66 protein-coding genes and 1 pseudogene (1 of these 67 only partly in view) are annotated in these 57,152 nt (G+C 40.6%); 16 read left to right on the top strand and 51 right to left on the bottom strand.

The genetic code is table 11. The annotated features are described in order from the left end of the window. The 4 genes from M5121_RS05085 to M5121_RS05070 form a co-directional block, all read left to right on the top strand. A protein-coding gene (locus M5121_RS05085) for a M3 family metallopeptidase (RefSeq protein ID WP_249570539.1) crosses the window boundary here: on the top strand, positions 1-1,417 show its 3' portion. The gene continues 623 nt to the left of window position 1, outside the view; the window shows 1,417 of its 2,040 coding nt (coding positions 624-2,040); its start codon lies off the left edge, out of view; the stop codon is at positions 1,415-1,417. 38 nt (positions 1,418-1,455) lie between these two features. Beyond that, complete coding sequence (locus M5121_RS05080; RefSeq protein WP_087536469.1) at positions 1,456-1,662, top strand: YheV family putative metal-binding protein; 207 nt, start codon at positions 1,456-1,458, stop codon at positions 1,660-1,662. Between the two features lie 10 nt (positions 1,663-1,672). After that, positions 1,673-2,119: a hypothetical protein gene (locus tag M5121_RS05075; protein ID WP_249570538.1), complete on the top strand. Its 447-nt coding sequence runs from the start codon at positions 1,673-1,675 to the stop codon at positions 2,117-2,119. Positions 2,120-2,211: 92 nt separating this feature from the next. Next, positions 2,212-3,096, top strand: a complete 885-nt coding sequence (locus M5121_RS05070) for a DMT family transporter (protein ID WP_249570537.1) — start codon at positions 2,212-2,214, stop codon at positions 3,094-3,096. Positions 3,097-3,199: 103 nt separating this feature from the next. Here the strand turns inward: M5121_RS05070 and M5121_RS05065 are convergent, their stop codons facing one another. From M5121_RS05065 to M5121_RS05045, 5 genes are all read right to left on the bottom strand, one after another. Next, positions 3,200-5,404 (bottom strand): TRAP transporter large permease subunit, encoded by a 2,205-nt coding sequence (locus M5121_RS05065; RefSeq protein ID WP_249570536.1) that lies wholly within the window; start codon positions 5,402-5,404, stop codon positions 3,200-3,202. Between the two features lie 178 nt (positions 5,405-5,582). After that, on the bottom strand, positions 5,583-6,164 hold the full coding sequence (rrtA, locus tag M5121_RS05060; protein ID WP_249570535.1) for a rhombosortase: 582 nt from the start codon (positions 6,162-6,164) through the stop codon (positions 5,583-5,585). A 76-nt stretch (positions 6,165-6,240) separates the two neighbouring features. After that, positions 6,241-7,305: a hypothetical protein gene (locus M5121_RS05055; protein ID WP_249570534.1), complete on the bottom strand. Its 1,065-nt coding sequence runs from the start codon at positions 7,303-7,305 to the stop codon at positions 6,241-6,243. A 544-nt stretch (positions 7,306-7,849) separates the two neighbouring features. Next, the gene (locus M5121_RS05050; RefSeq protein ID WP_178882685.1) at positions 7,850-8,245 is read right to left on the bottom strand and encodes a hypothetical protein; all 396 of its coding nucleotides are present in this window, start codon (positions 8,243-8,245) and stop codon (positions 7,850-7,852) included. Then, the gene (locus tag M5121_RS05045; RefSeq protein WP_249570533.1) at positions 8,232-8,489 is read right to left on the bottom strand and encodes an FAD assembly factor SdhE; all 258 of its coding nucleotides are present in this window, start codon (positions 8,487-8,489) and stop codon (positions 8,232-8,234) included. Before M5121_RS05045 ends, M5121_RS05050 begins: the two co-directional genes overlap by 14 nt. 188 nt (positions 8,490-8,677) lie before the next feature. Between M5121_RS05045 and M5121_RS05040 the strand changes: the two genes are divergently transcribed. Further along, on the top strand, positions 8,678-9,850 hold the full coding sequence (locus M5121_RS05040; protein ID WP_249570532.1) for an acyl-CoA dehydrogenase family protein: 1,173 nt from the start codon (positions 8,678-8,680) through the stop codon (positions 9,848-9,850). A 52-nt stretch (positions 9,851-9,902) separates the two neighbouring features. Here M5121_RS05040 and M5121_RS05035 read toward each other — a convergent pair whose 3' ends face one another. The 32 genes and pseudogenes from M5121_RS05035 to M5121_RS04880 all read right to left on the bottom strand — a co-directional run bounded on the left by M5121_RS05035 (position 9,903) and on the right by M5121_RS04880 (position 27,425). Further along, positions 9,903-10,409, bottom strand: a complete 507-nt coding sequence (locus tag M5121_RS05035) for a DUF2059 domain-containing protein (RefSeq protein ID WP_249570531.1) — start codon at positions 10,407-10,409, stop codon at positions 9,903-9,905. 122 nt (positions 10,410-10,531) lie between these two features. Beyond that, the gene (locus M5121_RS05030; protein WP_249570530.1) at positions 10,532-12,022 is read right to left on the bottom strand and encodes a flavin-containing monooxygenase; all 1,491 of its coding nucleotides are present in this window, start codon (positions 12,020-12,022) and stop codon (positions 10,532-10,534) included. A gap of 299 nt (positions 12,023-12,321) precedes the next feature. Further along, positions 12,322-12,765 (bottom strand): hypothetical protein, encoded by a 444-nt coding sequence (locus M5121_RS05025; protein ID WP_249570529.1) that lies wholly within the window; start codon positions 12,763-12,765, stop codon positions 12,322-12,324. A 155-nt stretch (positions 12,766-12,920) separates the two neighbouring features. Next, positions 12,921-13,286 (bottom strand): 50S ribosomal protein L17, encoded by a 366-nt coding sequence (gene rplQ, locus M5121_RS05020; RefSeq protein WP_004641032.1) that lies wholly within the window; start codon positions 13,284-13,286, stop codon positions 12,921-12,923. An 18-nt stretch (positions 13,287-13,304) separates the two neighbouring features. Further along, a complete protein-coding gene (locus M5121_RS05015) occupies positions 13,305-14,312 on the bottom strand; it encodes a DNA-directed RNA polymerase subunit alpha (protein WP_004660372.1) in 1,008 nt (335 codons plus the stop codon). 18 nt (positions 14,313-14,330) lie between these two features. Then, positions 14,331-14,957, bottom strand: coding sequence for a 30S ribosomal protein S4 (gene rpsD, locus M5121_RS05010; RefSeq protein ID WP_004641035.1), 627 nt, complete (start codon positions 14,955-14,957; stop codon positions 14,331-14,333). A gap of 12 nt (positions 14,958-14,969) precedes the next feature. Next, positions 14,970-15,356, bottom strand: coding sequence for a 30S ribosomal protein S11 (gene rpsK / locus M5121_RS05005; RefSeq protein WP_001040166.1), 387 nt, complete (start codon positions 15,354-15,356; stop codon positions 14,970-14,972). Between the two features lie 19 nt (positions 15,357-15,375). After that, the gene (rpsM, locus tag M5121_RS05000; RefSeq protein ID WP_000090816.1) at positions 15,376-15,732 is read right to left on the bottom strand and encodes a 30S ribosomal protein S13; all 357 of its coding nucleotides are present in this window, start codon (positions 15,730-15,732) and stop codon (positions 15,376-15,378) included. A gap of 107 nt (positions 15,733-15,839) precedes the next feature. Further along, positions 15,840-15,956: a 50S ribosomal protein L36 gene (rpmJ, locus tag M5121_RS04995; RefSeq protein WP_000867907.1), complete on the bottom strand. Its 117-nt coding sequence runs from the start codon at positions 15,954-15,956 to the stop codon at positions 15,840-15,842. 20 nt (positions 15,957-15,976) lie between these two features. After that, on the bottom strand, positions 15,977-17,296 hold the full coding sequence (secY, locus tag M5121_RS04990; protein WP_171287530.1) for a preprotein translocase subunit SecY: 1,320 nt from the start codon (positions 17,294-17,296) through the stop codon (positions 15,977-15,979). Between the two features lie 45 nt (positions 17,297-17,341). Then, complete coding sequence (gene rplO, locus M5121_RS04985; protein ID WP_004660366.1) at positions 17,342-17,782, bottom strand: 50S ribosomal protein L15; 441 nt, start codon at positions 17,780-17,782, stop codon at positions 17,342-17,344. Positions 17,783-17,785: 3 nt separating this feature from the next. After that, positions 17,786-17,962 carry a 50S ribosomal protein L30 gene (gene rpmD, locus M5121_RS04980; RefSeq protein WP_000849088.1) on the bottom strand — a complete coding sequence of 59 codons (177 nt, stop codon included), beginning with the start codon at positions 17,960-17,962 and terminating at the stop codon, positions 17,786-17,788. 6 nt (positions 17,963-17,968) lie between these two features. After that, a complete protein-coding gene (gene rpsE, locus M5121_RS04975; protein ID WP_004657688.1) occupies positions 17,969-18,466 on the bottom strand; it encodes a 30S ribosomal protein S5 in 498 nt (165 codons plus the stop codon). Positions 18,467-18,468: 2 nt separating this feature from the next. Beyond that, positions 18,469-18,819, bottom strand: a complete 351-nt coding sequence (rplR, locus tag M5121_RS04970) for a 50S ribosomal protein L18 (protein ID WP_004660364.1) — start codon at positions 18,817-18,819, stop codon at positions 18,469-18,471. A gap of 14 nt (positions 18,820-18,833) precedes the next feature. Then, the gene (gene rplF, locus M5121_RS04965) at positions 18,834-19,367 is read right to left on the bottom strand and encodes a 50S ribosomal protein L6 (protein WP_004660363.1); all 534 of its coding nucleotides are present in this window, start codon (positions 19,365-19,367) and stop codon (positions 18,834-18,836) included. A gap of 13 nt (positions 19,368-19,380) precedes the next feature. After that, positions 19,381-19,776, bottom strand: coding sequence for a 30S ribosomal protein S8 (gene rpsH, locus M5121_RS04960; RefSeq protein ID WP_004660361.1), 396 nt, complete (start codon positions 19,774-19,776; stop codon positions 19,381-19,383). Between the two features lie 12 nt (positions 19,777-19,788). Next, positions 19,789-20,094: a 30S ribosomal protein S14 gene (gene rpsN / locus M5121_RS04955; RefSeq protein ID WP_004660360.1), complete on the bottom strand. Its 306-nt coding sequence runs from the start codon at positions 20,092-20,094 to the stop codon at positions 19,789-19,791. 9 nt (positions 20,095-20,103) lie between these two features. After that, positions 20,104-20,640 carry a 50S ribosomal protein L5 gene (gene rplE, locus M5121_RS04950; protein ID WP_004660357.1) on the bottom strand — a complete coding sequence of 179 codons (537 nt, stop codon included), beginning with the start codon at positions 20,638-20,640 and terminating at the stop codon, positions 20,104-20,106. Between the two features lie 15 nt (positions 20,641-20,655). After that, positions 20,656-20,973, bottom strand: a complete 318-nt coding sequence (gene rplX / locus M5121_RS04945; protein ID WP_004641054.1) for a 50S ribosomal protein L24 — start codon at positions 20,971-20,973, stop codon at positions 20,656-20,658. Between the two features lie 9 nt (positions 20,974-20,982). Then, entirely contained in the window at positions 20,983-21,351 is a 369-nt protein-coding gene (gene rplN / locus M5121_RS04940) for a 50S ribosomal protein L14 (protein WP_004657680.1), read from the bottom strand. Between the two features lie 92 nt (positions 21,352-21,443). Beyond that, complete coding sequence (rpsQ, locus tag M5121_RS04935; protein WP_004641057.1) at positions 21,444-21,701, bottom strand: 30S ribosomal protein S17; 258 nt, start codon at positions 21,699-21,701, stop codon at positions 21,444-21,446. Then, a complete protein-coding gene (gene rpmC / locus M5121_RS04930) occupies positions 21,698-21,895 on the bottom strand; it encodes a 50S ribosomal protein L29 (protein ID WP_004660354.1) in 198 nt (65 codons plus the stop codon). The genes rpsQ and rpmC overlap by 4 nt, the downstream gene beginning before the upstream one ends. Then, complete coding sequence (gene rplP / locus M5121_RS04925) at positions 21,895-22,308, bottom strand: 50S ribosomal protein L16 (RefSeq protein ID WP_004657678.1); 414 nt, start codon at positions 22,306-22,308, stop codon at positions 21,895-21,897. Before rplP ends, rpmC begins: the two co-directional genes overlap by 1 nt. After that, a pseudogene (gene rpsC / locus M5121_RS04920) lies at positions 22,248-23,064 on the bottom strand (30S ribosomal protein S3). The gene rplP and the pseudogene rpsC overlap by 61 nt, the downstream one beginning before the upstream one ends. Position 23,065: 1 nt before the next feature. Next, on the bottom strand, positions 23,066-23,395 hold the full coding sequence (gene rplV / locus M5121_RS04915; RefSeq protein ID WP_004657676.1) for a 50S ribosomal protein L22: 330 nt from the start codon (positions 23,393-23,395) through the stop codon (positions 23,066-23,068). A gap of 11 nt (positions 23,396-23,406) precedes the next feature. Beyond that, entirely contained in the window at positions 23,407-23,682 is a 276-nt protein-coding gene (rpsS, locus tag M5121_RS04910) for a 30S ribosomal protein S19 (RefSeq protein ID WP_004641066.1), read from the bottom strand. 13 nt (positions 23,683-23,695) lie between these two features. Next, on the bottom strand, positions 23,696-24,520 hold the full coding sequence (rplB, locus tag M5121_RS04905; protein WP_004660349.1) for a 50S ribosomal protein L2: 825 nt from the start codon (positions 24,518-24,520) through the stop codon (positions 23,696-23,698). Positions 24,521-24,531: 11 nt separating this feature from the next. Continuing rightward, positions 24,532-24,852 (bottom strand): 50S ribosomal protein L23, encoded by a 321-nt coding sequence (rplW, locus tag M5121_RS04900; RefSeq protein WP_004641070.1) that lies wholly within the window; start codon positions 24,850-24,852, stop codon positions 24,532-24,534. Beyond that, positions 24,849-25,451, bottom strand: coding sequence for a 50S ribosomal protein L4 (gene rplD, locus M5121_RS04895; RefSeq protein WP_004660347.1), 603 nt, complete (start codon positions 25,449-25,451; stop codon positions 24,849-24,851). The genes rplW and rplD overlap by 4 nt, the downstream gene beginning before the upstream one ends. Positions 25,452-25,462: 11 nt before the next feature. Then, the gene (gene rplC, locus M5121_RS04890) at positions 25,463-26,101 is read right to left on the bottom strand and encodes a 50S ribosomal protein L3 (protein ID WP_004777442.1); all 639 of its coding nucleotides are present in this window, start codon (positions 26,099-26,101) and stop codon (positions 25,463-25,465) included. A gap of 57 nt (positions 26,102-26,158) precedes the next feature. Further along, positions 26,159-26,470, bottom strand: coding sequence for a 30S ribosomal protein S10 (gene rpsJ, locus M5121_RS04885; protein ID WP_000070912.1), 312 nt, complete (start codon positions 26,468-26,470; stop codon positions 26,159-26,161). A 226-nt stretch (positions 26,471-26,696) separates the two neighbouring features. Further along, positions 26,697-27,425, bottom strand: a complete 729-nt coding sequence (locus M5121_RS04880) for a type 1 glutamine amidotransferase (protein ID WP_249570528.1) — start codon at positions 27,423-27,425, stop codon at positions 26,697-26,699. A gap of 167 nt (positions 27,426-27,592) precedes the next feature. Between M5121_RS04880 and M5121_RS04875 the strand changes: the two genes are divergently transcribed. From M5121_RS04875 to M5121_RS04850, 6 genes are all read left to right on the top strand, one after another. Beyond that, a complete protein-coding gene (locus M5121_RS04875) occupies positions 27,593-28,786 on the top strand; it encodes a PLP-dependent transferase (RefSeq protein WP_249570527.1) in 1,194 nt (397 codons plus the stop codon). Positions 28,787-28,805: 19 nt separating this feature from the next. Then, positions 28,806-30,353 (top strand): helicase HerA-like domain-containing protein, encoded by a 1,548-nt coding sequence (locus M5121_RS04870; protein WP_249570526.1) that lies wholly within the window; start codon positions 28,806-28,808, stop codon positions 30,351-30,353. Between the two features lie 142 nt (positions 30,354-30,495). After that, the gene (hmpA, locus tag M5121_RS04865; protein WP_249570525.1) at positions 30,496-31,707 is read left to right on the top strand and encodes an NO-inducible flavohemoprotein; all 1,212 of its coding nucleotides are present in this window, start codon (positions 30,496-30,498) and stop codon (positions 31,705-31,707) included. Between the two features lie 79 nt (positions 31,708-31,786). Then, positions 31,787-32,239: an RrF2 family transcriptional regulator gene (locus M5121_RS04860; RefSeq protein WP_004660334.1), complete on the top strand. Its 453-nt coding sequence runs from the start codon at positions 31,787-31,789 to the stop codon at positions 32,237-32,239. A 74-nt stretch (positions 32,240-32,313) separates the two neighbouring features. Then, positions 32,314-33,090 carry a ribosome biogenesis GTP-binding protein YihA/YsxC gene (yihA, locus tag M5121_RS04855; protein WP_178882677.1) on the top strand — a complete coding sequence of 259 codons (777 nt, stop codon included), beginning with the start codon at positions 32,314-32,316 and terminating at the stop codon, positions 33,088-33,090. A 129-nt stretch (positions 33,091-33,219) separates the two neighbouring features. Continuing rightward, positions 33,220-34,164, top strand: coding sequence for a metal-dependent hydrolase (locus M5121_RS04850; RefSeq protein ID WP_249570524.1), 945 nt, complete (start codon positions 33,220-33,222; stop codon positions 34,162-34,164). Between the two features lie 57 nt (positions 34,165-34,221). On the opposite strand, the gene M5121_RS04845 is transcribed toward M5121_RS04850, so the two are convergent. Then, entirely contained in the window at positions 34,222-35,463 is a 1,242-nt protein-coding gene (locus M5121_RS04845; protein ID WP_249570523.1) for a dicarboxylate/amino acid:cation symporter, read from the bottom strand. Positions 35,464-35,599: 136 nt separating this feature from the next. Beyond that, entirely contained in the window at positions 35,600-36,472 is an 873-nt protein-coding gene (locus M5121_RS04840) for an acyl-CoA thioesterase (protein ID WP_004660328.1), read from the bottom strand. Positions 36,473-36,801: 329 nt separating this feature from the next. On the opposite strand from M5121_RS04840, the gene plsB reads away from it, so the two are divergent. Beyond that, positions 36,802-39,357, top strand: a complete 2,556-nt coding sequence (gene plsB / locus M5121_RS04835; protein WP_249570522.1) for a glycerol-3-phosphate 1-O-acyltransferase PlsB — start codon at positions 36,802-36,804, stop codon at positions 39,355-39,357. 52 nt (positions 39,358-39,409) lie between these two features. On the opposite strand, the gene M5121_RS04830 is transcribed toward plsB, so the two are convergent. Together M5121_RS04830 and M5121_RS04825 are read right to left on the bottom strand one after the other, a co-directional pair. Then, the gene (locus M5121_RS04830; RefSeq protein ID WP_249570521.1) at positions 39,410-40,390 is read right to left on the bottom strand and encodes a putative solute-binding protein; all 981 of its coding nucleotides are present in this window, start codon (positions 40,388-40,390) and stop codon (positions 39,410-39,412) included. A gap of 125 nt (positions 40,391-40,515) precedes the next feature. Then, a complete protein-coding gene (locus M5121_RS04825; protein ID WP_249570520.1) occupies positions 40,516-41,334 on the bottom strand; it encodes an NAD-dependent epimerase/dehydratase family protein in 819 nt (272 codons plus the stop codon). A gap of 18 nt (positions 41,335-41,352) precedes the next feature. Between M5121_RS04825 and recG the strand changes: the two genes are divergently transcribed. Both recG and M5121_RS04815 read left to right on the top strand, forming a co-directional pair. Beyond that, positions 41,353-43,398, top strand: a complete 2,046-nt coding sequence (recG, locus tag M5121_RS04820) for an ATP-dependent DNA helicase RecG (RefSeq protein WP_249570519.1) — start codon at positions 41,353-41,355, stop codon at positions 43,396-43,398. Beyond that, complete coding sequence (locus tag M5121_RS04815) at positions 43,391-44,077, top strand: ComF family protein (RefSeq protein WP_249570518.1); 687 nt, start codon at positions 43,391-43,393, stop codon at positions 44,075-44,077. Before recG ends, M5121_RS04815 begins: the two co-directional genes overlap by 8 nt. On the opposite strand, the gene M5121_RS04810 is transcribed toward M5121_RS04815, so the two are convergent. Then, positions 44,028-44,423 carry an NUDIX hydrolase gene (locus tag M5121_RS04810; protein ID WP_249570517.1) on the bottom strand — a complete coding sequence of 132 codons (396 nt, stop codon included), beginning with the start codon at positions 44,421-44,423 and terminating at the stop codon, positions 44,028-44,030. The genes M5121_RS04815 and M5121_RS04810 overlap by 50 nt on opposite strands. Before the next feature lie 343 nt (positions 44,424-44,766). Between M5121_RS04810 and M5121_RS04805 the strand changes: the two genes are divergently transcribed. Beyond that, on the top strand, positions 44,767-45,780 hold the full coding sequence (locus M5121_RS04805; protein ID WP_087536049.1) for a CorA family divalent cation transporter: 1,014 nt from the start codon (positions 44,767-44,769) through the stop codon (positions 45,778-45,780). Between the two features lie 42 nt (positions 45,781-45,822). Here the strand turns inward: M5121_RS04805 and M5121_RS04800 are convergent, their stop codons facing one another. From M5121_RS04800 to dxs, 8 genes are all read right to left on the bottom strand, one after another. Then, a complete protein-coding gene (locus M5121_RS04800; protein ID WP_249570516.1) occupies positions 45,823-46,110 on the bottom strand; it encodes an STAS domain-containing protein in 288 nt (95 codons plus the stop codon). 11 nt (positions 46,111-46,121) lie between these two features. Further along, complete coding sequence (locus tag M5121_RS04795; RefSeq protein ID WP_249570515.1) at positions 46,122-46,754, bottom strand: MlaC/ttg2D family ABC transporter substrate-binding protein; 633 nt, start codon at positions 46,752-46,754, stop codon at positions 46,122-46,124. A gap of 19 nt (positions 46,755-46,773) precedes the next feature. Beyond that, on the bottom strand, positions 46,774-47,451 hold the full coding sequence (gene mlaD / locus M5121_RS04790; RefSeq protein WP_249570514.1) for an outer membrane lipid asymmetry maintenance protein MlaD: 678 nt from the start codon (positions 47,449-47,451) through the stop codon (positions 46,774-46,776). Then, positions 47,451-48,230 (bottom strand): lipid asymmetry maintenance ABC transporter permease subunit MlaE, encoded by a 780-nt coding sequence (gene mlaE, locus M5121_RS04785; protein WP_004660307.1) that lies wholly within the window; start codon positions 48,228-48,230, stop codon positions 47,451-47,453. The genes mlaD and mlaE overlap by 1 nt, the downstream gene beginning before the upstream one ends. Beyond that, a complete protein-coding gene (locus tag M5121_RS04780; RefSeq protein WP_249570513.1) occupies positions 48,227-49,045 on the bottom strand; it encodes an ABC transporter ATP-binding protein in 819 nt (272 codons plus the stop codon). Before M5121_RS04780 ends, mlaE begins: the two co-directional genes overlap by 4 nt. Positions 49,046-49,465: 420 nt before the next feature. Continuing rightward, positions 49,466-51,388, bottom strand: coding sequence for a DEAD/DEAH box helicase (locus tag M5121_RS04775; protein ID WP_249570512.1), 1,923 nt, complete (start codon positions 51,386-51,388; stop codon positions 49,466-49,468). A gap of 449 nt (positions 51,389-51,837) precedes the next feature. Next, a complete protein-coding gene (locus M5121_RS04770; RefSeq protein WP_004951734.1) occupies positions 51,838-52,668 on the bottom strand; it encodes an inositol monophosphatase family protein in 831 nt (276 codons plus the stop codon). A gap of 122 nt (positions 52,669-52,790) precedes the next feature. Then, on the bottom strand, positions 52,791-54,686 hold the full coding sequence (gene dxs / locus M5121_RS04765; RefSeq protein WP_249570511.1) for a 1-deoxy-D-xylulose-5-phosphate synthase: 1,896 nt from the start codon (positions 54,684-54,686) through the stop codon (positions 52,791-52,793). Positions 54,687-54,991: 305 nt separating this feature from the next. On the opposite strand from dxs, the gene ribA reads away from it, so the two are divergent. After that, complete coding sequence (ribA, locus tag M5121_RS04760; protein WP_249570510.1) at positions 54,992-55,594, top strand: GTP cyclohydrolase II; 603 nt, start codon at positions 54,992-54,994, stop codon at positions 55,592-55,594. A gap of 52 nt (positions 55,595-55,646) precedes the next feature. Here ribA and hemN read toward each other — a convergent pair whose 3' ends face one another. Further along, positions 55,647-57,017 carry an oxygen-independent coproporphyrinogen III oxidase gene (gene hemN / locus M5121_RS04755; protein WP_249570509.1) on the bottom strand — a complete coding sequence of 457 codons (1,371 nt, stop codon included), beginning with the start codon at positions 57,015-57,017 and terminating at the stop codon, positions 55,647-55,649. Positions 57,018-57,152 lie beyond the last annotated feature (135 nt).

Below are 57,152 nucleotides of genomic sequence, written 5' to 3'. Positions count from 1 at the left end.
AGCCGTTGCCACACTGGATTTCCCTGCTTATTTTGCGATTATGACCTATGCCGATGATCGTGAATTAAGAGAAGAACTCTACAAAGCTTATGTGACCCGTGCATCTGAGCAGTCCGACAAGACTGAATATGACAATACACCTGTGATGGAGGAAATCCTGAGCTTACGTCAGGAGATGGCGCAACTGCTTGGCTTTAATAACTTCGCTGAATATTCCCTTGCCAGCAAAATGGCACCTGATGTTGAAACTGTTCATCAATTCTTAGTGGATTTGGCAGAGCATGCGCGTACGCCTGCACTGGCTGAAATTGCTGAACTCAAAAGCATTGCACAACAAGATGGAATTGAGGAACTCAAACCTTGGGATGCAACCTATTATTCTGAGAAGTTGAAACAGCAGCAATTCAATCTTTCTCAAGAAGCGCTTAAACCATATTTCCCTGCGCCAAAAGTGGTGGACGGTTTATTCCAGATCGTGCAACGTCTTTATGGTATTCAAATCATCGAACGCCAAGCCCCTGTTTGGCAAAATGATGTACGTTATTTTGAAATTGAAGATCAAGGTCAAGTGGTTGGTGGTTTCTATTTTGACTTATATGCCCGTAACGGCAAACGCGGTGGCGCATGGATGAGTGGTTTCCGTTCTCGTGTGCAAACGGCCAATGGTCTACAAAAACCAATTTGTTATATGGTGTGTAACTTTACCCCACCGATTGGCGATCAACCTGCGCTACTCACCCACGATGAAGTCATTACTTTGTTCCATGAATTTGGACATGGCTTACATCACATGCTCACAGAGGTAGATAACATCTCTGTTGCAGGCACACACGGCGTGGCATGGGATGCGGTGGAGTTACCAAGTCAGTTTATGGAATTCTGGGCATGGGATAATGAAAGTTTAGATGTACTCAGTGAACACACCGAAACTAAGCAAACTTTGCCACAAGAATTGCTGTCTGCGTTACTCAATGCGCGTTTCTTCCAATCAGGCATGCAAACATTACGTCAGATTGAATTTGCATTGTTTGACCTAAGCATTCACCGTCAGGCACCTGCCTTAAACAGTCAGCAAATCCAAGCGACACTGGACGATATTCGCGATAAATTTGCCGTGGTTCCTGCGGTACCTTATAACCGTTTTCAACATAGTTTCAGCCATATTTTTGCAGGCGGTTATGCGGCAGGCTATTACTCTTATAAATGGGCAGAAGTTTTAGCCAGTGATGCCTTTGACCGTTTTGAAAGCGAAGGTATTTTTAACACTGAGACAGGCAAAGAGTTTAGAAAGTTTATTCTAGCAGTTGGCGGAAAAGATACTGCACTTGATGCATTTCGCAATTTCAGAAAAAGAGAACCCAAAATAGATGCATTATTACGCCATCAAGGTTGGACGAACACCCATAAAACCGCTTAAACTACGTCATTATTGTTCACAGGGTGGTATTAACTGACATGAAAAGACAGTTCATCGCGGGTGCAAAATGCCCTAAATGTGGTGCCTTAGATCGTGTGGTTAAGATCATCACTGTGGATGACGAGTGGATTGAATGTATCGAATGTGCTTATAGTGAAAAACGCCCGACCCACGTGGAAGAGCAACAAACCGCTGAGCCAGATGAAATTGGGGTGATACAATTCAAACCTCGTCATTTTGACTAGAAGGTTAAAAATGATGTCCACATACCAAACTCAAAATTCCAAATTATTATGGATGATAATTGGTGGAATTAGCGTTGTTGTGGTTTTGTTTCTTGCAATTCAATGGTTTTTATCACAAAAAGATCAGCAATCGACAAGCACAGCTACACAACCAATTGCAGAAAAAACAATTATATCCAAAGCAGAAACAACTGTTAGTCCAAATATAAATACGGCGAGCAGTGAAGTTGCTGCACCAATACAATTAGTCGAAGAGTCAATTGTCAAATCACCACTTCCGAGCAATGACAGTTTAGCCAAAGAAGAGATTGCAAAGCTAGATGATATTCAACAGCAACTGCAAGACCAACAGCGTGACTTGAAACAACAAAATAATGAGGTTGATACTTTACTTAAGCTCAAAGAAGATCAAATTAAACTTTTGGAGGCTCAAATCTCCGCACAACATAAATCTTAAAACAACAAAAGCTTTAATCCAGTTTAAAAGCACATTTCTTTCATCCGTTGAGAAGCATAGAATAACTTTAGTCTCAAAGCCTCGCGTCTAATATGAATTCACTTCAAACTAATCGTAACCTTTTACTTGCGATTGGTTGCCTAACAACCTCGGCCCTTCTCTTTTCGATCATGGGTATCTGTATTCGTTATGCATCACATACGGTTGATAACTATACAATTGTATTTTTCCGCAACGTGGTCGGACTCATCCTGTTTCTGCCTTTTATTTTTAAACAAGGTATTGGCTTTGTAAAAACAGAAAAACTATGGATGCATAGTTGGCGTAGTATTGTTGGACTTGCAGCTATGTATGGTTTCTTTTACGCAATTGCGCATTTAAAGCTATCAAATGCAATGGTATTTACCTACTCTTCCCCAATTTTTATTCCAGTTATTGCATGGTTATTTCTAAAAGAAAAAATCACCATTGCTATGCTTTGTGCTGCGGGACTCGGCTTTATTGGGGTGTTCTGTGTGGCTAAACCCGATCAAGGTCTACTGAACTGGATTTCGGTGATTGGTATCGCCTCAAGCTTACTTGCATCAATGGCTTTTGTAACCGTTCGAGCACTCACTCAAACCGAACCACCTGAACGCATCGTATTTTATTTCTGCTTGATAGGATCAGCACTTTCTGTGATTCCAATGTTTTGGATGTGGCGAACCTATCATGTAAAAGAATTATTATTTTTGATTGGCGCAGGGATCCTTGCTAATGTCAGCCAAATTTTTATGTCTCATGCTTATCGACTTGCGCCAGCAGGACAAATTGCACCTGTGAATTATATGGCCATTATTTTTGCAGGTGTATGGGGATTCTTACTTTGGAATGAAGTTCCTGATGTGTACAGTATGATTGGTTTTAGCTTTATCTTATTGGCGATTTTATTATGCAGTCCATTGACTCAACGTCAAAAGAAAATGATTCAACGCTAAAATATTTGATCTTTAAAAATAACTTATCAACATTGATAATGTCTAAAGCATTTTAAATCTGAGAAATAAAAAAGCACCCGAAGGTGCTTTTTTATTTCAACACTTAGTGTTTATACCAACCAAACATCTGGAAGATATAAGGTGCATAAGTCACCAACACCAACGATGAGAACAATACGATAATCGGTAATAACCAACGCTCATAACGATAATAGAAACTTGTGTATTTCTCTTTCGCTTCCTTATCAGCGGCTGATACTTCTTCATCCCCGACAGAGAGTCGCGTCAACAAATGGTTTAATGCAACAGGTGGTGTTACATAACCAAATTCGAATGCAACCAATACGATCATCCAGAAGTGAATCGGATGAATACCGTTCTCATAAGCAACTGGCGCTACTGTCGCAGCAACTAAGATTACCGCACCAAATGGATCTGTAGTCATACCAATAATTGCAAGTAAGATTGCAATAAAGGCAAGAGAAATATAGATATTATCCAAGTGAGTTGGTAATAACTCAACCACTTCAGCACGCTCGATTAAACCACCAACGCTCGCAGATAATGCCATCAGTAGAATCAAGGCACCGATATGACCCACTGTTTCTGAAGTTGCAAAACGTAATGCTCCACCAAAACCCAAACTCTTACCACCATGAGGATCATGGCTTTTTAAGAAGTCTGATTTCTGTTCATGTTCAAGAACTAATGCCTCATGCTTTGCATCAATAACTGGAGCTGGTGCAAGTTTTGCTGCAAACAATTTGTCAAACAAAATCATTGCAATCAACACCAATGGTAAAATCATTGGCGCTGTAAATTCATTGATTGATGTATCTAACGCAAGTTTATAGAACATCACAACTGCAAAACCAATGATTACATAAGGAATCACAGGTACACATGCACGTAACATTCCAGGTACAGCAACTTTTGGTGAAGCAACACGGAACTTTTCTTCAGCAAGAATCAATGAAACGCCAAGGAAAATAAATGCAGTTAACCAGAAAACATAGATACCATGATCAAATAATTCTGTAGACGTTACATGGCGGCTATCTAGCATTGAAATCAAAATTACAAGTAAGCATGGACGAATCACCACACCTAAAGAACCCGACATTGCCGATACAGCTAATGCATATTGACGGCGCGCACCAGAGTTCCAAACCTCTTTATAAATGATTGCACCTGCGGCAATAACGAAAATACCAGAAGCGCCTGTATATGCTGTTGGAATTGCCGCTGCAATTAAGATTAACCAAGTTAAAGTTTCAGGTGCTAGATTCCACGGACGCAGGATATTTAAGAATAAATCCATCACACGCGTTTGGGTCAGTAACATACCTGCCCAAATAAACAATGCAAGGTTTAAGAAAATACCAGAGAACTCAACAATAATTCCCAAGTAGATCCCTTGCCCCATTGGATAATCCATGAAGAAAGTAAAGATTATCCCCGTGATCAGTGACATCTGTGCATACAATGGTACGCTCAGCACCGCCAAACCAAAATTACCTTTAGGTTGCGCTGTTTTAGGAATTAAAAATAATTGCACTAAGCTGATTACGGTTAAAGAGACAAAGAGTGCTATCCATAACCATGAAATCGCCAATGTCTTCGTAGTCAATTCTACGCCAGAATTCAGCAACGAGTTATATTGACTAATTGTCGATAAACTCAGTAAGGCATTACCTGCAACCATAAATGCTGAATAGACACGATAGTCCATCTTCGTCTTAGGTGCACGTAAACCGATGTGGTGATAACGTAAAGAAGCTGTGATAGAGGTGAACAACACCATGATCAGTAAAAGTACAGTCTGATTTTCAGAACCTAACTTAAAAATACCAAAGAAAGTGGTTTCAACTTGACGATAAGTACGAATACTTGGATGAGCTTCCAAGTGCTTCATTGCTTTATCATAGAACTGATATTTTTCTTCACACTGTTGTTGTGCAGCTAATAAAGAAGCGCGTACATCTGATTCAGATGCTGTACCAAACATACTTGCAAACTCATCAGCAGCATTTGCTTTCATCTGCTCTTGAACTTGCGCTTCAATATTAGGATGTCGATCACAAGATGGTTTTTCAGGTTCAGCTCGTAAAAACGAATACTGCATTCCTATTTTTTCATCACCATACAAACGCTCCCCCATACGGAGCATTTGACCGTGAATCATCTCGCCAGTACCAATAAGCAAAGTCATTAGCAACAAAGCAAGAATGATGAATGTTGATATCCAATCATTCCAGATATAACCCAGTCGGGCTAATCCAGACTTTTTCTCTTGATTATTTTGCATGTATATTCCAGTTTATTGTTATCAACACCCATCCAAAGATGTTGAATCATGCGATGTCCATGGTTGATAGATAAGTGAATTTACCCTCTTCGTAACCAATCCCTTTTAACCGCCTAAATTTGCAGCAATCTTTCCCAAAAAAGAATGACTACAATCATTTTTTTATTGGTTTTTTTTATCAACTTATATGTTCTCTCTCTATCCTTCTTAACAATGAATAACCTAACCCACAGAACAAACCACCAATCGCACCAATCAAATGAGCTTCTGTCAAAACAGGACTACCAATTAACTGTGCAGTACCCGTCTGGCCAAAAGTATTTTCCCATATTAATTTTGCTGAGATCAGCAACAAGACCAATAAGGCAAATTTTCTTTCTTTGGGATATTTCAGATACACGAGACCAACAGCAACATATAATCCATGCAACACGCCAGAAAGACCAGCATATGCATCGATATAAGGTAAGTAGAAATAAAAGATAAGACTAATAAACGGAGGAAGGATTAAAAGCAGAACACATAAGTGCAAATTACGCGCATGAGGAAAAATAAAAGGTAAACATGCAAATGCCAGCATATTTAAGAAAAAATGCATCCATCCAACATGAACCCAATGTGCAGTCCATAAACGCCAAAACTCAGCGAATAAACTAGGTTTCCAATAAATGAAGTGATCTGCAAATACTTGCAAGCACGCTGATATAGAAACACATACAGCGATTAAAATAACTTTCGGTATCCATACGTGATCTTTCATCCATTACCACCCCATGAAAAAACTGACCTTTTACCAGTTTAAATGTTTCACTTGTAAAAGGTCGTTTAATTCAAGTTTATTCTGCTGGTGCTGATGCGCCATCTCCACCATCAAATAAAGCATCCAATTCAGATGAACTTTCTTTCTTATCGTCCCAGAAAGAAGTCAAACCTTCATCACCAGAACGTACACCTGTATTTTCAGTCCAATAACGATCAGCTATACCACGGACCATCAAACCAGCCATCTTATCGATCAATCTAAATTGAGGATTTACTGGTTTGTCTTCACCTGTTGCAGCAGCATAAGAACGGAAAGCATCACGCAGTTTGGCATCATCGCCACTTGCTTGTGCAGCAACTGCATATAATGCATGTGATAAACGAACACCTTTTTTCTCACCAATTTGCATTGATTCTTTCATGGTTGCATAAGGTTCAGGTTTACCGTCACCCGCACCTGGTAATAAAGTCCAAATCACTGCTCGCGTCGCCATCGGCGCGCCCCAGAATTTTTCATTATCCAAACAGGTCATGCCACGCTCAACAATACCCGCAATATCTTTCGGGACATTAATCGCGCCACCAGAGTTAATATCATTGGTCATCGCTTGCAGACCACTTACCATCCCTAAAAGGTAAACTGTCTGATCTAAATCATTGCGCATTGTTGGGCATGAATCACCCAATTTATATTTATATTTTGATTCCCAACGATTTGCAAAAAGTTGATAACCTGCATATTGACGTTCAGCAGCAATCCCCGCCCAACGTTTTTGTTCAATACGAGCATCTTGAGCTTCAGAAACTTGACCTGCTTTCGAAGCACGCAAATAGCGGAGTTCCGCTTCTAAGGCTTTATTTTCAGCACAAATACCTGCTGAGGTATACAATAACACCGCCATACGTGTTGGATCAGCACCCATATCCTTGGTTGACATCACCGCTGGAGTTAAGGCATTACCTGAATTACACACCATTTCGGCGTCATCCATCGCCAAAATTGGTGGAACAATATGATTCTCACTAAAACTTAATGCGACATTAGCCCCTGTTTTAATGATTTGTGAACACCCTGATAATATTGATGTTGTGAGTAACGCAACCGCCACACCCTGTCCCATTTTTTGGAATTTAGACATTCTTCCTGTCCTCTAATTAATTTGTTTTTCCTTTTAGACGTACCTTATCAGATGCAATACTTGAATTAAAGAGTAATTGCTCTAATTTAACATGCCCATTCTGACACAATTCACAGATAAGCGAATTGACAGAGAGTTGAAAATACAAAAATTTTAGGCAAAAAAAAGTAGCATTGCGACGGTTCAGCACATGCTACTTATTAACTGGTAAAAACTTGAAACTCTTTATCTTTTAGTTTTGTTGAAAGTAATCCTTGAGTAATGTTCACGCTCTTCCTATAACAATTGCAAAAACAATTGCAATCACCAGAAACGACCATGTTGGAATTTCCATTACTTTGGACTTCCACCACACTTTACGTTGGTGTTTGTACTTTAACGAAAATGAATACAAGTTGATGGTCAGATTGTCTGACAATTTATATTTTCACGAAATTCTAGAATATTTAATCTAACAATTTAAATGAACGCAAAGTAAAACCAACATAAAAGATTGAAAATAAACATATAATTAATTATATACAGTTGTAGAATTGTCCAACAATTAAAGCATTTTTATTAATAATTTTAAGTTTTTCCACTGCGAAATTGACAATTGATCCCACCAAATCGTTAAAGGTTGGTACTGAGTATCAGAAAAATAAATCGTAATATAAGCTTGGTGATCAATAATTTTGGTGATTGTTCGACCTTGGATTGCGATAGAAGTATCCACAAACTCAAATGACCAATGCTGATGATCCAAATACTCAAAACGCTTTATTAAAGGACGCCGTAACAATAGAACCCAAAATAAAACCATCACAACAAGGCTAAGCAGCCAAAATGAAAGAGCTAGCAATTGGTAGGCTAAAATTAGAACAGTAACAAAAACTAAAAGTTGCAATACAAGCGAAAATCGACTGTATTGCAACTCAAAAACACGATTAGCCATGAACATAATGTTTTAATTTTAAAATAAACGCTTTTAACTCTTCACGTGGTGGCTCACCCACCTCCATGAACCAATCCAACAAATCAGGATCTTCTTGATCCACCAACTCTGCAAATAGCGCCTTTTCATCAGCATCGGCGGTTAAATAATAGTTTTTAACATAAGGATCGAAATACACATCAATTTCTTTTAAACCACGACGTGCGCGATAAACGACCTTACGTTCTTCCAAACTTATTTCATCAGACATTATTTGTTCCACTATGCAACAATTTTATAGTCATAGTGTACTCGATCCCCCATTAACTTCGCAGCATTTTTTCTCAAGTGACCAAATACATCAATCAAATTGAGCATTGATCACATTGTTCACTATTTTCAATTTCTTGTATCGTGATGATGATCGTTTATATCCAATGACTAGGGAAAAAATAACAAATGCAATCATGTGCAATTCGTCCAATTCCAAATATGCTCCCACGTAAGCTATTTACTTCTGATCATGAAGCATTTCGTGAAACTGTACGTAAATTTTATGAAAAAGAAGTCGTGCCAAATATTGAAAAATATGAGAAACAACAACATGTTAACCGTGACTTATGGAACAAAGCAGGTGAACTAGGTTTACTCTGTACCACAATGCCAGAACAATATGGTGGCTCTGGGGTTGATCGTTTGTACAGTATGATTCTCATTGAAGAACAAGCTTATGCAATGGACTCAAGTACAGGTTTCTCATTACACTCAGATATCGTTGCCAACTATATCAACAACTTTGGCAATGAAGAGCAAAAACAAAAATGGCTGCCTAAAATGGCAACAGGTGAAACAGTTACAGCGATTGCCATGACTGAACCGGGTACAGGTTCAGATCTTCAAGCAGTTCGTACTACAGCTGTGCTTGATGGCGATGAGTATGTCATTAATGGTTCAAAAATCTTCATTACCAATGGCTACCTTTGTGACATGGCAATTGTCGTCTGTAAAACAGGCAACAATGAAAAAGGCTCAGCAAATTTATCATTAATCATCGTTGAAGCTGATCGTGCAGGTTTTAGTAAAGGTAAACCTTTGAATAAAATCGGGATGAAAGGGCAAGATACTTGCGAATTGTTCTTTGACAACGTACGAGTACCTAAGGAAAACCTACTTGGTATGGAAGGTATGGGTTTCATCATGTTGATGAAAGAACTGGCTTGGGAACGTATGTTGGTTGCGATTATTTGCCAAGCAGGTGCAGAAGCAGCATTTGCGCATACTGTTCAATACACCAAAGATCGTAAAGCATTTGGCAAAGCCATTAGTACCTTCCAAAATACACGGTTTAAATTAGCTGAATTACGTACTGAAATTGATTTCTGCCGTACTTATTTAGATCGCTGTATGGAATTACAACTCGAAGAAAGCCTAGGTGTAGATGCCGCAGCAGCAGCTAAATACAAAATTTCAGATATGTTCTCAAAAGTTGTAGATGATTGCTTACAGTTACATGGTGGCTATGGTTATATGTTGGAGTATCCAATTGCACGTGCCTACATCGATAACCGTGCTAACCGTATTTATGCGGGAACAAATGAAATTATGAAAGAACTCATTTCTCGTACACTTTAAACATAAATTGGAAAGTTAAAGGGATCGTGTTTAATTACACGATCTTTTTTATTTATTTAGTTTCAGATTTTTCAGTTGTTTGAGCTGGCGTAGGCGTTGGATTCATTCGTGCCATTAGTTGCTTTACCGTTGGATTATCAATATGTTGCTGCATAGTGACATTTAAAGCAGTGCGTGCATTTTGCGTAGTGAAATGTGCAACTTCACTTCCTATCTCACTGGCTTTTTTAGCCCATGCTTTCCCTTCTGTAGATTGATAAAAGGTTAATGCGGCTTGTAGTTCCTGTTGACTGAATGTTTCAACATAACGTTGGATAATGAATTGCTTACGCTGTTCACTGTTTAAATTTTTAATCAAATCTACGTAAAAATTTTCAGGTATATCTTTAGGCAAACGCATTCGGATTTGCTCTAAAAACATTTTATCAGTGTTTTGTAAACCTTGTTCGGTTCCATCTACAGATACCAATTTTTGAGCAATAACTTCATTCTGTTTTACATCATCAGCAAAAACAAATGTACTGAATAATAATGTCCCCAAGATTAATAGCTTTTTCACTCAGTCATCCCTGTTTTAAATATTATTGCGCTCAATATACGCGATATTTTTTATATTTAAATAGCCACTCAAATAAAAACCCTATGCAACTGCATAGGGTTTAAAAACATTCAAGCAAAAACTTATGAGACTAATTTTGGCTTACGATTTGTTTGATCGCCACGCTTATGAAATTCTAAAACCCCGTCATTAAACTTAGCATCTTTCAGTTCTTTACGATCAGCTAGGTAATTATTGGTGATCTTCCACGGTGCTTGTTTACCTTGTTTAGGCATTACATCAGCTGCACGTGCGATATAACCAGAAGACATTTTACCCATGATTGTATCATTTTCACGCTGTAAAGGATCAGCATGTGCAATCACTTCATCAAAACCATTTTTATCCATATGATTGATCAAGCGACAGATATAATCAGCTGCAATATCAACCTTTAATGTCCATGAAGCATTGATATAACCAATGATCATCGCCATGTTAGGGACATCACTCACCATCACGCCTTGATACAGCATATGTTGAGATGTGTTCATTGGCTTACCGTCAATTGAACCTTGCACCCCACCTAGAATCTGAATCTCCAAACCAGTTGCCGAGATTACAATATCCGCTTCTAAATGTTTTCCAGATTTTAATTGGATACCATTCGCAGTGAACTTCTCAATTTGATCCGTTTCAACGCTTGCCTTACCTTCACGTAATGCCTTGAACAAATCACCGTCTGGCACAACACATAAACGTTGATCCCATGGATTATAGCTTGGTGTAAAGTGTTTCATATCCACTTTACCTTTAAGCTGTAATTCAATTCCTTTCAACAATAAACGACGTACAGTTTTCGGATATTTTTGAGCTAATGCATAAATACCACGTTGCATACCAATATTACGTGCACGAGTAAATTTATACGCCGTTTCCTCAGACATAAATTTACGTGTTTTTTCATAAATAAAGTCAATTGAAGGAACTGTTGCAATATAGGTTGGTGAACGTTGTAACATCGTCACGTGCCCTGCCCCACCTTTGACCATTGAAGGTACAAGGGTAATGGCAGTTGCACCACTCCCGATGATCACAACTTTCTTGCCTGTGTAATCTAAATTTTCTGGCCAATGCTGTGGATGAATAAACTGACCTTTGAAATCTTCTTGTTTCGGGAATTTAGGTGCATAACCTTGATCATAATTATAGTAACCCGTACATCCCATCACAAAGTTAGCTGACCAAGTTTGCTTTTTCTTATTATTATCTTCAACTTCAACAAGCCATTTCTTCTTAGTAGAATCATAGTTCGCAGAAAGTACACGATGACCAAAGTGAATTTTATCTTTTAACTGATTTTCACTGATCACATCGCTTAAATAACCCTTGATCTCAGCGCCACTTGCCAATACTTTATCTTTTGCCCAAGGTTTAAAATTAAAGCCAAACGTTGACATATCAGAGTCTGAGCGAATACCAGGATAGCGGAATAAATCCCAAGTCCCACCAAAGCTATCACGACGCTCTAAAATCTCAAAGTTACGTTGTGGACAGTTTTTAGAAAGATGCACAGCCAACCCAATTCCAGAGATACCTGCACCAATAATTAATACATCAACTTGCTTTTCCATTTTTTTTATACCCTGTATAAACCATGACTTTATTAAAGCACAAATTTGACAATACACAATGTCAAGTTTATTCATTCATCGGCTTTTTCATATCAGTTCGGGACATTTTTAAGAAATATAAGGGAAAAAATCTTGAGATTTTTGCTTGGGTTTACGTTTGAGCTATGTTGTATTGAATATAAAAAATAAGGATAAATCTTTATATAATTTTTAGGCGAAGGTATTTTAGAAAAATAAGCTTTGTAAAACACATTGAAAAAGGAAAGCTCATCCATTCCGTAGAAAATCTATTAATTTGTTTATTCACTTGAAATATCAACACTTTTAAAAAAGACAACTCTATTTTTTAGTTGTTCAACTTCCTTTTTGATTTCATTTAGATCATTGTCACTAAGATTATATGAAGTTGTTATTTTTCCATCTAATGCTAAACCCACTCCGTTTGAAAATGCAGAAAGAATAGCACCAGATAAATGATAGAAATTATCAGCACCTGGAAAATAATTTGGCTCAAGAAGATAGCTTTCATCATCACATAAATTATTTATCCAATCATATTCTGATACAACATACCAAATATTGGATAATTTTTTTACGCTTATTGGGTTTGTACTTAGAATTGCAGCTTCAACTGTAATAAAACCTAATAGCTGTCTGTCATATAAATTTCCATTGTATCCAAATATTAAATTAGCATGCCGTCTTTTCAACCCATTAATAAAACAATGTTTTTCAATATTCATAATTCACTCATTTATATTAATAGTATTCAGATTGGCTAATTTAATCGTCATATCGATGATATTATTTTAAGAGTTATTAGTAATTAAACAATAAAAAAGACCGGTTATTACACCGGTCTTTTTTGGAACAACTGACTGTTCTACACGTAGAAGTATTATTTTACTTCACGGTCAACGAGTTCAACGTAAGCCATCGGTGCAGCATCACCTGCACGGAAGCCCGCTTTAAGAACACGAAGATAACCGCCGTTACGTTCTTTGTAACGAGGGCCAAGAACGGTAAATAATTTACCAACAGTTGCTGCTGAACGAGTACGAGCAAACGCTAAACGACGGTTTGCAACAGTATCGTTTTTAGCCAAAGTGATTAAAGGCTCAGCAACACGACGAAGTTCTTTCGCCTTAGGCAAAGTTGTCTTAATTAACTCGTGCTCTACTAAAGCATTTGTTAAGTTTTGAAACAACGCCTTACGGTGGCTGCTTGTACGGCCTAATTTCACACCACTATTACGATGACGCATGGTGATAGTCCTACTTAATTAACGGCTACGATAGGCAAATCGGTCATCCATACGGAGACTAGCTGGTGGCCAGTTCTCTAAACGCATACCGAGTTGTAAACCTTTCGATGCCAAAACATCTTTGATCTCTGTTAACGATTTTTTACCTAAGTTAGGAGTTTTTAACAACTCAACTTCAGTACGTTGAACAAGATCACCAATGTAGTAAATATTTTCTGCCTTCAAACAGTTAGCAGAACGAACAGTAAGCTCGAGATCATCTACTGGACGAAGCAAAATTGGGTCAACTTCTTCGCGAGGTTCTTGAGCGACAGGAGTTTGATCTTTCTGAAGATCAACAAAAATTGCAATTTGTTGTTGCAAGATCGTTGCCGCTTTGCGGATAGCTTCTTCTGGATCAACAGTTCCGTTAGTCTCAAGATCGATCACTAACTTATCAAGATCGGTACGTTGTTCTACACGAGCATTTTCTACTGTGTAAGAAACACGCTTGATTGGGCTATAAGAAGCATCTAACTGTAAACGACCTACTGGGCGTGTTTCACCTTCTGGGAAACGAGAGTCAGATGTCTCATAACCACGACCTTGAGCTACTTTAAGGCGCATTTTTAATGAACCAGAAGAACTCAAAGTACCGATTAAATGATCAGGGTTAACCACTTCAACATTATGAGGTAAACGAAGGTCAGCTGCTGTTACGTCACCTGCACCTTGCTTCTCTAATGTTAAATATGCTTCATTTTGATCGAACAGCTTAATAGACAATCCTTTTAGGTTCAGCAAGAGCTCGACGATGTCCTGCTGCAAGCCTTCTAAAGTACTGTACTCGTGCTCGACGCCTTCTATCTCAACTTCAACCACAGCAGCGCCAGGTAAAGAAGACAATAGAATGCGACGTAAAGCATTACCTAGAGTATGGCCAAAACCACGCTCTAAAGGCTCAAGAATCACTTTTGCCGAGGTCCCGCTCACCGCTTCGACCTTGATCGCTTGCGGAGTTAGAAACTCGTTTGCAGTACGCGTCATTTATTGCTACCTCAAGGATTATTTAGAATACAATTCTACAATCAAGCTTTCGTTGATTTCAGCAGGTAAATCAGAGCGATCTGGTGCAGCTTTAAACGTACCTTCCAACTTAGAATGATCAACTTCCATCCAAGCAGGGATACCACGTTGAGCAGCTAATTCAATAGCGTTTTTGATACGCAATTGTTGTTTAGCACCTTCATGCACTGCAATTACATCACCCGCTTTTACTTGAATAGACGCAATGTTTACACGACGACCATTTAAAGTAATAGAACGGTGAGATACCAACTGACGAGCTTCTGAACGTGTAGAACCAAAACCCATGCGATAAACTACGTTATCAAGACGGCTTTCAAGCAATTTCAACAAGTTTTCACCAGTTGCGCCTTTAACACGAGCTGCTTCTTTATAGTAGTTACTAAATTGACGCTCTAACACACCGTACATACGACGTACTTTTTGTTTTTCACGTAATTGTAGTGAATACTCAGATTGCTTACCACCACGAGCCTGACCATGTTGACCAGGTGCTTTATTGTGTTTTTTGGTTTTTACATCAAACGGTTTAACGCCTGATTTAAGTTGCAGGTCTGTCCCTTCGCGGCGAGAGAGTTTGCATTTTGGACCAATATAACGAGCCATGAATGTTTCTCCTTACACGCGACGTTTTTTAGGTGGACGGCAACCGTTGTGAGGAATTGGTGTCACATCGGTAATGCTGTTAATCTTATAACCCACTGCGCCTAATGCACGAACCGCAGACTCACGACCTGGACCAGGACCTTTTACAAGGACGTCTAGGTTTTTCAAACCGTAATCCAAAGCTGCTTTACCAGCAACTTCAGCAGCTACCTGAGCAGCGAACGGAGTTGATTTACGTGAACCACGGAAGCCTTGTCCACCTGAGGTAGCCCAAGCCAATGCATTACCTTGACGATCGGTAATCGTTACAATGGTGTTATTAAAAGACGCGTGAATGTGTGCAACACCTTCAGAGACGGTACGAGTGACCTTCTTGCGTGTGCGAGTATCTTTAGCCATCTTTTAGCTTCCAGAAATCTTACTTTTTAATCGGTTTGCGCGGACCTTTACGGGTACGTGCGTTAGTTTTGGTGCGTTGTCCACGAACAGGCAAGCTGCGACGATGACGAAGACCGCGGTAGCAGCCTAAATCCATTAAACGTTTAATGTTCATGGAAATTTCGCGACGTAAATCACCTTCGGTCGGAACCTTAGCAACTTCTGCACGAATCGCATCAAGCTGAGCATCATCTAATTCACGGATTTTTGTAGTCTCAGTAATACCTACAGTTGCTAAGATGTTCTTAGCAGTGTGGCGACCGATACCAAAAATATACGTGAGAGAGATAACAGCATGCTTGTTATCCGGAATGTTTACACCGGCAATACGAGCCATTCAATTTTCTCCAAAAAGGCAGTCAAGATAATCAACCGCCCCACAAAAATCTTGAGGGGCGGATAATAACCTAATTAGCCTACTGAAATCAACAGGTCTTAATTAAATTAACCTTGACGCTGCTTATGACGAGGTTCTGCGCTACAAATCACGCGAATAACCCCATTACGACGGATAACTTTGCAGCTACCACAAATTTTCTTTACAGAAGCTTGTACTTTCATGATGAAACCTCTAAGTGCGCTTATCCCTTAGGATGAGCAGTCGTTTTTCTCATTAACGTTTGATTATCATATTGATGCGAAGTAAGGTGCGCTTGAAGTTGCGCCATAAAGTCCATTACTACTACAACTACAATCAGTAAAGATGTTCCACCCAAATGGAATGGAATACTAAACGAACTTTGTAGCACCATAGGCATTAAACACACTACAGTAATGTAAATTGCACCAATAAAAGTCAAACGGTTAAGAATATGATCTAAATAACGAGCCGTTTGCTCACCTGGGCGGATACCAGGCACATATGCTCCGCTGCGTTTTAAGTTCTCTGCAACTTCTTTTGGGCTAAATACTAGCGCTGTATAGAAATAACAGAAGAAAATAATTAACGCACCAAACAGCATTAAATACAACGGCTGTCCAGGCGATAACACCAATGCCAGATCTTGTAGGCTACGCTTCACAATCCCTGCATTTGGATCAGCACTACCTAACCATTGCCCTAAGCTCGCTGGAAATAATAACAATGAGCTTGCAAAAATCGCTGGAATCACACCTGCCATATTAATTTTTAATGGCAAATGCGTTTGCTGTGCAGTAAAAACACGACGACCTTGTTGCTTTTGTGCATAGTTCACTGGAATACGACGTTGTGCTTTTTCAATAAACACAATCGCAGCTAAAACGGCTAATGAGAGTAAGCCAAATACAGCCAAACCAATTAAACTACCTTGACCATTATCTACAGACGTAAACGACTGTATTACAAGATTTGGCAAGCCTGCCACAATACCTGCAAAAATGATCATCGAGATACCATTACCAACACCACGTTCGGTAATTTGCTCTCCTAACCACATCAGAAACATTGTTCCCGCAACTAACGAAGTAACTGCAGGAACATAGAATGCTAAGCCTGATGTCAAAGTAATACCTTGACTGATCAAACCAGCACACATCCCTACACCTTGCACGAGTGCAAGGAATAAGGTGCCATAACGTGTATATTGATTGATCTTTCGTTTGCCTTGCTCGCCTTCTTTTTTCAAAGCTTCTAACGAAGGAACAACCGTAGACATTAACTGCACGATAATCGATGCAGAAATGTACGGCATAATCCCCAACGCTAGAATCGACATGCGTTCTAATGCACCGCCAGAGAACATATTAAATAAGCCTAAGAAGGTACCTTCATTCGCCTTAAAAAACTGTGCTAGCGCTATATTATCAATACCTGGCAACGGAATATGCGCTCCTAGTCGAAAGACCAATAACGCGCCAATCAAAAACATTAATCGACGAATAATTTCACGATATTTCACATGAAATGGTTGGCCTTTCATCATGTTTACATGACCTGAAGAACTAGGAGTCATAGACACTCGAGATTACTCCTCGACTTTACCGCCAGCAGCTTCAACAGCAGCTTTAGCGCCTTTAGTCAACACAACACCTTGAACAGTGAATGCGCGAGTGATTTCACCAGAAAGAACGATGCGAGCACGAATTTGATCACGACGAACAACGTTCGCAGCTTTTAAAGTTTCAAGGCTAATTACATCACCTTCAACTTTATTCAATTCAGACAAACGTACTTCAGCAGTTTTCAAAGCGATTTGGCTAGTGAAACCGAATTTTGGTAAACGACGATATAACGCTGTTTGACCGCCTTCAAAGCCTGGACGAGTACCACCACTTTTACGTGAGTTTTGACCCTTGATACCACGACCACCAGTCTTACCAACGCCAGAGCCGATACCACGACCTAGACGACGATTTTCACGCTTAGCACCTTCAGCAGGTGCAAGTTCATTTAAACGCAGAGTCATGGCTTATTCCTCTACACTAACCATATAGTAAACTTTGTTGATCATACCACGGTTAGAAGGCGTATCTTGCACTTCTACAGTATGACCAATACGACGCAGACCTAGACCTTGTAAGCAAAGTTTATGATTTTTTAAACGATGCGAAGAAGATTTAGTCTGGGTAACTTTAATCGTTTTCATGATTGATTACCCTTGAATTTGTTCTACTGAAAGACCACGTTTAGCAGCGACTTTCTCAGGAGAAGTCATATCACGCAAACCTTTGAATGTTGCGTTTACTACGTTAGCAGCATTTGTAGAACCATAACATTTAGCAAGTACGTTATGTACACCTGCAGCTTCGAGAACAGCACGCATCGCGCCACCAGCAATTACGCCAGTACCTTCTGAAGCAGGTTGCATGTATACACGGCTTGCACCATGACGAGCATTCACAGGGTGTTGTAAAGTAGTCCCCGCAAGGTCTACAGTAATCATGTTACGACGTGCAGCTTCAAGTGCTTTAGAAATAGCAGCTGGAACTTCACGCGCTTTACCACGACCAAAACCTACACGACCATTACCATCACCCACAACAGTTAATGCTGTGAAAGAGAAGATACGACCACCCTTAACAACTTTGGCTACACGATCAACGGCAACCAGCTTTTCAACGAGACCTTCGTTTTGTTCAACTTTCGCCATGATTAGAACTCCAAGCCGCCTTCACGAGCAGCATCAGCCAAGGCTTTGATACGACCATGATATTTAAAACCAGAACGGTCAAATGCAACTTTAGTAACGCCAGCTGCTTTAGCACGTTCTGCGATTAAAGCACCAACCTTAGTTGCTGCATCGATATTACCAGTCGCACCACTACGCAAAGATGCATCTAAAGTTGAAGCTTGCGCTAAAACTTTGCCACCATCTGCTGAAATAACTTGAGCATAGATGTGACGCGGAGTGCGGTTTACACACAAACGAGTCGCACCCAATGCACGAATGTGCAAGCGTGTGCTTTTTGCACGACGCAAACGGGTTTGTTTCTTTTCGTTCATAAGAACCTCGCGCCTTATTTCTTCTTAGCTTCTTTACGAAGAATAACTTCATCCGAATAACGAACACCTTTACCTTTATATGGTTCAGGAGAACGGTATGCACGGATTTCCGCTGCTACTTGACCTAACAACTGCTTGTTTGCTGATTTCAAAATGATTTCAGTTGCAGTTGGAGTTTCCGCTGTTACACCTTCTGGTAAAGCGTAGTCAATTGGGTGTGAATAACCTAAAGCAAGGTTAACGACAGTGCCTTTAACTGCTGCTTTGTAACCAACACCAACTAGCTGTAACTTACGTTCGAAGCCTTCGCTAACACCTTTTACAAGGTTGTTCAATACAGCGCGAGCAGTACCAGCTTGCATCCAAGCATCTTTCGACTCTTTAACTGGAGCAAGTTGAAGTTTACCTTCTTCCTGTTTTAGCTCGACCAGCGCATGCAGGTTGAAAGACAATGTACCTTTAGTGCCTTTCACTTCGACCTGCCGGCCGTTCTGAGTAACTGTTACACCATTAGGTACAGTTACTGGGGCTTTAGCCACACGAGACATGAGGAATCACCTATTAAGAAACAAAAGCAATAACTTCACCACCAACGCCCGCAGCACGTGCAGCGCGATCAGTCATGATGCCTTTACTTGTAGAAACAATTGCAATACCTAAACCTTGCTTAACGCTTGGAAGTGCATCTTTACCGCGATACTGACGTAGACCAGGACGGCTTACGCGCTTCACAGTTTCGATAACTGGTTTGCCTTCGAAATATTTTAACGTAATAGTCAAAGTAGCTTTTGCATCTTCTTGAGCAACTTCTACATTTGAAATATAACCTTCTTGTTGAAGAACGTTTGCAATAGCAACCTTCAACTTAGAAGAAGGCATAGAAACAACTTGTTTCTTTGCCATTTGAGCGTTACGAACACGCGTTAACATGTCGGCAACGGTATCTTGCATACTCATTATAGTCGCTCCTTACCAGCTTGCTTTAACAACGCCTGGTACATCACCCTGCATTACTGTATCGCGTAATTTGTTACGGCTTAAACCGAACTTACGGAAGTAACCATGAGGACGACCAGTTAAACCACAGCGGTTACGAAGACGTACTGGAGATGCATTACGTGGTAATGCTTGTAACTTCATCATCGCTTCGAAACGTTCTTCATCAGATGCATTTACGTTTGCAATCGTTGCTTTTAATTCAGCACGTTTTGCAGCGTATTTAGCAACTGTCTTTTCGCGTTTCAATTCGCGATTAATCATACCTTTCTTAGCCATATCGACCTCTTATTTGAACGGGAAGCCGAATGCACGCATAAGCGCACGGCCTTCGTCATCGCTACGAGCAGTGGTCGTAATAGTGATATCTAAACCACGGATACGATCAATTTTGTCAAAATCGATTTCAGGGAAAACGATCTGCTCTTTTAAACCCATAGAGTAGTTACCACGACCATCAAATGATTTCGAAGAGAAACCACGGAAGTCACGGATACGAGGGATAGCGATCGAGATCAAACGATCCAAGAATTCGTACATTTGGTCGCCACGTAAAGTAACTTTACAACCAATTGGCCAACCATCACGGATTTTAAAACCAGCGATTGATTTACGTGCAAGTGTCACAACTGGTTTTTGACCAGCAATGAGTTGCATATCAGCAACAGCGCCATCTAATAATTTCTTATCAGTTGCAGCTGCGCCTACACCCATGTTAAGAGTGATTTTCGTGATGCGAGGAATATCCATCACATTCTTAACGCCAAGTTCTTCTTGTAACTTCGCTTTAAGTTCGTCGTTATAACGTGCTTTAAGTCTGGCCATCGCCTATTCAACCTATTACTTCGCTACCGCCACTGATTCACCATTTGATTTATAAACACGAGTTTTCGCGCCATCAATCACTTGGTAACCAATACGGTCAGCCTTTTGGGTTGTAGCATTAAAAATTGCCACGTTTGAAATATGAAGCGTTGCCTCTTGAGTAACGATACCGCCTTCAGCGCCAGTTACACGGTTTGGCTTTTGATGCTTCTTCACTAAGTTAAGACCTTCGACCTTAACTCGATCTTCAGAAACAGACAAAACAACACCTTGTTTGCCTTTTTCTTTACCTGCGATCACAATTACTTGATCGCCTTTTTTAATCTTAGCCATGATTGCCTCTTATAAAACTTCAGGAGCCAATGAAATGATTTTCATGAACTGTTCAGTACGAAGTTCACGAGTCACTGGTCCGAAGATACGAGTCGCAATCGGAGCTTTGTTGTTGTTCAAAATAACAGCTGCGTTATCGTCGAAACGAATAACAGAACCATCTGGACGACGGATGCCGAATTTTGTACGTACAACTACAGCATTCATCACGTCACCTTTTTTAACACGTGCGCGCGGAATTGCTTCTTTTACAGTAACTTTAATAATATCGCCAACTGAAGCATAACGACGGTGTGAACCACCAAGTACTTTAATACATTGTACGCGGCGTGCACCACTGTTGTCTGCTACGTCGAGCATACTTTCGGTTTGAATCATTGCCCTACTCCAAAACCGAGCATCACCGGTCGCAATTTCGAAAGGCTCAAAGAGTACTCGAAATTGTCCGATGATGCAACAAGAACGTCTAATTACTCAGCAGCTGCTTCAACGACTTCCACTAAAGTCCAAGCTTTAGTTTTAGAAATTGGGCGGCTTTCTTTGATGGTCACTAAGTCGCCAGTTTTAGCAACATTGTTCTCATCATGAGCGTGTAATTTAGTTGAACGGCGGATTGATTTGCCGTACAACGGGTGTTGAACGCGGCGTTCAATAAGCACAACAATAGACTTGTCCATTTTGTCACTTACAACTTTGCCGGTTAACGTGCGGACTGTTTTTTCACTCATTGTCCGTTCCCCTGTTTTTCGGTAAGGAGTGTCTTGATACGAGCAATTGTCTTACGAGCAATTTGCACTTCATGCGATTTGCCTAATTGACCAGTTGCTTTCGCCATACGAAGACGGAATTGGTTAAGCTGTTGCTCATCAAGCAAAGCTTTCAACTCTTCTACCGACTTTTCACGTAGATCTTTAATTTTCATTACATCACCGTCCGAGTCACGATAGTGGTTTTAAACGGGAGTTTAGCAGCGGCTAAAGCAAAAGCTTCACGCGCTAACTCATCGCTAACACCTTCAATTTCGTACAGGATCTTACCTGGCTGGATCTGACAAACCCAGTATTCCACACTACCTTTACCTTTACCCATACGAACTTCTAATGGTTTTTCGGTAATTGGTTTGTCTGGGAATACGCGGATGAAGATTTTACCACCACGTTTAATACGACGGCTAATGGTACGACGTGCAGCTTCAATCTGACGCGCAGTCATACGACCACGTTCAGTTGCTTTAATTGCAATCGAACCAAATGATACTGTACTACCACGATGCGCTAGACCAGTGTTACGGCCTTTGTGCACTTTACGGAATTTGGTACGTTTAGGTTGCAACATGGATTATTCTCCCTTGTCAGCAGCACGGTCACCGCGACGACCACGACGCTCTTGACCTTCACCACGACCACGACCGCGTTTAGCTGGACGCTCTTCAGCAGGAGCAGGGTTCATGACTTGTTTCATGCCACCTAAAATCTCGCCACGGAAAATCCAAACTTTAACACCGATCGTACCGTATGTTGTTTCTGCACGCATAGTAGCATAGTCGATGTCAGCACGAAGTGTATGCAAAGGTACACGACCTTCACGATACCACTCAGTACGAGCGATCTCTGCACCACCTAAACGGCCAGAAACTTCAACTTTGATACCTTTAGCGCCAGCACGCATTGTGTTTTGAACCGCACGCTTCATAGCACGACGGAACATAACACGCTTTTCTAATTGAGAAGCAATTGCTTCAGCAACTAAACGTGCATCCAAGTCAGGGCGATCAATTTCATTGATGCTAACTTGAGCTGGAACACCCATAATGTTGGTGAGTTCGCGCTGTAATTTCTCAATATCTTCGCCTTTCTTACCGATCACGATACCAGGACGAGCAGTGCTAATTGTTACTTTAGCAGCACCTGTAGGACGTTCGATAAGAATATTGCTTACCATCGCATTCTTAAGTTTTTTAAGCAAAAACTCACGAACTTGAAGATCTTTAAGCAAGTATTCAGCGTATTGTTTCGGACTCGCATACCAGTTAGCGTTATGACGTTTCACAACACCTAGGCGGATACCGATTGGATGAACCTTCTGACCCATATCAAACCCCTACCTTAACGGTGATGTGACAAGTACGCTTAGTAATACGATCTGCACGGCCTTTAGCACGTGGCATGATACGTTTAAGGCTCATGCCTTCATCAACGTAAATCGTAGTTACTTTAAGGTCATCAACATCTAAGCTGTTGTTATGTTCAGCATTCGCGATTGCAGATTCAAGTGCTTTTTTAACGAGCACAGCTGCTTTCTTGTTGCTGAAGTTCAAAATATCTATCGCACGTGCAACCGACTTACCACGGATCAAATCAGCAACTAAACGTGCTTTTTGTGCCGAGATAGCGGCACCGCGTAATTTAGCAGTTACTTCCATCATAGCACCTATTAACGTTTAGACTTCTTATCAACACCGTGACCACGATAGGTACGAGTTGGCGCGAATTCACCCAATTTATGACCAACCATGTGTTCAGTAACAATTACTGGAACGTGGTTACGGCCATTGTGAACAGAAATTGTTAAACCAACAAAGTCTGGAAGGATCATTGAACGACGTGACCATGTTTTGATCGGCTTACGGTTGTTAGCAGCAATCGCAGCTTCAACCTTAGCGAACAAATGCGCGTCGACGAATGGACCTTTTTTTAATGAACGAGGCATTATTCAGATTCCCTTACTTGACGCGACGGTCGCGAATAATCATCTTAGTCGTACGCTTATTGGTACGTGTCTTGTACCCTTTAGCTTTTTGACCCCATGGACTTACAGGTTGAATACCTTTACTACGTCCTTCACCACCACCGTGCGGGTGATCTACCGGGTTCATCGCCATACCACGAACGGTAGGACGAATACCACGCCAGCGCGCAGCACCAGCTTTACCCAATGAACGAAGGTTGCTTTCTTGATTAGAAACTTCACCAATGACAGCACGACATTCAACGTGTACTTTACGCATTTCACCAGAACGTAAACGAACGATAGCGTAAGAACCATCACGACCCAACAACTGAACTGAAGTACCAGCAGAACGCGCTAATTGAGCACCTTTACCGATTTTAAGTTCAAGGTTGTGAAGCGTAGAACCGATTGGCATATTGCGAAGTGGCAAGCAGTTACCTGGACGAATTGGAGCATCATTACCAGATTGTACTTTATCACCAGCACGTAAGCCTTTAGGTGCAATGATGTAACGACGCTCACCATCAGCATATTTCAATAAAGCAATATGAGCTGTACGGTTAGGATCATATTCGATGCGCTCTACAGTCGCTGGAATACCATCTTTGTTACGTTTAAAGTCAACAATACGGTAGTTTTGCTTATGACCACCACCCACGTGACGTGTAGTGATGTGACCATTGTTATTACGACCACCAGTACGTTTTTTAGCTTCTACCAACGGTGCATAAGGAGCGCCTTTGTGAAGATGGTCATGAACCACTTTCTCTACAAAGCGACGTCCTGGAGACGTTGGCTTACATTTTTGAATTGGCATAATTCTCGTCCTTATTCCGCTGCGTTTTCAGCGGTATCGCCCAAGTCAGCCATTTCTACATCTTGGCCAGCTTTCAGGGTGACGTATGCTTTTTTCACATCAGAACGACGTCCTAATGTTTTACCAAAGCGTTTTGTTTTACCTTTAGTGATCGTTGTATTAATTTTTACAACTTCAACACCAAAGAGCTGCTCAACTGCTTTTTTGATTTCAAGTTTGTTTGCATTTAATGCAACTTTGAACACTTGAACACCAGCAGTATCACCTAAAACTTGTGCTTTTTCTGAGAATACTGGTCCTAATAGGACTTGATAGATACGTTCGTTGTTCATCCGAGTTCTACCTCAATTTTCTTAGCAGCAGCTACAGACATTACAACTTTATCAAATGCAATCAAGCTAACAGGATCAATAGCAGTAGCATCAACCACATCAACATGTGGAAGGTTGCGAGCTGCAAGATACAAGTTCTCATCTACAGCATCTGTAATGATCAATGCACGAGTTGCATTCAAGTCTGTAAGTTTTGCAAGCAAGTCTTTAGTTTTTGGAGCTGCAACAGCAAACTCTTCAACTAATACAAGACGATCTTGGCGAACAAGTTCAGCTAAGATACATTGCATTGCACCGCGATACATCTTACGGTTTACTTTTTGAGACCAATCTTGTGGGCGAGCAGCAAAAGTTTTACCACCACCAACCCAGATAGGGCTACGAATAGAACCCGCACGAGCGCGACCAGTACCTTTTTGACGGAATGGTTTTTTACCACCGCCAGAAACGTCTGCACGTGATTTCTGAGCTTTCGAACCTTGACGACCACCAGCTAAGTAAGCTGTAACAACTTGGTGTACAAGCGCTTCGTTAAACTCACGTCCGAAAGCAACTTCAGACAATTCAACAGCAGAGCCGGAAACAGTTTTTAAATTCACAGTATTTCCCCTCAGGCCTTGATGGTAGGACGTACAATAACGTCACCATTCGTTGCACCAGGAACAGCACCTTTAACAACTAAAACAGAACGTTCAGCGTCAATAGATACAATTTCAAGACCTTGAACTGTTACGCGTTCATCACCTAAGTGACCAGCCATTTTCTTGCCTTTGAACACGCGACCAGGAGTCTGGTTTTGACCTGTAGAACCTAATACACGGTGAGATACGGAGTTACCATGAGTAGCATCTTGCGTACGGAAATTCCAACGCTTAACACCACCTTGGAAGCCTTTACCTTTTGATTGACCAGTTACATCAACAATTTGACCAACTGTGAACAAATCAACACCGATAGAAGCACCAACTTCACGGCCTTCAAGCTCAGCTTCAGTAACACGGAACTCTTTAACTAAACGACCAGCAGCAACACCCGCTTTCGCGAAGTGGCCTTTCTGAGCGTTAGTTACGCGCGATTCGCGACGTTCACCAGTAGTTACTTGAATTGCTTGATAACCATCAGTTTCAAGTGTTTTGATTTGCGTAATGCGGTTTGGATCGACTTCGATCACTGTTACTGGAACAGAAACACCTGCTTCAGTAAAGATGCGAGTCATACCACATTTGCGACCGACTAAACCAATAGCCATGTGCATAAACCTCTAAAAAAGCGGCCTAATTAACTTAGAGTTAATTAACCGAAAGCCTTAACCCAAAGCGATCTGAACATCAACACCAGCAGCAAGATCTAACTTCATCAATGCATCAACAGTTTTATCTGTAGGTTGAACGATGTCGATCAGGCGTTTATAAGTGCGGATTTCATACTGGTCACGAGCGTCTTTGTTGACGTGTGGTGAAGTAAGAACGTTGAAGCGTTCGATGCGAGTAGGCATCGGGATTGGACCACACACTTGTGCGCCAGTACGCTTAGCGGTTTCTACGATCTCTTGAGCAGATTGATCAATCAGGCGATGATCAAAAGACTTCAAACGGATACGAATTCTCTGGTTAGACATACCAGTAAACTCCAAGCCAAAAATATAAAGAATCACCCATGACGCACCTCACCTTATTGGCAAGTGTCAAGGGCAGTGAAAATCACTAAGGTCATGATCGATGCCACGACTGTAATGCGTTAACTACTTTCTTCGTAGTGAACGCCCTCCATTTGAGGGTCGCCCATTATAACGATTGTTTAAGTCTTATGCAATTCTTCTTTTATTTTTTTAGTTTTATAGTTGATTAAGCATTCACCACATACTCTATTGCTCGATTTAGTAATTGATTACCCTGTTCAAACTTACTTTTAATCGTTTTTTTTAATTCTGCGATTGGCTGAACATATTCACCATTAAATACCGCACTATCTTCTTCATTTTCAATCAATAATTGCAAAGCATGTGGTGTTATTTCAGGATGAAATTGAAACCCCAGTACATTGCGCCCAATTTGATACATTTGATTTTGACAAACATTATTCTGCGCTAAACGGACTCCTCCACGGGGTATTTCGAAGGTTTCGCTATGCCACTGCATAATGTTAATTTTTTCTGGTATTTGAAAATAATTTTCGGGTATGTGTGAAACACGACCTACATCCATCCAACCCAGTTCTTGGTGTTGATTTCGACTCACAGATGCACCAAGTGCATTAGCAATCAGTTGTGCCCCTAAACATAAACCAATCGCAGGTTTACCCGCAGAGAGATAACGTCTTAACCATCTTTTTTCCAATTTTAACCAAGGATAATTTGCTTCGTCATTCACACTCATGGTTCCCCCCATAATGATCAGCAAATCAACTTCATCAATATTAGGTAGGGCCTCCAATTCAAGAGATAAATCAACGGGTAAAGCAAAGAACTCTGTGGCGGTAATTTTTGCTTGATGTTCCTTTAAATAGTCATAGCAACTGCCAAAACCTTCACCAGCAATGTGCTGAAAATAATGCACTCTTAAATGCGACTTCATGCGCGTAAACCTATTGTAGTTAGAATGATAATTAGTCTTAGCAAAAATAAAGCCAGTTTTGACTAAAAGCTTTGATTCGTAACGATTCTGTACAAAATATGCAAATGACTAGCAGGATTCGATATTTTCTCTTAACCTAAATCATTCTATTGATTTAATTTTGCCCCATGACTAAACAAAATAGCTTACAAACCACACTCATTCATGCACCACGCCAAGCTCCCCAATACATAGAAACGATTCAACCTCCCCTATTTCGTGCATCAACGATTATTTTTAAAACAACAGCGCACCTTTTTGATCGCCACTGGACTGACCCTTATGATTATAGTTATGGCACACACGGTACACCGACGACGTTTACATTAGGAGATAATATTGCTCGAATTGAAGGTGGAAATTATTGTTTACTTGCACCCAGTGGCTTATCTGCAATCAATTTAGTAAATAGTACTTTTTTAAGCTCAGGGGATGAAGTTTGGGTTGCAGACAATATTTATGGCCCAAATCTGGAACACTTAAAGAATCTGCAAGACCGCTACGGCATTCACGTCAAAATCTACAACCCAATTGATGCGAATAGCTTTCAACCAACTGAAAAAGCTAAATTAATTTGGCTGGAGGCGGCAGGTTCTGTCACCTTAGAATTTCCCGACCTCAAAAATCTGGTTAAAAAAGCACAGCAAGCGAAGGTTCTGACAGCATTGGATAACACATGGGGTGCTGGACTGGCCTTTAATGCCTTTGATTTTTCAGATGAGCATTTGTCTGTGGACATCACTATACATGCACTCACCAAATACCCAAGCGGTGGTGGCGATATTTTAATGGGTTCAGTGGTTACACGAGATCCGCAATTACATCATAAACTGTACCGTATGCATGCAACCCAAGGGATCTGTGTTTCAGGCGATGATACCGCACAAATTCAACGCAGCTTGGCTCATATGCCACTTCGTTATGAACAACAATCTAACAGTGCAATAGCAGTGCTTGATTGGCTAAAGCAACAATCTCAATTTTGCCAAGTTTTACATCCAAGTGATACCAACTCAGCAGGCCATTTATTTTGGCAACAAGTCTGTGAAACAGGAAAAAGTGCAGGTTTAGTCAGTGTCATTTTCAAACCTGAATATGATCTCGCAGCGATTCGAAAATTCTGCGATAGCTTAAACTTATTTAAGTTGGGATTCAGTTGGGGCGGCCCTGTCAGCCTTGTTATGCTTTATAATTTAAAACAGATGCGAGAACTAGAAAATACACATTTACAACAAGGTTTATTGATTCGCTTCTGCATAGGACTAGAACATCCAAACGATTTAATCCAAGATATTCAAAACGCACTAAAACAACTCGAATGAAATAAAGCATAGGTGAAGAATGAATACACCCATTATTATTGCAAAAAAAACCACAGATACAACGCAAGATATTGTTTTACATTCTCAATTTGCAAACCGCCACGGTTTAATTGCAGGTGCGACAGGCACAGGTAAAACAGTGACTCTGAAGGTATTGGCCGAAAGTTTCTCACGGCTGGGCGTACCTGTCTTTTTGGCAGATGCTAAAGGTGATGTCTCTAGTTTGGCTAAAGCAGGAAGTAGCAACCCCAAATTTGATGAGCGTTTAAAAAACTTACAACTTGAACCCATTCCATTTGCTGCTTCCCCTGTTATTTTTTGGGATTTATTTGGGCAACAAGGTCATCCTATTCGTACCACAATTTCAGAAATTGGTCCGTTACTTTTGGCACAAATACTCAATCTGAATGACACACAAGAAGGCGTTCTTTCGGCCGTTTTCCGCGTTGCAGATGATCAAGGGCTTTTATTAATTGATTTCAAAGACCTTAAAGCCATGCTGACCTATGTCAGCGAAAATGCAGCCGAATTAAAAGCTGAATATGGCAACCTTTCTCCAGCTAGTCTTGGGGCAATTCAACGCAATTTACTGGCTTTAGGTGATCAAGGTGGAGAGCAATTTTTTGGTGAGCCTAGCCTGAATATTCTCGATTTTATTCAGACCGATACCAATGGTCATGGCTATATCAATATCTTAGCTGCCGACAAGTTGATGAATACCCCGAAGCTTTATGCCACATTCCTGTTATGGATGCTTTCTGAGCTATTTGAGCAGCTTCCAGAAGTTGGCGATATGGATAAGCCGAAACTGGTGTTCTTCTTCGATGAGGCTCATTTGTTATTTGATAATGCCAGTCCAGGCTTGCAACAGAAAATCGAACAGGTAGTTCGCCTGATTCGCTCTAAAGGCGTGGGAATTTATTTTATTACCCAAAACCCACTGGATTTACCAGAAAGTGTCTTAGGGCAATTAGGCAACCGTGTGCAACATGCCTTACGTGCATTTACTCCAAAAGATCAAAAGGCGGTCAAAACCGCAGCGGATACCTTTCGAGCCAATCCAGCATTCAAAGTTGATCAAGCGATTACAGAACTTGCTGTAGGTGAAGCATTAATTAGTTGTCTAGATGAGCAAGGGACACCGCAAATTGTAGAGCGCGGTTGGGTCATGCCACCTTACTCTTCATTTACGCCAATCACGCCAGAAGAACGCCAAATTATTATTTCGCAAAGTATTGTTGCAGGGGTTTATGATCAAGCTGTGGATCGTGATAGTGCTTATGAAATGCTGCAAAAGAAAGTGCTACAACAGTCTCAACAAAAACAGGCAGATGAATTAGAAAAGCAGCAAAGCAAAGAACAAGATGCTTTAGCCAAACAACAGGCGAAAGAACAAGAACGCTTTGCAAAAGAGCAACAAAAAGCCGCAGAGAAAGCACAACGAGATCGAGAGAAACTCACCCAAGATATTGTGGGAACTTTTGCAAAAAGTGCGGCTCGTAGCTTGGGCGGCTCTACAGGTCAAAAGATCGTTCGCGGTTTACTTGGCTCATTATTTGGCAAATAAAAATCTTTATTATTTTAAAAATCAGAGGATAATCATTTATCCCCTATTTTTTTTATGGTTTAATCAAAACAGATCTTGCAAATAAATTTTATAAGGTATATTTTAAATATATCTTATAAATGATAGCCAAGAGAGATCACCCATGACTCCGCAGCAAATTGACCTTGTAAAAGCAACTGTACCTGTACTCCGTGAAAATGGTGTGGCACTCACGGGTTACTTTTACAACCGTATGTTAGGTAATAACCCCGAATTAAAAGAAACCTTCAATATGGGACATCAACGTAGTGGTGCACAAGCACAAGCACTTGCGGGTGCTGTACTAGCTTATGCGGAAAATATTGAAGATCCTTCTGTACTTTTACCTGTGGTCGAATTAATTGCACACAAACATGTGAGCTTGAATATTCAATCACCTGATTACAGTATTGTGGGTGAGAACCTACTGCACTCTATCAGTGAAGTACTGAATATCTCGATGGAAGATCCATTGATTGGTGCATGGGCGGCCGCTTATGGTCAATTAGCTGACTTATTTATTAGCACTGAAAAAGCGATCTATGATCAACATCAACAAACCAAAGGCAGTTGGTTAGGTTGGCGTAATTTCAAAATTGCCAAAAAAGTCGTTGAAAGCGATGAAATTACTTCATTCTATTTAGCTCCTGTGGATGGTGGTGAATTACCTAAATATGAAGCGGGTCAATACATTTCAGTCCGTGTATTTGTTGAGGAACTAGGTTTAAGACAGCCACGTCAATACACCCTTTCAACAAGTCCTCAAGCAGATTACTTACGTATTTCAGTCAAACGTGAGGATGAAAAAGGTGAGTTAGCAGGTGGTTGGGTATCAAGCACCTTACATGGCTTGGCTGAGGGTTCAGAAATTGAGGTGTCTGCACCTACAGGCAACTTCTACCTGATTGATAGCAAAAAACGTAATGTGTTTATCAGTGGTGGTGTAGGTTTAACGCCAATGATTGCTATGCTGAATCAATTAGTGACAGAAGATATGCCTCAGCCTGTCAGCTTTATTCATGCCTGCCGTAGCAGTCAGGTGCATGCCATGAAACAGCATATTCATGAGTTAAAGGCAAAATATCCACGCCTGAGCACATTTACTGCCTATGAGTTCCCACATGAAAGTGATGTGCTAGGTGAAGATTATGACGTTGCTGGCCGTCTGGATTTAGCAGCGATGGATGCCGCTTTACTGCCAATCAATGCAGACTATTATCTGTGTGGTCCAATGCCATTTATGGCAGAGCAGCATAAAGCTTTAGTTGCTCGTGGCATCCCTGCTGAAAATATCCATAGCGAAGCATTCGGTACGGGTGGCGTAAAACTCAGCTAATCGTTGCTGCGTTTTGCATAGGGCTAGTCTATGTTAGACTAGCCCTTTCTGTTTAAAGCAATAAATTGAGTGAAAACCCATGCAACTCAATAAGTTTACTGATTATGCACTCAGAATTTTAATGTATGTCGCTCGTCCGAGTGATGTACCGTATACGATTGCAGATATTGCACGGGACTTGCATGTATCCCAAAACCATTTAGTGAAAATCGTTCACTTCATGGGAAAACAGCATTGGATTGTAACGATTCGCGGCAAAGGCGGTGGACTTCGTTTAAATCCAGAGGCTAAAAGTCTAAAATTGGGTGAGATTGTTCGTATCTTACAAGGCAATCATCAAATCGTAGAATGTAATACGCCACCTTGCGTTTTACGCTCTCATTGCGGACTTAAAAGTATTTTGGATCAAGCTTTAGAATGTTTTTATCAAAGCCTTGATCAATATACACTTGGAGAAGTGGTGCAATATGGCATTCTTCCCTCTTCTACAAATTCAAATATTGATTTTTTACAACTCGTTCAAAAAGCCTAAACATCAAGATTCGCACGAATCTCTCACATCCTTTATAATAGTCGTTGCTATTTCAATTCAAAAAGTAAGCTTCTATGCGTCGTAGTGAAAAATCGAAAGACACCAAAGCCAAACTCGCACCTAAACAAAAAATCAGTTATGAAAAAAAGACTGATCCTGCTGTAACCGCATATGCAGTGCAGTCTTTGACTTGGTTACGCCAAGCTGAATTTTTGATGAGTGCGCCTAAACTGGATTTGTGCGTAGAAGATACAGGTTATGAAATCGCATTTGCAGGACGTTCCAATGCAGGAAAATCGAGTGCAATTAATGCTTTAACTAATCAAAAGCAACTCGCACGCGCTTCAAAAAGACCGGGGCGCACGCAAATGATTAACTTTTTTAGCTTAGGTAATCCAGATCAACGTTTGGTCGATTTACCAGGTTATGGTTATGCGGCTGTACCTGAAGCCATGAAAATCGTATGGCAGAAAGAACTTGAGAACTATCTAATCCATCGTAAAAGCTTACAAGGCTTAGTACTGTTAATGGACATCCGCCATCCATTACAACATTTTGACTTAATGATGCTGGAATGGGCACATTCACGCCATTTGTTTGTGCATATCCTGCTTACTAAAGCCGATAAATTAAACCGTGGCCCTGCCAATAAAGTACTATTAGAAATTAAGCAGCAGTTGAAGAAAATGAAACTTGATTTCTCGATTCAATTATTCTCTTCACTCAATCGAATTGGTTTAGAAGAATTAGCAAGCGTCATGGGTGGCCGTTTAAATTTCACACTTGATCAACCAGCAGAATTTGACCTTGATCAGATCCCAGAAGCTTCAGAAGTAGACGTCGAAGAATAAATAATGCATTTTATACAACTTGATGCATTAAATAATTTCTAATTGTCCCGAATTGCTAAACACAAACACTAAGTAGTTTTCATATACTGCTTAGTGTTGGTTCATTGCACTATCGATTAGGACTGAACGATGAAATTACTATCATTTATGAAGAACAAAGTGCTTGGTTCTTCGATTGACTATAAAATTCTCCCACGCAAAGTGAAATTTGACTGGAAAAAAACACCAGTGGATTGGATTCCAAACCAGCCTTATGCCAGTTATTTTATTAATGAAATTAACAATATTTTGCCTGCTGGTGAGTTTTGGTTCTGCCGCTTATACAACAAAGTTCTTCCAGAAATTACTGATGAAAAATTAAAACAAGACGTTCAAGCATTTATTCGCCAAGAAGCGATGCATGCGGTTGCACATACGTCTGCGAACAAAGAATATCTTAGCCAACGTAATATTGATATTCAGCGTAATCTCGATATTATGGATTTCTTATTTAACAAAGCTTTAGCTGATAAGCCTTTTGGTAAAGAAGTTCCTAAAATACTTGACCATCAATGGGATTTGTTCCGTCTAGGCATCATTGCAACAGTTGAACACATGACTTGTGTATTGGGTAAATACGCACTGTATAACAAACGTTGGGAAGAGCTCGGTGCCGATCCTGAAATGATTGATCTGATTAAATGGCATGGTTCTGAAGAAATCGAACATCGTACCGTTGCCTTTGACCTTTACCGTCATTTGGGCGGAGGTTATATCGCACGCTACTACCTCAGTGTTGCCGTGATTATTGGCGTACTGGGCTTGTGGGTGGATGGCGCGGCACATATCATGGATCAAGATCCTCGTTTTACCGACAAAAAACCAAGTTTATTTAGACCATGGGTTTGGATGGAGTGGTACAAAATTGGTCGTCAAGATAATCAGGTTTTACCAAATCCAATTTGGTTAGTCGCTCAACAAATCGACTATCTCATGCCTTGGTATAATCCTGTGAAAGAAGGTAATACTCAAGATGCGGTGAATTATTTAAATAATTCACCGGCAGCAAAACGCGCTTTACAACAAGCTGCATAAGCATTTCAATAAAAAAGCAGGAGTCTTCTCCTGCTTTTTTTTATTTCTTAAATCGCATCAACTTGATTCAACTTCTGCTTGCTTAGCATAACGATCAACAACAACACTGATCATCATATCACCCTGTACATTCACTACTGTTCGTACAGTATCTAATACTCGATCAATCGGTAATAAAATCGCAATCGCTTCCGCAGGCAAACCAACTGATTGTAAAACCATAATCATGGTCACCATACCTGCGCTGGGAATACCTGGTGCTCCCAATGAAGCAATCATGGCAGTTAAACATATGATAATTTGCTGTGTTAAGCTCAAGTCCAAGCCCATCAAATTTGCAATAAACAAAGCAGCGGCTGCCTCATAAAGTGCAGTACCATCCATATTTAATTGTGTTCCTAAAGGAATCACAAATCCTGCCGTCTGTGGTCGCACACCTAAATTTTCTTGTGCACATTTCATACTGAGTGGCATCGTCGCAGAACTTGAACTGGTCGCAAATGCAGTGACCAAAGCTGTGCGTGCACCTTTAAAGAAAGTGATTGGATTCATTTTTCCAAAAATCCAAAGTAATGCCGGCAAAACAACAGCACCGTGAAAAATCGTTGTTCCTGTGACAACCATTGCGAATTCCACCAAACGACTTAACACGGAAAGATCTTCGGTCGCGATCAATTTAGCAAGCAATGCAAAAATACCGATTGGGGCTAGCTTCATCACCCAACCCACAAGCATCATCATCATGACAAAGAATTGTTGGCAGGTATTGCGAACCAAACCAAAGCTTTCACCCCCTTTGACTAATGCGACTCCAAGGAATAACGCAAAGACCACAACTGCAAGTACATTACCCTCACTAAATGCTTTAAAAGGATTGATTAAGGTATTTTGGATAAAACTGGTCAGAAAACTTGAAGGCGTCAGCGTATCTGGCGTCTGATGGTTTTGCATGGCTTCTTGGAAGATTTGAATATCTACGCCTTTGCCTACTTCAAATAGATGTGCACAACTAATCCCTAAAATCAAAGCTAAGGTTGTCGTCGTGAGGCAGCTTAATGCTGTAATTTTCCAAACTCGTCCAAATTGTCCACCAGCCTGTAAATTTGAAACACCTACAACGATCGAACTAAAAATAAGTGGGATGAGCAACATTTTTAGTAAACCAATAAAAATACTGCTTAAAATCCCCAGCCCATACAAACTATGTTCAGCAAAACTAGTCTGCGGATACAAAGTTAAGAAGAACCCATATATAACACCCAGTACGGCTGCGATTAGAATTTGTGTATTTAAATTCATTCTGATTAATAAAATATTTTAGCTTGTGGGTACTATGGCACGCTCACATTGAAGAATCGAGCAATTTTTTGTCACAACCTTATGACAAAAAAAGCCATCTAAACGATGGCTTTTTTTTGAATTTTTCAAATCGAATTTACTGGGTTTCAATTTCTCTCAATCGAATTAGACCCTCTTGCACAGTGCTACATACCAGCTGACCATTCTGCCACATGCGTCCAAAATTCAGACCACGTGAACTGGCACTAATCGTTGCTTCCATATCGTAAAGCATCCAATCATCAGCACGTAACGGGCGATGGAAGTAAATGGTATGATCAATGCTTGCACATTGTAAATTTGGCGAAATCCAAGATAACCCGTGTGGACGCAGTGCTGTGGTCATCAAAGTAAAATCTGAATAAAACGCAACGATGGCTTGATGTAATGACACGTCATCAACATTTTCTGCAATACGATCATGGGTACGAATGTAGTGCGCATAATATGGTGCTTCAGGCTGCGGCTGAAAAGGATTAACTGGTCGAGTTGGTCTGATTTCAACATGACGTTCGCGCATAAAACTCGTACGTGCATTTTCTGGGACGAAATTGAGCATACTTTCCTTTAATTCTTTCTCAGACTTCAGCTCTTCAGGACTCGGATACTCTGGTTCTTTATGTTGATAATTTAAGCCTTCTTCTGGATTGGCAAAAGATACCATCGCCGAGAAAATTGTACGTCCATGTTGGATCGCACGCACTTGTCGACTTGCAAAACTTTTACCATCTCGCAATGGATCAACTTCATAAATGATCGGTGCATCGACATCACCACCATATAAAAAATAAGCATGCAACGAATGTGCTGGACGGTTTGTGGTATATGATGCCGCTCTTAATGCTTGTCCAAGAACTTGCCCACCGAATACTCGTTTCCCAACCAAATTGCGACTGTTGCCTCTGAAAATATGTTCTTCCAACTTTTCCAAAGTCAAAAGCTCAACCAGTTCTTGAGTTAACGCATTCATGTAATAGCCTTCCAACATCAATGAGGAGAGATCAACTAATCCATTCAGGATTGATCATTTCGATTGTGCCACAAATTCCAATAAATATGCTCAGGATAAAATGATTCATCCGTCACATTAATCTTTATTTATAAGCGCTAAAAATACGATTTTTAACGATAAAATCCACCAAATACGCTATATTTTGTCAGAAAATAACATATCGTTTCATGACAGAATATCGCAGAATGTCGTGTTGACGTTTGTGTTCATCGAGCTATGCCGTACGCTGTGGTTTTACGGCACTATAACAACGCCTCATGCTCAAGGTTATCATTTAGGAGTCTGTAATGTCCAAGACTGGATTTGGTCAAATGTATCGCCAACTGTCGAGTAAGTTACTTGACCTTGTGGTCACTCCACATGTTCTTGGTGAAGTTCCTACAGAATCAACAACAACTGAGCAAAGCACACCAGATTCAAATAAAGTGATTTGCTATGTACTACAAAATTATTCACGTAGTAATGCTCTGGTAGTTGATGGTGAAACACGTCGCCTTCATCTAAAGCCAGCTTTGGATGCCATGAGTTTTGGAACTTATCATGAAAAAAACTCGATTCTATTTTTACATCAGAATGAAAATAACTTTTTTAATACTCAAACATATCCCCCACGCCTTCTACAGTTGATCGAAGCATTAGAACAAAATCAAGAAGTAGATGTTCAATTAGTTCCCGTTACAGTACTTTGGGGACGCTCACCTGATAAAGAAGATTCATGGTTTAAATTATTATTTTCTGATACTTGGGCAACACCAGGTACTGTTAAGCAACTCATGAATATTGGCTTACATGGGCGTGATTCATATTTAGAATTCCATGAACCTCAATCTCTACGTGAATTGGTAGATTATGCCAAGAGACATCATCCAAACATCTCTCCTGCCACGTATATCGCAAGTTCACTAGATGGCTACCTAGACCAGCAACGCGAAGTGGTACTTGGGCCTGACTTGTCAGACCGCCGCAACGTGATGCAGTCTATCATTAAGGCACCCGATGTACAGGATGCCATTCGCCGTGAAAGCATTCAGCATAAAATCAGCATGCTTGAGGCAGAACGCCGCGCAATTGGCTATGTCAATGAAATCGTTTCTGATTATTCAGCGTCAGCAGTACGCTTCGCAGATATGGCTTTAACACGATTATGGACACAACTGTATGACGGCGTTGAAGTTCATAATTTCAGTACAGTTCGCGAACTTGCGAAAGACTATGAGATTATTTACACACCCTGCCACCGTAGCCATATTGACTATTTATTACTGTCTTATGTGATTTACAAACGTGGCTTGATGATTCCATATATTGCTGCGGGTGATAACCTAAACTTACCCTTTGTAGGTCAGTTATTACGTGGAGGTGGTGCATTTTTCATACGCCGATCTTTCCGCGGAAATGCACTATATACATCTGTATTCAAAGAATATTTATACAGCATTCTATCACGCAATACGCCTATCGAGTACTTCATTGAAGGTGGTCGTTCACGTACTGGTCGCTTGCTACCACCGAAGACAGGTATGCTTGCAATGACCGTACATGGTCATTTACGTGGTCGTGCTAAGCCAATCGTATTCTTACCGACGTATATTGGGTATGAGCGCTTGATGGAAGGCTCAACTTATGTAGGTGAAATGCAAGGTAAGCCAAAAGAAGCAGAATCAATTTTCGGTATCGTCAAAACTTTACGTAAAATTGAAAGAATTTTTGGCAAGGTACACGTTAACTTTGGTGAACCTGTTTTCCTCGATGATATTTTAAAGCAGCATAATGCGGATAAAATTCAAATCGAAAAAAATGATGCGCCAATTCCAGCTGAAGTATCAAATGTTGTTTCAAGCTCAGCTAATGTTATTTTAGAAAATATTAATCGCGCAGTGGTCATCAACCCTGTTTCATTATTATCTTTGATCTTATTAGCAACACCAAAACATACATTAGATGAAGAGATCTGTGCGAAACAACTTGATATTTATCGTGATTTAGCGACTCAACAACCGTATGACGAACGCACACAAGTCACTTCTTTATCAGGTAAAGAAATCATTGCTTATGGCTTAAAGCTCAAACTAATCAAACGTGTGCAGCATGTTCTAGGTGATATTATTGCCATAGAAGACAATCAAGCCGTTTTATTAACCTATTTCCGTAACAACATCTTACATGCTTTTGTCTTACCATCACTGGTTGCATCATTGGTTGAACATAACGGTAAGATTAATAAAACAGATTTAAGCAATGTGATTCGTACATTGTATCCATTCTTAAAAGCCGAATTATTCATGAAGTGGAAAGCTTCTGAATTGCAACAGCACATTGATAACTATATCAACGCACTTGTTAAAATTGGTCTAATTTTCCAAGATCATGATAGCAACTTATTTAGCCCAACACCAAACAGTGAAGAGCATCAGAAACTTTTGACTTTAGGCATGCCAGTTAAACAAAGCTTAGAGCGTTACTACATGACGCTTGCACTGATCACCCAACGTGGTTCTGGCAATATCTCCACCAAACAGGTTGAGGAGCTGAGTCACTTATTGGGTCAACGTCTGTCTGTGCTGTATGAATTTAACTCACCAGAGTTCTTTGACAAGGCACTGTTCCAAAGCTTTATTAAGGTGCTAACTCAGCAGAATTATATTCGCAACAATGAACAGGGCTTCATTGAATATGATGACAACTTTAGTGAGATGGCGGCAGGTGCTCAATTGGTGCTGGATGAGGCGACCTTGCAGATGTTGCAGCACATTACAACATTTACAGATAAAGAACTTGCAACCGCTTTAGAAGCAATGGCTTCTCAACAGGCAAAACGTCGTTTAAAACGCAAGAAAGCTTAATGTTTCGGTATTCACTTTTGATGGGTTAGTCAAAAAAATTGGCTAACCCAATTTATTTGCGGCATTCTAAATATTTCGGATCATCTAGACATCTGAGTCGTTTGATTAGCTCGACAAAATAGGCATCGTAGTAACCGGAATCCACATAACGATTACGAATCTTAGCAACCAGCGCCTCATAGCCCTGCTTTTCATAACCCGAAATATCAGCCCAATAATACGCTGGTAAATGATTTTCCCATTGCATTGCTTGTGCAGCTAAAACATTACTATTTTTTACAAACCAAGTTCGGATTTGGTGTCCAAAACCATTGGGATACGCTTGAGGTCGAATCACAATATTAATTGCGAAATACGCGACTGGAAAATTGACAACTTGGGTCGATTCACCAAACTCTTTTTTCAAGTTATAAGGTAATACGCCATACGCTGGTGCAGCCAATATATCGATCTTCTTTTGCTTGAAAGAATCAACTGCCGTAGCAAAATCCACATAAACAGGTTTTGCCGATACACTTTGTACCAATGCCAATTGAGGCGGATTATTTTCCAAAATACCAATGGTCTTATTCTTTAATTGTGAAACTTTCCTGATCTGCTGAGTATTCATGGTCATATATGCCGTGCCAATTGGAATCATGCCTAGCACTTCATAATTTTGATCTAGCATACGTTTTTCGACATTTGGATTGGTCAATAGCTGCAACAACATACGTGCAACACGATTGTTTGAAATCAAACCAATTCCACCGGTACTTCCCATAAAATGGTTGTAACGATAGGTATGAAAATTAGATGCCACTAAACCTGAACATTTATTTTGATCAAATGCCTGAATCGCATTTTTTTCATCCTTAAAAGTATCAAACTTTAACTGAGTTTTATGTTGAAGTGCATAGAGACGAATATCTTGTAAACGACGACTAATATCGCCCTGAGTTCCCAATGGATCAAACACACACCATGTTTGTGCGCCCGCCCAACTGTTTGTTGCCACCAATCCCAGCATCATCGTAAAAATTATTTTTCTCATATCCACCCCTTAATGCCTCATCACAAACCATGTGCACAACTCAGGCAGTTCCTTTACGGAGTCTGTTGGTATTTTATCATCAAAATCTATACCAACTATTCAAATTGTCTTGCAGTTTAATCTAATTATTTTTCATTATCATGTACCGACAACAGCGTCTGATAGTCATTAAAGCAAATCTGATGTTCAAATTTAAATCCCGTTTGTGGCAATCGAGTTGCATAAATTCGCTTCCCAGTTACTTGCTCAGACAAAAGTTGCAACTGAGGCAAGTTTAAATATTGTTGAAACCAACTTAATATTTCATGCATGGGTAAAGGATTGTTATTACTGATGATATAACTTGATTCAACAACATCTATAACAGCTAATAATGCTAAAAACTTAGCTAAATCATCGATATGAATTCGATTACTAAAATGTATGGCTGGATAAGTCAGTGTTTGTTCAGCAAGCTTTTTTAAACGAGCAATTGAGGTCCCATAAATTCCTGCTGGTCGGACAATAATGCTCTGATGCGGATAATGTGATTGCCACAACAACTCCATCTTCCGAAGCAGATGCCCCTGCTCATCGATGGGTTGAATCATTGATTCATCATCAATTCGCTCCCCTGCATTTTCACCATAAACTCGTGTCGAAGAAACGATGATGATACGTCGAATAGGATGATTTTTGAGAGCATTAGCAATCGGTTCAACGCTATCAACATAGGTTTGTTGATATGCTTCTATGCCGCTCTGCGAAGGTGCAAGAATGACATAAACCAAATCAATTGGATCAAGCTGAGTCAAATCTAAATAGTGTATATCTTGAATATAGTGGCTTGCATAACAATCCATTTTTGGACTACGGCTAATTGTGCTAATGTGGTGACCTTGCTCAAATAAGTGTTTAGCAACGCGCTGAGATGTTTTACCATAACCAATAAATAAAATATGCATATACACCCTTGAATAGAGATGACTTCAGTCCAGCAATTACAAGGTGTTGGTGCCGCCGCAGCAACCCTATTAGAAAAGCTTCATATTTTTAGCACGGATGATTTGTTATTTCATCTTCCTCGTGACTATGAAGATCGTAGCACCATTATTCCAATGAATCAGCTGGTTGTTGGACGAAGTTATTTGCTCGAAGGTGAGGTTCGATCCGTAGATTTTCCTCCGGGTAAAAAGAAATCACTTGCAGCCTTATTACAAGATGATTTTGGCAAGGTCACTTTACGGTTTTATCATATTTATAAGGGACTAACTGATCGCATCAAAATGGGACAACAGCTCCGAATATTCGGTGAAGTTCGTGTTGGAGCACGCGGTCTTGAAATGTATCATCCAGAAATACAAGTCATCCAACAGCATACGCCGTTACCCAAAACCCAACTCACGGCCATTTATCCTAGCACTGAAGGTCTGACGCAGCCTAAATTACGTGAATATGTTCGTCAGGCGTTACAACATCATAGCGATGACTTGGCTGAGTTATTACCGACTAAATACAGCAACGGCTATGAACTTAAACAAGCATTAGAATATATTCATGAGCCACCTGTTGATGCCAACATGCAACAACTCAATCAAGGTTCGCATCCTGCCCAACAACGATTAATTTTTGAAGAGCTAGTCGCCCATCAAATTAGCCTATTAACACGCCGTGCCTATATCCGCCAAATTGCTGCACCTCGTTTTGATAGCAGTAAAATCTTGGCTAAGGCATTATTAGATGGTCTTCCTTTTCAAATGACCAATGCACAAAAACGAGTTTCTAAGGAAATCTTGCAAGATCTCAAGCAAAATCAACCGATGCTCCGCTTAGTCCAAGGTGATGTAGGAGCAGGTAAAACACTCGTTGCAGCAGTTGCAGCCTGCCATGCACTAGAAGCAGACTGGCAAGTTGCACTGATGGCACCAACAGAGATTCTTGCCGAGCAGCACTACTTAAACTTTAAACGCTGGTTTGAGCCACTGGGCATCCAAGTAGCATGGCTTTCAGGCAAACAAAAAGGCAAAGCACGTACACAAGCTGAACAACAAATTAAACAAGGGCATGCACAACTTATTGTCGGTACGCATGCTTTATTCCAAGATGCCGTGGAATTTTCTAAACTAGGCTTGGTTATTATTGATGAACAACATCGTTTCGGGGTCGATCAACGCCTTGCTTTAAGAAATAAAGGCGCTAATCAATTTACCCCACATCAATTGGTGATGACAGCCACCCCGATTCCCCGCACACTCGCGATGAGTGCTTATGGTGATTTAGATACTTCAATTATTGACGAGCTCCCCCCAGGACGCACCCCAATTCAAACCGTAACAATTCCTTTAGATCGCCGTGAACAAGTCCTGCAACGGATTGCCAGCAACTGTCGTGAAGGTAAACAAGCATATTGGGTCTGCACCTTAGTGGAACAATCTGAAACCCTAGATGCTCAAGCCGCCGAAGCCACCTATCAAGAAATTAAGGAACGCTTTCCAGACATCAATATTGGTCTGGTCCACGGCAAAATGAAAGCAGATGAAAAACAAGCGGTCATGCAAGCCTTTAAAGATAATCAATCACAACTATTAATTGCCACTACCGTGATTGAGGTTGGAGTCGATGTGCCTAATGCCTCCATCATGGTCATTGAGAATGCTGAACGTTTGGGTCTCTCGCAATTGCACCAACTTCGAGGGCGTGTTGGGCGTGGTGCTACCGCTAGTTTTTGCGCTCTACTCTACAAAGTACCTTTGTCTCAAAATGGTCAGGAGCGACTGTCTATTTTACGAGAAAGTAATGATGGTTTCGTAATTGCTGAAAAAGATTTGGAAATACGCGGTCCAGGTGAACTCTTAGGAACAAAACAAACTGGGGATATGGGCTTCCGTGTGGCACGTTTAGAACGTGATGATCATTTACTCACACAAGCCCATTATGTGGCTGAACAAATTCTAAAAAATTATCCACAGCATGCTGATGGACTATTAAAACGCTGGCTACCTGAAGCTCCAAGATACGCCTATGTTTAAATTAATTCAAACATCAGCAAAACAAATCTTTGATTATCTAACGCCATGTAGCCTGTGTGATATTGGGATCAGGAAGCAATACGGAGTATGTCAAAGTTGTTGGAATCAGTTACCTTGGTTAAAACAATCCATTCAACGTAATCAACAACAAATATTCGTTGTATGCCATTATCAATATCCGATTGATCGCATCATTCAGCAATTTAAATATGAACAAAAACTGCATCATCAACGACTATTGGAAGGACTGCTACAACAACTCAAGCTTCCTAAAGTTCATGCCATCGTTCCAATGCCGATTTCAACTGATCGATTAGTTGAACGAGGTTTCAACCAAACGCTGTTACTGGCCCAAGCACTTAGTAAAAGCTTAAATATCCCTATCTGGCAACCTGTACAACGCTTGGATCAACACTCGCAAAAAGGCTTATCGCGCATCGAAAGACTAGAAAATATTGAACAGCAATTTGTGACTGCGCCGCCCAATCATCTTCGTTATCGCAAAGTCTTGATCGTCGATGATGTCGTCACAACGGGCAGTTCAATTACCGCCTTATCTCAAGTCTTGCAACAACTTGGCTGCCAACAGGTTTATAGTATTTGTTTAGCAGCCCCTATCCGTAATAATGCTAGTTCTCTAAATTTTGCTGACACCATGGAATCACCACGTGTTGAGTAAGAGGTGCAAGTAAAGTGACTTGATCTTCCAAATCAATCCATTTCATCTCTGCAATTTCCGCAGCGATACGTGGTGTTTGTTTCAGTTTCACCTCATAAACATAACTCACTAACAGATGATCAGGCTCATTTGCAGCCGCCGTTTCAAAGCGCCCGATAAACTGTTTGATCTCAGATTCACACGCGATTTCCTCTAAAATTTCACGCCGTATTGCAATTTCAGGCGCTTCATTCAGTTCCAGTTTTCCACCCACCTGCATAAATGCCTGCGTATTCTGTTTACGCACTAAAAGCAACTGATTCTGCTCATTTAAAATGACAGCGGCAGCCACAGTAATCGTTTTCAATACCTTTTCCTCACACTTAAATTTCAACCGATGCATTCATTACAATAGAACTAAAGAACCATAAATTCGGTATTGTCCTGCTCAGCCATGACTTATCTAGACAACGATAATTTTTTAGATGAATAGAACCGTAATCTGGCAGCCTCACACAAAAACACATATAGAATTCATACAATTAAAACCGTTTTATATAACTGTCATGCTGATAAAGTAGGCTGTGTAACAAGATTTTTTAGAAATTAACGTTTAGGCAAGTGTTTTTCGTTTCATCCTTGTCTAAAATACACGCTGGTTTTCGGTACAATGCTGAAAATCTCACATTGGCTGCGCGAGGAAAAAAGACATGCTTGAAGCCTTTTATGCCACAGAGCGCGGTAGTCTAGAAGATGCAACAATCAATGGGAGTTTTGATCTCCACCCTGAATTGGTTTGGATTGATCTAATTGCTCCATCTCAAGAAGAACAACAGTGGGTATTTGATGCTTACGAGCGAAACCTACCAACATTAAAATCACTTGAAGACATTTCCTCATCCGCACGATTTTACCGTGATGATGATGGCATCTTGCATATCAGTACATATTTTTTAACAAAGAATAAAAATTATCAGGTCGATGGCGATACAGATGAGTCATCTCATATGCTTGCAACAGTACAAACAGTTGCCTTCATTCTGCATAAAGATCGTTTGTTTACCATGCGTGGCGAAAAATTAGTTGCATTTCGTGCCTTCCGTGCGCGTGCACGCCGTAATGATTACAATATGGACTATAAAGATCCCACTTGGATCTTGCTCGGGTTACTTGAAGCAAAACTAGATGAGCTTGCGGATATCTTGGAAGATATCCACAAAGACTTGGAAAGATACTCCACAGAGGTACTGAATAATCATCATCGTGAAACCCTGCTCGATCTTGATGACATGATTACACGGCTGGCACAGCAGGAAGATATGCTCGGAAAAGCCCAGCTATGCTTGATTGACCTGCGTAGGGTACTGACCTTTTTATCTCGCCCACGCGCTTTGGGCAGCCATATTTATGATGCCGACATTCGGGAGTTAAGTGAGGATGTTCGCTCACTGGTGGAACATGATGCTTTCCTATTCCAGAAAGTACGCTTCTTGCTGGATACCACATCAGGCTTTATTAACACCGAACAGAATGACACGATTCGTCGATTCTCGATCTTGCCAAGTATGCTTGCACCACCGATGCTGATTGCTAGTATTTACGGGATGAATACTGAGGTCTTACCTTTTGCACATGGTAGTCTTAGTTTCTGGATTGTAGCGAGTATCCTGATGGCGTTCCTTGTACTCCCAATGGTGTATTTCCGCTGGAAGAAATGGATTTAATAAAAAAGCACCTGATGGTGCTTTTTTATCACAAGACTTTTTTCATATCAATTTCAAATCATCTTGCAAATGACAGGCTTGGATGATTTTCAGCATCTTATCAGACACATTTTTAAAATGTAGATCTTTGTTATTTGGCGTTTGACGCAACCATTGCACCAACACTGCCAAAGAAAGGGTGTTTCCTTGTTCAAGCTGACCCAGATCAACAATGAGAGGAAAACTCTTATGTTGCTGGATATGCTTTAAACCTGCTCGATAAACTTGTTCTGCATTCGAGAAATCAATTGTTTTTGAAACAATTAATTGCTGATCAATATACTGAATCACCCGTCACCTACTTATTTTTTATTAACAGCAGCATCTGCATCTGGTTTAAATGTTGCAATCGCTTTATTGATATCACCACCATTACGCTGAACTGTTGCAGCAAACTGGTTACGGAACTGTAGGCCTAAATCAATACCAGACACATTAATATTACGGACTTTCCATTGGTCGCCTTTATCTGTCAACTGGAACGATACAGGGATTTTCTCACCATTATGTAAGAAGTCTAATGTAACAACGGGATTCTTACTATTGGTCGACTTAAAAGGACGCATAGTATAACTTTGGTTGGTATATTTAGCGAAAGCACCACCATAGTTTTCAATAATCACCGCACGGAAATTTTGTTCAAACTGAGCACGTTGCGCAGCAGTTGTATATTGATTGTTTGCATACGTACCTAATACGATACGTGTAAATGCTTGTGAATCAACATACGGATCAAGGTTTTGACGAATAATCGATTTAACTAAAGCAGGATTACTTTGTAATTTCGCATGATCTGCTTTTAGACGTGTAATTAAACCATCAGCCACACGCTTAACAAAATCAGGTGGGGTTTCTGTTGGTGCTGCAAATGCAGCGCTCGCAAGCATGGTTGATAATACACTTGCTGTTAACGTCTGTTTCAATAATGTATTCACTTCAATCTCCTAACCTGAATTACTCAACAAATGATGGTTCTGCTTCAGTAGCAACTGGCTGCGATGCCGAACTCTCTGAAGTTGTTGAGCTTGATGTGGCTTTACCAGCACCACCAGTAATAAACTTACTGATCAAATCTTCTAAATCCATTGTACCTTGGGTATTTGAAACAACATCACCACGCTTTAGGTAATTCACACCACCACCTGGTACAACTTTCAAATACTTCTCACCCAGCAAGCCATTGGTTGCAACCATAATATAAGCATCCTCATCCAAACTGGTGATGGAGGTCATGTTACTGATAAGTTGCTGTTCCATTGCTTTTTGTTTCGCAGCATCAGCTTGTTGATAATCTGAGCTATAACGCAATTCTTCTAAGGCATTTTTCTGCACTTGTTTTAATTGCTCAGTATTAAAGCTGGTTAATTTACCATCCAAATCAAACTTAACTGTTGCTAAACGTGTTACTGGATCAAGCGTAATAGATTCTACACGACCAATGGTCACACCACTCATGGACACCTTTGCTCGTGGTTTTAAACCATTTACGTTATCAAACTGCGCTGTCATGCTATAGCTATCACGTAGATTTGTACCCACTAAACCACTAACTTTCATCGCAAGAAAAAATAGAGCGATACCGAAGATAATCACAAAAATACCTACGGCCAGCTCACTAGTACGTGATTTCATTAAATCCCTCCGAACATGACCGCAGTCAACACGAAATCAAAACCTAATACACAAAGTGAAGAATATACGACCGTTCTGGTCATCGAAGTCGCGATACCCTCTGGTGTTGGATCACAAGCATAACCTTGATAGACCGCAACCCATGTACAAATCAGCGCAAAAACAATACTTTTAATAATAGTGCCATTAAAAATATCATGCCCAAACTGAACTGTACTTTGCATACCACCCCAGAAAGAACCTTCATCAGCACCTAAAAAATCTACGCCAACCAACTTGCCGCCAATGATACCGATCGTTGCAAAAATCACAGTCAACATCGGCAAACTCACAATACCTGCCCACAAACGCGGAGCCACAATTTGACGAAGTGGATCAACGCCAATCATTTCCATACTGGCCAATTGTTCACTCTGTTTCATTGAACCAATTTCGGCAGTGAGAGCCGAGCCTGCGCGCCCTGCAAATAGTAATGCAGCAACAACCGCAGCAAGTTCACGTAACAAAGTTAACGAAATCGCAGTCCCTAACATAGCTTCACTACCAAAAGTGACCAAAATGCTATACATCTGTAAGCCAAGGACAGCGCCAATAAACAAACCTGACACAGCAATAATCAGCAGAGACATGACCCCAACACGATGCATCTGATATACAAAGCGTTGAAAGCCACCCTTTGACGGCGCTGAAAATAAAATCTGGATGAGCATAAGTGACGCTGCACCTATCCCCTTTATTCGCTCAATAACGAGTCTACCTAACCAGGCAATCGTATTCATGCACGAACCTCGTTATCTAAATATGCTTGATGAGTAAATTGATATTCAACAGGTCCCTCAGCTGAACCTGTTAAAAATTGACGTACAAATGGGGAAGCATGTGCCTGTAGCTGCTCAGGTGAACCTTCACCCTGAATTTTGCCTTCAGCAACCACATAAATATAATCAGCAATCGATAATGTCTCTGCGACATCATGCGAGACAATAATTGTTGTTAAGTCTAAAGCTTCACGCAAAGAACGAATCAATCGTGTTAGAACACCTTTAACAATTGGATCTTGGCCAGCGAATGGCTCATCATACATAATCAATTCTGGATCAAGTGCAATCGCACGCGCTAAAGCAACACGACGATTCATACCTCCTGAAAGTTCAGATGGCATTAATGGTTCAGCACCGCGTAGCCCAACCGACTCCAACTTTAAAGCGACTAACTCAGCAATCAAATGTTCTGGTAATTGTGTATGTGCACGAATAGGAAATGCAACATTTTCATAAACTGACATATCAGTAAATAACGCACCACTCTGGAATAACATCCCCATACGTGCGCGTGCAGCAAACAAGTCTGGACGAGACATAGCTGCAATATTCTTACCATCGAGTAATACTTCACCACAATCAGGGATTAACTGCCCACCAATCAAACGGAGCAAAGTGGTTTTACCTGTTCCTGAAGGTCCCATAATTGCAGTAATTTGACCACGTCGAATTTTAAGACTGACATCATCATAAATGACGCGTTCCCCTCGGTTAAAGCTCAAGTTTTTAACTTCAATTAGGGCTTCAGTTTCGAGAGGAGATTTGTTATTCATACTGGCATTCATTCCTGCACTTTTTATGCACGCATACTATACACTGAAAGATTAAGCGCTTGTTTTTATTTTGATATGCTACGTATGAAGATTATTAATTTATGTAATTGTTCTTTTTATCAACTTCTGTGCTCAACTCATGTTGTGAGCTTGCATTCAAAGAGTCGGTATGATTGCGTGCAATAAGTGCATATGCAAAAAATAACCCATTACAAAGCATTAAAATAACGAATAGACATGGCAGCCCTTCACCACAAATGAATGACCATATTTGACTTAAAAGACTTTTATTTTGCTTAACCCTATTCATTTCTTCTTTAAAATTTGAATTAGTAGACATTTTTCGAATTTTACATGACTAATCCTAAATAAAAAAGCCAGTTTTACAACTGGCTTCTTCTTTTCATCGGTTTTTAACGATTAAAAATCATTTTTGCGACGACGGTCACCACCGAAGCCACCTTCACGCGCTGGACGATCACCAAAATCACGCTTTGGACGGTCTTCACCACCGAAACTACGCTTTGGACGGTCTTCACCACCGAAACTACGTTTTGGGCGATCTTCACCACCGAAACTACGTTTTGGACGGTCACCAAAACCACCTTCACGTTGTGGACGATCACCAAAATCGCGCTTTGGACGGTCGCCGAAGCTACCTTCACGACGTGGTTTGTAATCTACACGGTTACCACGATTGTCATCATTCGAATCAAAACGCGGTTTATCGTTGAAACCACCTTCACGACGTGGGCGATCTGAATTGAACTCGCGACGTGGACGATCTTCACCACCAAAACTACGCTTTGGACGATCTTCAAAACCACCTTCACGACGTGGACGGTCAGAGTTAAACTCGCGACGTGGACGCTCTTCACCACCGAATGATGGACGTTCACCACGTGGTTTATCATCAAAGTTACGACGTGGACGGTCAGAGTTAAACTCGCGACGTGGACGATCTTCACCACCGAATGATGGACGCTCACCACGTGGTTTATCATCGAAGCTACGACGTGGACGATCATCACCGCCTTCACGACGTTTGAAATTGCTCTCGCCTTCAAAACGACGACCACCACCAAAACCACCACGACCGCCATCACGGCCGCCACGACCACGACCACCGCCATCCCGACCGCGACCACCACCATCACGACCTGAACGAGCAGGAGGTGGAGATGGCTCTAAACCTTCAATTTCAGATACATTTAAACGTGCATCTAAGTAATCTTCTAAAGCACGGATTTTGCCACGCTCGCGATAAGTCGCAAGTGTAATCGCTTGACCAGTACGACCCGCACGACCTGTACGACCAATACGGTGTACATAGTCTTCGTTTTTCATCGGTAAACCGAAGTTAATCACGTGAGAAATAGTTGGTACGTCTAAACCACGTGCTGCTACGTCAGTTGCAACTAAGATTTTTGCACGACCTTCACGGATACTGCGTAAACGACGGTTACGAACAGTTTGTGGCATAGCACCATGCAATGCAACAACTGAGTGACCTGCTTCAGCCAATTCTTCAGCAAGCATATCTGTATCTTCTTGCGTGCTTGCAAAGACAACAGCTTGATCTACTGACTCGTCAGACAACCAGTGAGTAAGTAATTTTTTCTTATGCTCAAAACCATCTGTCCAATGTAATGTTTGTGTTACATCAGTGTTAGTGCTGTGACCAGTTTCAATTGCGATACGTTGTGGATCATTCATCATACGTTCAGCAAGACGAATAATACGATCAGCAAAAGTCGCAGAGAACATTAATGTTTGATTACGGTTTGCAGCTAACTCGCCAATTGCTTCTAAATCTTCAGAGAAGCCTAGATCAAGCATACGGTCAGCTTCGTCGACGATTAACGATTCAACTTTATCAAGTTTCAATTGACGACGATTTACTAAGTCAAGCAAACGACCTGGCGTTGCAACAATCACTTGTGCGCCTTTAAGCTGTTGAATTTGCTTACCAAAAGGCATACCACCCATGATTGCAGCAATACGAACACCTTTCATATGACGTACAAATGCAATCGCATCTTGGCTTACTTGTTGAGCCAATTCACGCGTAGGACATAAAACCAAGATGCTTGGTTGAGTCACAGCTTTCATGCGCTCTTTAAATGGCACAACAGTTTCCTGACCTGCCAAAGCATTTAATGTAGGGAGTAAAAATGCTGCAGTTTTACCAGAACCTGTCTGGCTTGAAACTAATAAATCTTTTCCATCTAACGCAGCTGGAATCGCTTGTTCTTGCACAGGAGTTGGGCTTGTAAAACCTAAACCTTCTAGGGCTTGTTGTAAGGTTTCGTGCAAAGAAAATTCGGCAAAAGTTTTGCTCATAGAGAGTTTCACCCTAATGGGTGCTCCATTTTAATAAATACAAAAAATAGACATCGGCAAAAAGCGGCAAAGCGACTCAAGCTGAAAATAGATGAAGTTCAGCGGCAATCCGAATAACGACGATGTGGACTAACGCACGCTTGATTACTGCCTCAACCTGAAGAATCGCTAAGCGATTTGGGCGCAAGATGTGGTCCTCTCTATGGACAGCGTGCGCATAATATGAATAGAACTGAATGTTCAGGTAATGAACTGGAATTTAAGTGCGTGGGCGGATTATAGCAGAATAATTTTAAAAGTCACCCTTTTTAATAGGTTTTTCTACTGGATCACCTTTATTATTTGTATCTGACCGATTAAAGAAGATGAAATTATAAAAATAACTCCTTCATTATTATCAGATCATAATAAAAAACCCTCAAATTATTGAGGGTTTTTTAATCTAAAATTTATTTTGCAGCTTCGCTCCATGCTGGAACTACTGCTTGCATTAGTGGTTTTAACATTTTCATTGAGCAAGCAATGACTTGACCATTTTCCATTGAATCATTACCACCACGAGCATCCACAACCACACCGCCCGCTTCTTTAACAATTAACTCGCCTGCAGCGATATCCCATGGTTTTAAACCTAATTCAAAGAAACCATCAAAACGACCCGCAGCAACATATGCCAAATCTAAAGCTGCTGAACCTGCACGACGAATTTGAGCGCCAGATTTTGTGACTGCCAATAACGAAGCAAAGTGTTGCTCTGCATAAGAAACAATTTCACCATTACGCTTCGCGCGATAAGGATGACCGACTGCTAGGAATGTTTTATCTAAAGTATCTTTGACATTCGCACGAATACGACGTTGATTCATCACTGCGCCACGACCACGACTAGCTGAAAATAACTCATCACGTACTGGATCATAGATCACACCGTGTTGTGTCACGCCTTTGTGTTGTACAGCGATAGAAATACAAAAGTGAGGGAAACCATTGATAAAGTTTTGAGTACCATCTAAAGGATCAATCACCCAACACCAATCAGCGTCGTGACCTTTACCTTCTTGCATACCAAACTCTTCACCTAGGAAACTATGATTTTTATAGCTTTTGCGAAGTGTATCTATTGTAAGTTGTTCCAAATAACGATCAACACGTGTTACTGGACCATCAATGCCTTTTTCTTCAACTTGTAAATCGAGTTTATGACGATTTTGATGTGCCTTTAAAAGCTCTTGACCAACTGTTTGAGCCGCACGCGCAGCCATAACCACCATAGGTTCCATTGAACACCCACTACAAATTTGAAGATTTTGACAAAGAATAATGCATAAAAGCCCTTACATTCTATCAAATATAAGGGCTTTTAGGGGAAAAATGTTTACGAAAAATTGTTTCCGTTATTTATCTAAAACCAAGCACGTTCAATTGAAGCTAAAATCCCATACGCATCCAAACCACAATCGGCAAGCATTTGTTGATGTGTAGCTTGATGTAAAAACTCATCTGGCAAACCCAAATTGAGGATTGGCTTTACGATTTTTGCTTGTGCGAGGAATTCATTTACTGCACTTCCCGCACCTGCCATCACGGCATGTTCTTCAACAGTTACGAAAAGCTGAGTTCGTTCAGCAAGTGTGCGTATCATTTGTTCATCCAATGGCTTCACAAAACGCATATTTACCACACGCACACCTATTGCATGCTTATTCGCAAATTGTTGCGCTGCTTCGACTGAAGCTACCACTCGACTCCCGAAAGCCAAAATACTAATCTGCTGATCTGCATCCAAATTAAATTCTGCAACAATTTCAGCTTTACCAATCTCTAAGGCAGTCATTTGTTGTTGAATTTCTACACCTGTTCCAGCACCACGTGGGTAACGAACTGCTGTTGGACCTTTATAATGATATGCAGTGTGTAGCATTTGACGACATTCATTTTCGTCTTTTGGCGCCATAATCACCATATTAGGTACAGTACGCATATAGGCATAATCGTATGCACCTGCATGCGTTGGACCATCTTCGCCAACTAAACCAGCACGATCAATACCAAAAGTGACATCTAAATTTTGCAATGCTACATCATGAATCAACTGATCGTAGCCACGTTGCAAGAAGGTTGAATAAATCGCGACAACAGGCTTTAAACCTTCACAAGCCATGCCCGCTGCCAAAGTCACTGCATGCTGTTCAGCAATTGCAACATCAAAAAAGCGTTCAGGGTATTGCCGTGCAAACTTCACCATGCCAGAACCTTCACACATTGCAGGTGTGATCGCTAATAAACGTGCATCTTGTGCAGCTTCGTCACATAACCACTGTCCAAATACATCTGAATATTTAGGTGGTGATTTTTTAACTGGTGCCGAAGCAGTAGGTGTAATCTTAGTAATGGCATGATAGGTAATCGGATCTGCTTCTGCTGGAGCGAAACCTTTACCTTTTTTAGTGTAAACGTGAACTAATCGCGGACCTTTGCGTTTTTTTAATGCGTGGAAGACTTGAGCAAGTTGTTCAACATTGTGCCCATCAAAAGGTCCGAAATAGTCAAAACCAATCGCTTTAAATAAGTTATCAGCTGCATCTGTTGCAGATTGATGCAAACGCGAATTGTATGTCCATTTTGGATGTGGCTGAACATAAGCTTCGCCCTGTTCATTTACATTGACCAATTGACCAGTTTCCCAAATCGCAGCGAGATGTTTTGCAAAACCACCCGTGCTGCATGAGATCGACATATCATTATCGTTCAATACCACTATTAGATCAGCATTATGTGCAACAGCATCATTCATGGCTTCAAAAGCCATCCCTGCTGTCATTGCACCATCACCGATAATCGCAACAACTTCGCAAGGCTTTTGCTGATAACGGCGAGCCAGTGCCATCCCTAATCCAGCAGAAATTGCTGTTGAAGAATGTCCTACACCGAAAGTATCAAAATCAGATTCATCTCGTGCTGGAAATGCAGCTAAACCACCTTTACTACGAATTGTGGTAATACGTTCTCGACGCCCAGTCAGGACTTTGTGAGGATATGCTTGATGCCCTACATCCCAAACTAAACGATCATCTGGTGTATTGAAACAGTAGTGCAAAGCAACTGTCAGTTCAATCACACCTAAATTTGCGCCAAAGTGACCACCACTTTGTCCTGCTGCATACAAAATATATTGACGCAACTCATCTGCCACTTGAGGGAGTTGGCTTTGCTCGAGCTGACGTAATTGCTCAGGATGATCGATTTCATCCAACAATGGCGTAACAGGGCGTTGAGTTGGAATTTCGGTATACAACATAATGTGGCAAAGCCTTTTTAAGCCTGGCAAATCCGAAGCTGGGTTAAATGGGGGCAATCATACAATTAAATACGATCTACCTTCAATCAGCCACATGTGCGAATGATGTAGTGCTGAACATTCTCAAGCCAATCTTAAACAACTGACTTACAGATTATCCTGAATTATGTCACTGTTTATCAACCATTATTGTGTGCTTTCTATGAAAAAGAAAAACTTATGTGAAAAATCAGAACTTGCAATTCACTCAATCTTCACACATTAAGCTATACTTTGATAGTTTTTACTAACATAGCGAGCTCTCTGTGCCGATTGAATTTATTGCAACATCAAAGCTACCAACTGCTTTTGGTGACTTCAATATTTCTGTGTTTCAAGACCCTCAAACAGGTGAAGAACATGTGGCGCTTTCTAAAGGTTTAGAAACTCTCCCAACAGGACCTGTTTTAGTCCGTATTCATTCAGAATGCTTAACAGGTGATGCTTTCGCTTCATTAAAGTGTGACTGTGGTCCTCAATTACAAGCGACCCAACGTTTGATTAATGAAGCAGGTCAAGGTGTGATTTTATATCTACGCCAAGAAGGTCGTGGGATTGGTTTAACGAATAAAATCCGCGCCTATGCTTTACAGGATCAGGGTCACGATACCGTAGATGCCAATTTACTTTTAAACCTGCCTGCGGATGCACGTCGCTATGACATGTGTAGCATTATGCTGGATCATCTACAAATTAAAGAAGTTAAGTTAATTACGAATAACCCGTTAAAACTTAAAGCCCTAACTGATTTAGACATCAATGTGGTTGAGCGTGTACCGTTAACAGTAGGTCGTAACCCATTTAATGAACAATATTTAAAGACCAAACGTGAGCGTATGGATCATCTTTACCAGAAGGATGACTTCTAAGTCATCCTTGATTCAATCAATCTCATGATAATTCGAAAAATAAGCGATTGTTTTATATCGTCATAGAAAAAATACGATTATTGGGTATTTTGCGGCGAAGATGTAAATCAAATGCCATGCAAATATTTCTTACGAATGCTTTACCTTGTTCGGTTACTTGAATATCCTTTGATGTCATCTTTAACAAACCGTCATTCTGCATTTCCTCTAGTTGTGCTAATACTTCAGGTAACTCTGGAAAATACAATGCTTCATTCTGCCATGAAGTACTAAAGTGACACATTAAATTGAGTATATGTTGGCGAATGACTAAATCCTCTTCTGTTAAAAGATGTCCACGATATACAGGAATCTCATTCTTCTCTAAACGTGCATAATAATCTTCTAGCGTTTTTTCATTTTGCGCAAAGCTGTACCAACTATCACTAATTGAAGACAAACCTAGGCCAATCATGACTTGCGTTTTTGATGAGGTATACCCCATGAAATTACGATGCAGATTTTCTTGTTGGAAAGCTTGATACATTTTGTCATGTTCCAAAGCAAAGTGATCCATACCAATTTCATGATAACCCTGTGCTAAGAGTTTTCTCTTTCCCTCTTCATATAACTGGCGTTTCAGCTCATCTTTAGGTACGTCCTGATCTTTAAAACCACGCTGTCCATTGCCCTTAATCCAAGGTACATGAGCATAGCTATAAAATGCCAAACGATCTGGCTTTAGACTATTCGTTTGTTCAATCGTGTGTAACACATCAGTCAAGTTCTGAAATGGTAAGCCAAAGACCAAGTCATGTGAAATCGAGGTATAACCAATTTCGCGTGCCCACGTTGTAACCTGTTGTACATGAGCAAATGGTTGGATACGGTGAATTGCTTTCTGAACTTTTTCATTATAGTCCTGCACCCCATAACTCACTCGGCGAAAACCAAGATCATATAGGGCTTGTAAATGCTCTCGAGTCGTATTATTAGGATGCCCTTCGAAACTAAATTCATATTCATCGGATACATCTGCATTTGCCAATAACCCATTAATCAACTCGATCAAATGTTGTACAGAGAAAAATGTCGGAGTTCCTCCCCCCAAATGAATTTCTTTAATCCTCGGTTTGTCGACAAGCAACTGGCAGTACAACTCCCATTCTTTTAACACGGCTTGAATATAAGGTTGTTCCACTTCATGGCGCTTGGTCACACGCTTATGACAACCACAAAAAGTGCACAAGCTTTCACAAAATGGCAAATGGATATATAAACTAATCCCTTCACTCGTATTTGTCTCATCAAATGCCCGTTTTAAAGTTTGCTTCCACATTTCCAAACTAAAATCTTGTTCTTGCCAGTACGGAACAGTCGGATAACTGGTGTAACGTGGTCCTGCAACATTGTATTTTTGAATGAGTGAATGAACTTGAGTCATAACGTGCCTATCTGATGTTCAGCTTGCAACAACAAGCATTATCAATACATTCTGCTGAGCTTAACCCAAGAAATCAACCAACCCTTTTGGTCGGAATAATTATGATTAGATCCTTTAAGCTGTTCAACTATCTAA

Source organism: Acinetobacter sp. ANC5681 (assembly GCF_023488045.1).
In the GTDB taxonomy this organism is placed as follows: domain Bacteria; phylum Pseudomonadota; class Gammaproteobacteria; order Pseudomonadales; family Moraxellaceae; genus Acinetobacter.
The sequence above is the reverse complement of the archived record's forward strand: the minus strand, read 5'-3'. Positions and strand labels throughout refer to the sequence as shown.

Excerpts from the sequence above, each read along its gene's own strand:
- M5121_RS05080 (WP_087536469.1), top strand. The coding sequence starts at position 1,456 with ATGAAAAGACAGTTCATCGCGGGTGCAAAATGCCCTAAATGTGGTGCC.
- M5121_RS05075 (WP_249570538.1), top strand. The coding sequence starts at position 1,673 with ATGATGTCCACATACCAAACTCAAAATTCCAAATTATTATGGATGATA.
- M5121_RS05070 (WP_249570537.1), top strand. The coding sequence starts at position 2,212 with ATGAATTCACTTCAAACTAATCGTAACCTTTTACTTGCGATTGGTTGC.
- M5121_RS05065 (WP_249570536.1), bottom strand. The coding sequence starts at position 5,404 with ATGCAAAATAATCAAGAGAAAAAGTCTGGATTAGCCCGACTGGGTTAT.
- rrtA (WP_249570535.1), bottom strand. The coding sequence starts at position 6,164 with ATGAAAGATCACGTATGGATACCGAAAGTTATTTTAATCGCTGTATGT.
- M5121_RS05055 (WP_249570534.1), bottom strand. The coding sequence starts at position 7,305 with ATGTCTAAATTCCAAAAAATGGGACAGGGTGTGGCGGTTGCGTTACTC.
- M5121_RS05050 (WP_178882685.1), bottom strand. The coding sequence starts at position 8,245 with ATGTTCATGGCTAATCGTGTTTTTGAGTTGCAATACAGTCGATTTTCG.
- M5121_RS05045 (WP_249570533.1), bottom strand. The coding sequence starts at position 8,489 with ATGTCTGATGAAATAAGTTTGGAAGAACGTAAGGTCGTTTATCGCGCA.
- M5121_RS05040 (WP_249570532.1), top strand. The coding sequence starts at position 8,678 with ATGCAATCATGTGCAATTCGTCCAATTCCAAATATGCTCCCACGTAAG.
- M5121_RS05030 (WP_249570530.1), bottom strand. The coding sequence starts at position 12,022 with ATGGAAAAGCAAGTTGATGTATTAATTATTGGTGCAGGTATCTCTGGA.
- M5121_RS05025 (WP_249570529.1), bottom strand. The coding sequence starts at position 12,765 with ATGAATATTGAAAAACATTGTTTTATTAATGGGTTGAAAAGACGGCAT.
- rplQ (WP_004641032.1), bottom strand. The coding sequence starts at position 13,286 with ATGCGTCATCGTAATAGTGGTGTGAAATTAGGCCGTACAAGCAGCCAC.
- M5121_RS05015 (WP_004660372.1), bottom strand. The coding sequence starts at position 14,312 with ATGACGCGTACTGCAAACGAGTTTCTAACTCCGCAAGCGATCAAGGTC.
- rpsD (WP_004641035.1), bottom strand. The coding sequence starts at position 14,957 with ATGGCTCGTTATATTGGTCCAAAATGCAAACTCTCTCGCCGCGAAGGG.
- rpsK (WP_001040166.1), bottom strand. The coding sequence starts at position 15,356 with ATGGCTAAAGATACTCGCACACGCAAGAAGGTCACTCGTACCGTCTCT.
- rpsM (WP_000090816.1), bottom strand. The coding sequence starts at position 15,732 with ATGGCTCGTATTGCCGGTGTAAACATTCCGGATAACAAGCATGCTGTT.
- rpmJ (WP_000867907.1), bottom strand. The coding sequence starts at position 15,956 with ATGAAAGTACAAGCTTCTGTAAAGAAAATTTGTGGTAGCTGCAAAGTT.
- secY (WP_171287530.1), bottom strand. The coding sequence starts at position 17,296 with ATGAAAGGCCAACCATTTCATGTGAAATATCGTGAAATTATTCGTCGA.
- rplO (WP_004660366.1), bottom strand. The coding sequence starts at position 17,782 with ATGACTCTGCGTTTAAATGAACTTGCACCTGCTGAAGGTGCTAAGCGT.
- rpmD (WP_000849088.1), bottom strand. The coding sequence starts at position 17,962 with ATGAAAACGATTAAAGTTACCCAGACTAAATCTTCTTCGCATCGTTTA.
- rpsE (WP_004657688.1), bottom strand. The coding sequence starts at position 18,466 with ATGGCGAAAGTTGAACAAAACGAAGGTCTCGTTGAAAAGCTGGTTGCC.
- rplR (WP_004660364.1), bottom strand. The coding sequence starts at position 18,819 with ATGAACGAAAAGAAACAAACCCGTTTGCGTCGTGCAAAAAGCACACGC.
- rplF (WP_004660363.1), bottom strand. The coding sequence starts at position 19,367 with ATGTCTCGTGTGGCTAAAGCCCCAGTAACTGTACCTAATGGTGTAACA.
- rpsH (WP_004660361.1), bottom strand. The coding sequence starts at position 19,776 with ATGAGTATGCAAGATACCGTTGCCGACATGTTAACGCGTGTTCGTAAC.
- rpsN (WP_004660360.1), bottom strand. The coding sequence starts at position 20,094 with ATGGCTAAGAAAGGTATGATTAATCGCGAATTGAAACGCGAAAAGACA.
- rplE (WP_004660357.1), bottom strand. The coding sequence starts at position 20,640 with ATGGCCAGACTTAAAGCACGTTATAACGACGAACTTAAAGCGAAGTTA.
- rplX (WP_004641054.1), bottom strand. The coding sequence starts at position 20,973 with ATGGCTAAGATTAAAAAAGGCGATCAAGTAATTGTGATCGCAGGTAAA.
- rplN (WP_004657680.1), bottom strand. The coding sequence starts at position 21,351 with ATGATTCAAACCGAAAGTATGCTCGACGTAGCAGACAACAGTGGTGCA.
- rpsQ (WP_004641057.1), bottom strand. The coding sequence starts at position 21,701 with ATGAGTGAAAAAACAGTCCGCACGTTAACCGGCAAAGTTGTAAGTGAC.
- rpmC (WP_004660354.1), bottom strand. The coding sequence starts at position 21,895 with ATGAAAATTAAAGATCTACGTGAAAAGTCGGTAGAAGAGTTGAAAGCT.
- rplP (WP_004657678.1), bottom strand. The coding sequence starts at position 22,308 with ATGTTGCAACCTAAACGTACCAAATTCCGTAAAGTGCACAAAGGCCGT.
- rplV (WP_004657676.1), bottom strand. The coding sequence starts at position 23,395 with ATGGAAGTAACTGCTAAATTACGCGGTGCCGCTATCTCGGCACAAAAA.
- rpsS (WP_004641066.1), bottom strand. The coding sequence starts at position 23,682 with ATGCCTCGTTCATTAAAAAAAGGTCCATTCGTCGACGCGCATTTGTTC.
- rplB (WP_004660349.1), bottom strand. The coding sequence starts at position 24,520 with ATGCCAATTCAAAAATGTAAGCCAACGTCTCCAGGACGTCGCTTTGTA.
- rplW (WP_004641070.1), bottom strand. The coding sequence starts at position 24,852 with ATGAACAACGAACGTATCTATCAAGTCCTATTAGGACCAGTATTCTCA.
- rplC (WP_004777442.1), bottom strand. The coding sequence starts at position 26,101 with ATGGCTATTGGTTTAGTCGGTCGCAAATGTGGTATGACTCGCATCTTT.
- rpsJ (WP_000070912.1), bottom strand. The coding sequence starts at position 26,470 with ATGTCTAACCAGAGAATTCGTATCCGTTTGAAGTCTTTTGATCATCGC.
- M5121_RS04880 (WP_249570528.1), bottom strand. The coding sequence starts at position 27,425 with ATGAAGTCGCATTTAAGAGTGCATTATTTTCAGCACATTGCTGGTGAA.
- M5121_RS04875 (WP_249570527.1), top strand. The coding sequence starts at position 27,593 with ATGACTAAACAAAATAGCTTACAAACCACACTCATTCATGCACCACGC.
- M5121_RS04870 (WP_249570526.1), top strand. The coding sequence starts at position 28,806 with ATGAATACACCCATTATTATTGCAAAAAAAACCACAGATACAACGCAA.
- hmpA (WP_249570525.1), top strand. The coding sequence starts at position 30,496 with ATGACTCCGCAGCAAATTGACCTTGTAAAAGCAACTGTACCTGTACTC.
- M5121_RS04860 (WP_004660334.1), top strand. The coding sequence starts at position 31,787 with ATGCAACTCAATAAGTTTACTGATTATGCACTCAGAATTTTAATGTAT.
- yihA (WP_178882677.1), top strand. The coding sequence starts at position 32,314 with ATGCGTCGTAGTGAAAAATCGAAAGACACCAAAGCCAAACTCGCACCT.
- M5121_RS04850 (WP_249570524.1), top strand. The coding sequence starts at position 33,220 with ATGAAATTACTATCATTTATGAAGAACAAAGTGCTTGGTTCTTCGATT.
- M5121_RS04845 (WP_249570523.1), bottom strand. The coding sequence starts at position 35,463 with ATGAATTTAAATACACAAATTCTAATCGCAGCCGTACTGGGTGTTATA.
- M5121_RS04840 (WP_004660328.1), bottom strand. The coding sequence starts at position 36,472 with ATGAATGCGTTAACTCAAGAACTGGTTGAGCTTTTGACTTTGGAAAAG.
- plsB (WP_249570522.1), top strand. The coding sequence starts at position 36,802 with ATGTCCAAGACTGGATTTGGTCAAATGTATCGCCAACTGTCGAGTAAG.
- M5121_RS04830 (WP_249570521.1), bottom strand. The coding sequence starts at position 40,390 with ATGAGAAAAATAATTTTTACGATGATGCTGGGATTGGTGGCAACAAAC.
- M5121_RS04825 (WP_249570520.1), bottom strand. The coding sequence starts at position 41,334 with ATGCATATTTTATTTATTGGTTATGGTAAAACATCTCAGCGCGTTGCT.
- recG (WP_249570519.1), top strand. The coding sequence starts at position 41,353 with ATGACTTCAGTCCAGCAATTACAAGGTGTTGGTGCCGCCGCAGCAACC.
- M5121_RS04815 (WP_249570518.1), top strand. The coding sequence starts at position 43,391 with ATGTTTAAATTAATTCAAACATCAGCAAAACAAATCTTTGATTATCTA.
- M5121_RS04805 (WP_087536049.1), top strand. The coding sequence starts at position 44,767 with ATGCTTGAAGCCTTTTATGCCACAGAGCGCGGTAGTCTAGAAGATGCA.
- mlaD (WP_249570514.1), bottom strand. The coding sequence starts at position 47,451 with ATGAAATCACGTACTAGTGAGCTGGCCGTAGGTATTTTTGTGATTATC.
- mlaE (WP_004660307.1), bottom strand. The coding sequence starts at position 48,230 with ATGAATACGATTGCCTGGTTAGGTAGACTCGTTATTGAGCGAATAAAG.
- M5121_RS04780 (WP_249570513.1), bottom strand. The coding sequence starts at position 49,045 with ATGAATAACAAATCTCCTCTCGAAACTGAAGCCCTAATTGAAGTTAAA.
- M5121_RS04775 (WP_249570512.1), bottom strand. The coding sequence starts at position 51,388 with ATGAGCAAAACTTTTGCCGAATTTTCTTTGCACGAAACCTTACAACAA.
- M5121_RS04770 (WP_004951734.1), bottom strand. The coding sequence starts at position 52,668 with ATGGAACCTATGGTGGTTATGGCTGCGCGTGCGGCTCAAACAGTTGGT.
- dxs (WP_249570511.1), bottom strand. The coding sequence starts at position 54,686 with ATGTTGTATACCGAAATTCCAACTCAACGCCCTGTTACGCCATTGTTG.
- hemN (WP_249570509.1), bottom strand. The coding sequence starts at position 57,017 with ATGACTCAAGTTCATTCACTCATTCAAAAATACAATGTTGCAGGACCA.